This is a genomic window from Dehalococcoidia bacterium (genome assembly GCA_025054935.1).
Lineage (GTDB): Bacteria > Chloroflexota > Dehalococcoidia > SpSt-223 > SpSt-223 > JANWZD01.
The window spans coordinates 514,357-572,027 of record JANWZD010000001.1 but is presented as its reverse complement, the minus strand read 5'-3'; the positions used below and the strand labels follow the sequence as shown (position 1 = coordinate 572,027).

General features: G+C 67.1%; 48 protein-coding genes and 1 riboswitch (2 of these 49 only partly in view). Of the genes, 24 read left to right on the top strand and 24 right to left on the bottom strand.

All coding sequences use genetic code 11. The features are described from left to right. The 3 genes in view from NZ773_02510 to NZ773_02500 are tightly spaced (at most 37 nt apart) and all read left to right on the top strand, a layout consistent with a single transcriptional unit that may run on beyond the window. Window positions 1-580 carry the 3' portion of a metal ABC transporter permease gene (locus NZ773_02510; GenBank protein MCS6800800.1) on the top strand. Its footprint begins 305 nt before the window's first position, so only the last 580 of its 885 coding nucleotides appear in the window; its start codon lies off the left edge, out of view; the stop codon is at window positions 578-580. After that, window positions 541-1,461, top strand: coding sequence for a metal ABC transporter permease (locus NZ773_02505; protein MCS6800799.1), 921 nt, complete (start codon window positions 541-543; stop codon window positions 1,459-1,461). Before NZ773_02510 ends, NZ773_02505 begins: the two co-directional genes overlap by 40 nt. A 37-nt stretch (window positions 1,462-1,498) precedes the next feature. After that, window positions 1,499-2,887 (top strand): MmgE/PrpD family protein, encoded by a 1,389-nt coding sequence (locus NZ773_02500; protein ID MCS6800798.1) that lies wholly within the window; start codon window positions 1,499-1,501, stop codon window positions 2,885-2,887. 4 nt (window positions 2,888-2,891) lie between these two features. On the opposite strand, the gene NZ773_02495 is transcribed toward NZ773_02500, so the two are convergent. The 3 genes from NZ773_02495 to NZ773_02485 are packed head-to-tail and all read right to left on the bottom strand — an operon-like array spanning window position 2,892 to window position 5,229. Then, the gene (locus NZ773_02495; protein MCS6800797.1) at window positions 2,892-3,623 is read right to left on the bottom strand and encodes a beta-ketoacyl-ACP reductase; all 732 of its coding nucleotides are present in this window, start codon (window positions 3,621-3,623) and stop codon (window positions 2,892-2,894) included. Window positions 3,624-3,682: 59 nt separating this feature from the next. Further along, window positions 3,683-4,786, bottom strand: a complete 1,104-nt coding sequence (locus NZ773_02490; protein MCS6800796.1) for an alpha/beta fold hydrolase — start codon at window positions 4,784-4,786, stop codon at window positions 3,683-3,685. Further along, entirely contained in the window at window positions 4,783-5,229 is a 447-nt protein-coding gene (locus tag NZ773_02485; protein MCS6800795.1) for an accessory factor UbiK family protein, read from the bottom strand. The genes NZ773_02490 and NZ773_02485 overlap by 4 nt, the downstream gene beginning before the upstream one ends. Before the next feature lie 201 nt (window positions 5,230-5,430). Between NZ773_02485 and NZ773_02480 the strand changes: the two genes are divergently transcribed. From NZ773_02480 to NZ773_02460, 5 genes are all read left to right on the top strand, one after another. Beyond that, window positions 5,431-5,952: a hypothetical protein gene (locus NZ773_02480; GenBank protein ID MCS6800794.1), complete on the top strand. Its 522-nt coding sequence runs from the start codon at window positions 5,431-5,433 to the stop codon at window positions 5,950-5,952. Window positions 5,953-6,040: 88 nt separating this feature from the next. After that, entirely contained in the window at window positions 6,041-7,651 is a 1,611-nt protein-coding gene (locus tag NZ773_02475; GenBank protein ID MCS6800793.1) for a hypothetical protein, read from the top strand. Beyond that, window positions 7,648-8,577: a DUF58 domain-containing protein gene (locus NZ773_02470; GenBank protein MCS6800792.1), complete on the top strand. Its 930-nt coding sequence runs from the start codon at window positions 7,648-7,650 to the stop codon at window positions 8,575-8,577. Before NZ773_02475 ends, NZ773_02470 begins: the two co-directional genes overlap by 4 nt. Next, entirely contained in the window at window positions 8,574-10,385 is a 1,812-nt protein-coding gene (locus NZ773_02465) for a VWA domain-containing protein (GenBank protein MCS6800791.1), read from the top strand. Before NZ773_02470 ends, NZ773_02465 begins: the two co-directional genes overlap by 4 nt. Beyond that, a complete protein-coding gene (locus NZ773_02460) occupies window positions 10,382-12,964 on the top strand; it encodes a VWA domain-containing protein (protein MCS6800790.1) in 2,583 nt (860 codons plus the stop codon). Before NZ773_02465 ends, NZ773_02460 begins: the two co-directional genes overlap by 4 nt. Window positions 12,965-13,045: 81 nt before the next feature. On the opposite strand, the gene NZ773_02455 is transcribed toward NZ773_02460, so the two are convergent. Then, window positions 13,046-13,375, bottom strand: coding sequence for a hypothetical protein (locus NZ773_02455; protein MCS6800789.1), 330 nt, complete (start codon window positions 13,373-13,375; stop codon window positions 13,046-13,048). Between the two features lie 59 nt (window positions 13,376-13,434). Here NZ773_02455 and NZ773_02450 point away from each other — a divergent pair, with 59 nt between their 5' ends. Continuing rightward, the gene (locus NZ773_02450) at window positions 13,435-16,521 is read left to right on the top strand and encodes a transcriptional regulator (protein MCS6800788.1); all 3,087 of its coding nucleotides are present in this window, start codon (window positions 13,435-13,437) and stop codon (window positions 16,519-16,521) included. Here NZ773_02450 and NZ773_02445 read toward each other — a convergent pair. The 4 genes from NZ773_02445 to NZ773_02430 all read right to left on the bottom strand — a co-directional run bounded on the left by NZ773_02445 (window position 16,511) and on the right by NZ773_02430 (window position 20,901). Continuing rightward, a complete protein-coding gene (locus tag NZ773_02445; GenBank protein MCS6800787.1) occupies window positions 16,511-18,070 on the bottom strand; it encodes an AMP-binding protein in 1,560 nt (519 codons plus the stop codon). The two genes, NZ773_02450 and NZ773_02445, sit on opposite strands and share 11 nt — an antisense overlap. Beyond that, window positions 18,067-19,074, bottom strand: a complete 1,008-nt coding sequence (locus NZ773_02440) for a hypothetical protein (GenBank protein MCS6800786.1) — start codon at window positions 19,072-19,074, stop codon at window positions 18,067-18,069. Before NZ773_02440 ends, NZ773_02445 begins: the two co-directional genes overlap by 4 nt. Window positions 19,075-19,081: 7 nt before the next feature. Beyond that, window positions 19,082-19,966, bottom strand: a complete 885-nt coding sequence (locus tag NZ773_02435) for an amidohydrolase family protein (GenBank protein MCS6800785.1) — start codon at window positions 19,964-19,966, stop codon at window positions 19,082-19,084. Between the two features lie 110 nt (window positions 19,967-20,076). Continuing rightward, window positions 20,077-20,901, bottom strand: coding sequence for a glycosyltransferase family 2 protein (locus NZ773_02430; GenBank protein MCS6800784.1), 825 nt, complete (start codon window positions 20,899-20,901; stop codon window positions 20,077-20,079). Between the two features lie 232 nt (window positions 20,902-21,133). Here NZ773_02430 and purF point away from each other — a divergent pair, with 232 nt between their 5' ends. The 5 genes from purF (at window position 21,134) to NZ773_02405 (ending at window position 26,403) form a co-directional block, all read left to right on the top strand. After that, window positions 21,134-22,561, top strand: coding sequence for an amidophosphoribosyltransferase (gene purF / locus NZ773_02425; GenBank protein MCS6800783.1), 1,428 nt, complete (start codon window positions 21,134-21,136; stop codon window positions 22,559-22,561). Further along, window positions 22,558-23,172 carry a phosphoribosylglycinamide formyltransferase gene (gene purN / locus NZ773_02420; protein ID MCS6800782.1) on the top strand — a complete coding sequence of 205 codons (615 nt, stop codon included), beginning with the start codon at window positions 22,558-22,560 and terminating at the stop codon, window positions 23,170-23,172. Before purF ends, purN begins: the two co-directional genes overlap by 4 nt. Window positions 23,173-23,254: 82 nt before the next feature. Further along, window positions 23,255-23,343: riboswitch (ZMP/ZTP riboswitch) on the top strand. A 41-nt stretch (window positions 23,344-23,384) separates the two neighbouring features. Further along, window positions 23,385-25,004: a bifunctional phosphoribosylaminoimidazolecarboxamide formyltransferase/IMP cyclohydrolase gene (gene purH / locus NZ773_02415; GenBank protein ID MCS6800781.1), complete on the top strand. Its 1,620-nt coding sequence runs from the start codon at window positions 23,385-23,387 to the stop codon at window positions 25,002-25,004. A 1-nt stretch (window position 25,005) separates the two neighbouring features. After that, on the top strand, window positions 25,006-25,632 hold the full coding sequence (gene tmk, locus NZ773_02410; protein ID MCS6800780.1) for a dTMP kinase: 627 nt from the start codon (window positions 25,006-25,008) through the stop codon (window positions 25,630-25,632). 48 nt (window positions 25,633-25,680) lie between these two features. Next, window positions 25,681-26,403 (top strand): glycosyltransferase family 2 protein, encoded by a 723-nt coding sequence (locus tag NZ773_02405; protein MCS6800779.1) that lies wholly within the window; start codon window positions 25,681-25,683, stop codon window positions 26,401-26,403. Here the strand turns inward: NZ773_02405 and NZ773_02400 are convergent. From NZ773_02400 to NZ773_02385, 4 genes are all read right to left on the bottom strand, one after another. Next, window positions 26,400-27,440, bottom strand: a complete 1,041-nt coding sequence (locus NZ773_02400; protein ID MCS6800778.1) for an undecaprenyl/decaprenyl-phosphate alpha-N-acetylglucosaminyl 1-phosphate transferase — start codon at window positions 27,438-27,440, stop codon at window positions 26,400-26,402. The genes NZ773_02405 and NZ773_02400 overlap by 4 nt on opposite strands. Before the next feature lie 4 nt (window positions 27,441-27,444). After that, window positions 27,445-27,867 (bottom strand): hypothetical protein, encoded by a 423-nt coding sequence (locus NZ773_02395; GenBank protein ID MCS6800777.1) that lies wholly within the window; start codon window positions 27,865-27,867, stop codon window positions 27,445-27,447. Between the two features lie 43 nt (window positions 27,868-27,910). Then, window positions 27,911-28,450 carry a sigma-70 family RNA polymerase sigma factor gene (locus tag NZ773_02390; GenBank protein MCS6800776.1) on the bottom strand — a complete coding sequence of 180 codons (540 nt, stop codon included), beginning with the start codon at window positions 28,448-28,450 and terminating at the stop codon, window positions 27,911-27,913. A 204-nt stretch (window positions 28,451-28,654) separates the two neighbouring features. Next, window positions 28,655-31,075: a glycosyltransferase family 39 protein gene (locus tag NZ773_02385; GenBank protein MCS6800775.1), complete on the bottom strand. Its 2,421-nt coding sequence runs from the start codon at window positions 31,073-31,075 to the stop codon at window positions 28,655-28,657. Window positions 31,076-31,126: 51 nt separating this feature from the next. On the opposite strand from NZ773_02385, the gene NZ773_02380 reads away from it, so the two are divergent. Beyond that, window positions 31,127-32,416 (top strand): MFS transporter, encoded by a 1,290-nt coding sequence (locus NZ773_02380; protein ID MCS6800774.1) that lies wholly within the window; start codon window positions 31,127-31,129, stop codon window positions 32,414-32,416. On the opposite strand, the gene NZ773_02375 is transcribed toward NZ773_02380, so the two are convergent. Genes NZ773_02375 through NZ773_02365 form a run of 3 tightly spaced genes read right to left on the bottom strand, consistent with a single transcriptional unit; the run spans window position 32,413 to window position 35,951 of the window. Further along, window positions 32,413-33,315 carry a dihydrodipicolinate synthase family protein gene (locus tag NZ773_02375; protein MCS6800773.1) on the bottom strand — a complete coding sequence of 301 codons (903 nt, stop codon included), beginning with the start codon at window positions 33,313-33,315 and terminating at the stop codon, window positions 32,413-32,415. The two genes, NZ773_02380 and NZ773_02375, sit on opposite strands and share 4 nt — an antisense overlap. Window positions 33,316-33,339: 24 nt before the next feature. Beyond that, window positions 33,340-34,524 carry an alanine--glyoxylate aminotransferase family protein gene (locus tag NZ773_02370; GenBank protein ID MCS6800772.1) on the bottom strand — a complete coding sequence of 395 codons (1,185 nt, stop codon included), beginning with the start codon at window positions 34,522-34,524 and terminating at the stop codon, window positions 33,340-33,342. A gap of 35 nt (window positions 34,525-34,559) precedes the next feature. Beyond that, window positions 34,560-35,951, bottom strand: a complete 1,392-nt coding sequence (locus NZ773_02365) for a phosphomannomutase/phosphoglucomutase (protein MCS6800771.1) — start codon at window positions 35,949-35,951, stop codon at window positions 34,560-34,562. 87 nt (window positions 35,952-36,038) lie between these two features. Here NZ773_02365 and NZ773_02360 point away from each other — a divergent pair, with 87 nt between their 5' ends. Next, window positions 36,039-36,314, top strand: a complete 276-nt coding sequence (locus NZ773_02360; GenBank protein ID MCS6800770.1) for a hypothetical protein — start codon at window positions 36,039-36,041, stop codon at window positions 36,312-36,314. Here NZ773_02360 and NZ773_02355 read toward each other — a convergent pair. Together NZ773_02355 and NZ773_02350 are read right to left on the bottom strand one after the other, a co-directional pair. Continuing rightward, window positions 36,311-37,126, bottom strand: coding sequence for a sensor histidine kinase (locus NZ773_02355; protein ID MCS6800769.1), 816 nt, complete (start codon window positions 37,124-37,126; stop codon window positions 36,311-36,313). The genes NZ773_02360 and NZ773_02355 overlap by 4 nt on opposite strands. Before the next feature lie 5 nt (window positions 37,127-37,131). Then, the gene (locus tag NZ773_02350) at window positions 37,132-37,788 is read right to left on the bottom strand and encodes an HAD-IA family hydrolase (protein ID MCS6800768.1); all 657 of its coding nucleotides are present in this window, start codon (window positions 37,786-37,788) and stop codon (window positions 37,132-37,134) included. Window positions 37,789-37,981: 193 nt separating this feature from the next. On the opposite strand from NZ773_02350, the gene proS reads away from it, so the two are divergent. After that, window positions 37,982-39,430: a proline--tRNA ligase gene (gene proS / locus NZ773_02345; GenBank protein ID MCS6800767.1), complete on the top strand. Its 1,449-nt coding sequence runs from the start codon at window positions 37,982-37,984 to the stop codon at window positions 39,428-39,430. Here the strand turns inward: proS and NZ773_02340 are convergent. Continuing rightward, window positions 39,424-41,604 (bottom strand): diguanylate cyclase, encoded by a 2,181-nt coding sequence (locus NZ773_02340; GenBank protein MCS6800766.1) that lies wholly within the window; start codon window positions 41,602-41,604, stop codon window positions 39,424-39,426. The two genes, proS and NZ773_02340, sit on opposite strands and share 7 nt — an antisense overlap. Before the next feature lie 293 nt (window positions 41,605-41,897). Here NZ773_02340 and NZ773_02335 point away from each other — a divergent pair, with 293 nt between their 5' ends. Then, on the top strand, window positions 41,898-42,779 hold the full coding sequence (locus NZ773_02335; GenBank protein MCS6800765.1) for a VOC family protein: 882 nt from the start codon (window positions 41,898-41,900) through the stop codon (window positions 42,777-42,779). Here the strand turns inward: NZ773_02335 and NZ773_02330 are convergent. Further along, entirely contained in the window at window positions 42,776-43,207 is a 432-nt protein-coding gene (locus NZ773_02330) for a YbjN domain-containing protein (protein ID MCS6800764.1), read from the bottom strand. The genes NZ773_02335 and NZ773_02330 overlap by 4 nt on opposite strands. Window positions 43,208-43,323: 116 nt before the next feature. Then, the gene (locus NZ773_02325; GenBank protein ID MCS6800763.1) at window positions 43,324-43,866 is read right to left on the bottom strand and encodes a pyridoxamine 5'-phosphate oxidase family protein; all 543 of its coding nucleotides are present in this window, start codon (window positions 43,864-43,866) and stop codon (window positions 43,324-43,326) included. 118 nt (window positions 43,867-43,984) lie between these two features. On the opposite strand from NZ773_02325, the gene NZ773_02320 reads away from it, so the two are divergent. Continuing rightward, a complete protein-coding gene (locus tag NZ773_02320; GenBank protein ID MCS6800762.1) occupies window positions 43,985-46,027 on the top strand; it encodes a thioredoxin domain-containing protein in 2,043 nt (680 codons plus the stop codon). Here the strand turns inward: NZ773_02320 and NZ773_02315 are convergent. Next, window positions 46,024-47,634, bottom strand: coding sequence for a helix-turn-helix domain-containing protein (locus tag NZ773_02315; GenBank protein ID MCS6800761.1), 1,611 nt, complete (start codon window positions 47,632-47,634; stop codon window positions 46,024-46,026). The genes NZ773_02320 and NZ773_02315 overlap by 4 nt on opposite strands. A gap of 432 nt (window positions 47,635-48,066) precedes the next feature. Here NZ773_02315 and NZ773_02310 point away from each other — a divergent pair, with 432 nt between their 5' ends. Further along, entirely contained in the window at window positions 48,067-48,567 is a 501-nt protein-coding gene (locus NZ773_02310; protein MCS6800760.1) for an LUD domain-containing protein, read from the top strand. Further along, on the top strand, window positions 48,564-50,723 hold the full coding sequence (locus NZ773_02305; GenBank protein ID MCS6800759.1) for an LUD domain-containing protein: 2,160 nt from the start codon (window positions 48,564-48,566) through the stop codon (window positions 50,721-50,723). Before NZ773_02310 ends, NZ773_02305 begins: the two co-directional genes overlap by 4 nt. Window positions 50,724-50,746: 23 nt before the next feature. Here NZ773_02305 and NZ773_02300 read toward each other — a convergent pair whose 3' ends face one another. Further along, the gene (locus NZ773_02300; protein MCS6800758.1) at window positions 50,747-52,066 is read right to left on the bottom strand and encodes an LCP family protein; all 1,320 of its coding nucleotides are present in this window, start codon (window positions 52,064-52,066) and stop codon (window positions 50,747-50,749) included. 180 nt (window positions 52,067-52,246) lie between these two features. Between NZ773_02300 and NZ773_02295 the strand changes: the two genes are divergently transcribed. Further along, the gene (locus tag NZ773_02295) at window positions 52,247-53,965 is read left to right on the top strand and encodes a glycosyl hydrolase family 18 protein (protein ID MCS6800757.1); all 1,719 of its coding nucleotides are present in this window, start codon (window positions 52,247-52,249) and stop codon (window positions 53,963-53,965) included. On the opposite strand, the gene NZ773_02290 is transcribed toward NZ773_02295, so the two are convergent. Next, window positions 53,952-55,022 carry an LLM class flavin-dependent oxidoreductase gene (locus NZ773_02290; GenBank protein MCS6800756.1) on the bottom strand — a complete coding sequence of 357 codons (1,071 nt, stop codon included), beginning with the start codon at window positions 55,020-55,022 and terminating at the stop codon, window positions 53,952-53,954. The two genes, NZ773_02295 and NZ773_02290, sit on opposite strands and share 14 nt — an antisense overlap. Window positions 55,023-55,167: 145 nt before the next feature. Between NZ773_02290 and NZ773_02285 the strand changes: the two genes are divergently transcribed. After that, window positions 55,168-55,728 (top strand): ComEA family DNA-binding protein, encoded by a 561-nt coding sequence (locus tag NZ773_02285; GenBank protein ID MCS6800755.1) that lies wholly within the window; start codon window positions 55,168-55,170, stop codon window positions 55,726-55,728. 314 nt (window positions 55,729-56,042) lie between these two features. Beyond that, a complete protein-coding gene (locus tag NZ773_02280; GenBank protein ID MCS6800754.1) occupies window positions 56,043-56,840 on the top strand; it encodes an ROK family protein in 798 nt (265 codons plus the stop codon). A gap of 112 nt (window positions 56,841-56,952) precedes the next feature. Here NZ773_02280 and recG read toward each other — a convergent pair whose 3' ends face one another. After that, window positions 56,953-57,671, bottom strand: partial view of an ATP-dependent DNA helicase RecG gene (gene recG / locus NZ773_02275; protein ID MCS6800753.1) — the 3' portion only. 1,690 nt of this gene lie beyond the right edge of the window; the window shows 719 of its 2,409 coding nt (coding positions 1,691-2,409); its start codon lies beyond the right edge, outside the window; it ends in the stop codon at window positions 56,953-56,955.

Below are 57,671 nucleotides of genomic sequence, written 5' to 3'. Positions count from 1 at the left end.
CTTCTTTGGCATCGGGCTGACGCTGCTCACGGCCGCAAGCCGCCGTCCGGATGCCACGCAGGCCGGGTTAGACCGCTATCTCTTCGGCCAAGCCGCGGCGCTGGTGACCGACCATGTCGTGACGATGGCGATCCTCGCCGCGGCGGCGCTCGTCACAACGGCTTTGCTGTTCAAAGAGCTGAAACTGCTCGCCTTCGACCCGGAGTTTTTGGCGAGCCTTGGCTTCGGCGTCGGCCGGCTGAATGTCCTCCTGACTACCCTGATCGTGATCGCGATTGTGATCGGCCTTCAGACGGTCGGCGTGGTGCTGATGGCGGCGATGCTGGTCGGCCCGGCGGTCGCCGCCCGCCATTGGACGAATCGCCTCGGGCGGATGATTGCCCTCTCGGCGGTGTTTGGGGTCGCTGCCGGCGTGGCGGGCGCGCTGGTCAGTGCCAGCGGCTCGCGGATCCCGACGGGCCCGGTCATTGTGCTGGCGCTGACGGGGATCGTCGTTCTCTCGATCCTTTTCGGGCCGGCCCGCGGCGTGGTGCCGCACTGGTGGCGCGCTCAGCGCGCGCGAGCGGAGGGGGGACCCTGAGTTCGCTGCTGGTCATCCTGCTCACAGGCGCCCTTGTTGCTGCTGCCTGCGCCCTGCTCGGCTCGTTCTTGCTCCTGCGCAAGATGGCCATGATGGTGGACGCGATCAGCCACGCCATTCTGCCCGGGATTGTCGCCGCCTATTTCCTCGCCCAAGGGCCCAATCTCTTGGCCGGGTTTGTCGGTGCGGCAGCAGCCGGCCTCCTAACCGTGACCCTCGTCGAAGCAGTTCAGCGCGGCCGAACGGTCACGCATGACGCCGCGATGGGGATTGTCTTCTCGGGCCTCTTCGCGCTGGGGGTCTTTGTGACGTCGCGCTTCTTCGCGGAGGTCCATCTCGACGCCGACGCCGTGCTGTACGGCACTCTCGAGTTTGCCGCGCAGGACCTGCTCATCATCGGCGACCGCTCCTTCGGCCCGCAGGCGCTGTGGGTAATGGGAGGGCTGCTTGGCATCAACCTGCTCGTCGTTACGCTCCTCTATAAAGAATTGAAGCTGGCAACGTTTGACCCGCTCCTCGCCGCCTCTCTCGGCTTCTCGCCCGGCTGGCTGCAGTATGCTCTGATGACGATGGTGTCGGTCACCGCGGTCGGCGGCTTCACGGCGGTGGGGGCAGTGCTGGTCGTCGCGCTCTTCATCGTCCCGCCGGCCACTGCCTTTCTGCTTACCGAGCGGCTTGCCCGCATGATCGCGCTTGCCGTGGCGCTTGGGATGAGCGCCGCGCTCGTCGGGACGCTGCTCGCCTTCATCACCGACACCTCGATCGCGGGCGCCATCGCGTCGGTGGCCGGCCTGCAGTTCGGCCTTGCGCTCCTCGCCGCGACGTTGCGCAACGCGCTCCGGCGACTGCGAGAGGCGCGCCGTCTCTCCCGCGCTGCCTGATGCCGGGAACGGTCCGCCGAGGAGAAGGAGAGCAAAGATGACGGAAGCGTGGGGAGCGCTGGAGGAGGATGCGCTGCGCGCCCTCGCCCGCTATGCGGCGAGCCTGCGCCTAGAGGACGTACCGGCGCGCGCGGTCGCGCTCGCAAAGCTGGCGCTGCTCAACCTCCTCGGCGGCATTGCCGCCGGCAGCGATCCGGCGCTCAACCCTGCGCGGGCGGCGCTGCTCGACTACGTTGAGCGCTTCGCTGCGGTGCCGGCGGCTACCGTCCTCTTCGCGCGCCGCCGCACCCATCCCCAGCTTGCGGCGTTGGTGAGCGCGGGGACCGCGATGGCGAGCCACACCGACGATTTCAGCCCGCGGGCGCGGACGCACGCGAGCGCCGTGCTCGGCGCGGCGGCGCTTGCGGTGGGCGAGGAGCGGCGCGTGCATGGCCGAGAACTGCTCGCTGCCTTCATCGCCGGGTGGGAAGTTGCGGCCCGTCTCGGCGACGCAATCCGGCCCGGGGTGGAGGGTGCTGCGAAGGCGTTTGTCTCGCCGACCCACACTCCAGCTGCCGCCGCGGTTGCGGCTCGGCTCGCCGGGCTGGACGAACGCGGGATCGCCGAGGCGATCGCGCTCGCGTGCGACATGGGCGCCGGTCTCATCGCCCAAGCGCCGGCGCCGGTTTCGACCCTGCGCACGCCGCTCGGCGCCTCGCTCGCCGTCTTCTGCGCCGAACTGGCTGCGCGTGGAATGCAGGCGTCGCCGCGCGCTGTGGCGGCATGGTGTCAGGCGTACGGCGGCGTTGCGGACATCACCCCGCTGACGAGCGGCCTCGGTGAGGGCTGCATCCTTGCCGAAGACGGCTTTCAGCTGAAGCAGTACCAGTTTTCGAGCGGTCTCTCTGGGCTGATCCGGGGGCTGCAGCAGGCGCAGCGCGCTGCGGGCTTCACCGCAGCGGAGGTCGAGGCGGTCGACTGCTGGGTCAGCCCGGCAATGGAGGCCGTCTACGGTGTTGTCGTGCCGCGCTCGCCGAGCGAAGCGCACTTCAGCATCGGCCGAGCGTGTGCCCTCGCCTTGACCCGTGAGCAGTGGGATCTCGCCGATGTCGCGACGGTGCCGCACCCTGACCCTGCGGTGCAGCGGCTGACTGCCGCCGTCCGTCTCCACCGCCTGCCCGGCAGCGAGCGCCTGACGGCGTTGACGGCGGCAGCGACGCGCGTTGAGGCGGTTGTGCGTCTGCGCGACGGCCAGGCGATCCCCGCTCTGAGCGCCCCCCTTCCGCCAATCACCGACCCCGAGCGCGAAGGCGAAACCGTGCGCCTGCTCTACCGCCGGCGCGCTCAGCCGATCCTTGGCGCGGAGCGCGCGCGCCAGCTTGAAGAAGCGGTCGACCGTCTCGACCGCCTCGCGGATATCGGGCTGCTCACTGAGCTGCTTGCCTGACCGCTCAGATCGTCAAGCCGCCATCGACCGGGATGACGGCGCCGTTGATGAAGCTGGCGTCATCGGAAGCAAGAAAGGCGTAGACCGCCGCGATCTCCTCAGGCCTTCCGAGCCGGCGCAGCGGTGTCCGCTCGCGGAAGGCATCGACCACCTTCTCGGGGATCGTGGCGACCATGTCGGTCGCGACGAGGCCGGGCGCGACAGCGTTGACGCGGATGCCGCTCGGCCCAAGTTCGCGCGCAAGGGTTTTGGTCATCGCAATCACTCCGGCCTTCGTGGCGGCGTAGTTTGCCTGGCCGAAGTTTCCCGCGCTCGCGACGATCGAGCTGGCATTGATGATGGCGCCGGATCCCTGCGCGATCATGTGCGGGGCAACTGCGCGGCAGCAGAGCCAGACGCCTTTGAGGTTGACCTTCACGACGGCGTCGAACTGATCTTCTGTCATCTTGATGGCGCGGGCGTCGCGGGTGATGCCGGCGTTGTTAATCAAGATGTCAATCCGTCGGCAGCGCTCGATGACGGCTGCGACGCAGGATTCGACGGAAGCCGCTTCTCCCACATCGAGAGGGAGCGCGAACGCGCTGCTGCCGAGTGCAGCGGCGACTTGCTCTGCCTTGGCATAGTTGATGTCGGCGACGACTACGGTCGCGCCTTCGCGAGCGAAGCGCTCTGCAGTCGCGCGCCCGATCCCTTGGCCGGCACCCGTGATGAGTGCGACCTTGTCCTGTAGACGCATGAACGAGGCTCTCCTTGGGCCGGCGCAGTCCCGGCGACGAGATACAGTGTGGGCGCGAGCTAGTCGGAGCGGGGAGCAAGCCACTCATCAATCTGAGGCCAAGTGCGTTTGCGGGCGTTGCTCCCAGCCATGATCCCGATATGCCCGCCCTGAACGGCGAGCAGCTTTTTGTCGGTGCTGCCGACCCGCTCCATGATCGAGAGCGACTGGGCGTTCGGCACGATATGGTCGGCGGTCGCGATGACGTTGAGCAGGGGCACCGTGATCTTCGAGACGTCCACCGTCTGCCCTTTCATCTGGAGCGTGCCGTTCATCAACCGGTTCTCGCGGTAAAACCAGACGACCCACTCTCGGAATGCGGCGCCGGCGAAGGGGGTGAGGTCGGTCACCCAGGCATTCATCGCCTGCCACGACTCAACAGCGCTCGGATTGTCGAGGTTTTCCCAGAGCCGGACGTAGTTTCCGACGAAATTCTCGTACGGCTTGAGCATCTTATTGCCCCAGTCGATCATCTCGCCGGGCATGTTATCGACTGCACTCAGCAAGCCGTCGATGTCGAAATATTCGCTGTCGAGCCAGATGCTGTAGGGCACTGCGGACCGGTCTGAGAAGTCGAGCGGGGCGGTCAGGAGAATAAGGTTTTTCAGTCCCTCGTGCTGGCGGAGCGCCGCGTAAATGGTGACGAGAGTGGCGCCGATGCACCACCCGAGCAGCGTGAACTCTTTCGAGCCGGAATGCGCCTTCAGCTTGCGGATCGCGCGCGGCAAGAGATCGAGCGCATAGTCCTCGAGGCGCAGGTCTTTATCTTCGGGCCCAGCGGTGCCCCAGTCGAGAAGGTAGACGTTGTAGCCCTGCTGGAGCATGAACTCAACAAAGCTGTTTCCCGGCCGGAGGTCGAAGATATACGGCCGGTTGATCAGCGCGAAGACGAGCAGCAGGGGGACACGGTGGCGCTTCTCCGCGGGTGCCTGCGGGTAGTAGTGATAGAGCGTCGTCTTATTCAGCCGCCAGATCGCCTCTTTCGGCGTCTGCGCGATCTTGGGGCGGAGCTTCCCTGTCGCCAACTGCGCGCCCCGCTCCATCCCGCGGGCAAGCCGTTCGATCTCGGCGCGGAACCGTTCGAGCGCTTCAGCGCTGAACGGAGGCTGTGGGTTGATGGTCATTCGCCGGTCTCCTTCGCTGATCGCCGTGCCGATCGGCGGGGCGGCGAGGACGGCTGCTCCTCCGGCGCTGCGCCGGGCTGGGCGGTGAGCAGACGCGCAAGCGCCGCGTCGAGGTTGTCGAGCTTCGCCTCAAGCTCGTCCAACCGCGCATCAAGGTCGTCGAGCCGCGTCTCAACGTTGGTGAGCCGCCGCGCCACGCCCAAGACATCTTCTCGGCTCGGCATGTTCAGCTGCGCGAGCGTTGCCTCCATATACTCCCCGATCGCCTTCTGAAGCGGCGCTGCGGTCGCGAGGTAGGCATCGATCGAGGCGCCGAGCGTGCGCGCAAACGCTTCGCTTCCGACGAGCTCGGTCATCGCCTTCGCCCAGCGCTCGGTTGCGGCGTCGCGCATGGCGCGCCACGCCTGCAGCGGATCGGGAGGGGGAGAAGAAGTGTCGGCCACGCCGTGCCTCCTTCGTGATCGGCGCTCCGCAAAGTACGGGTCATCTTGATTCTACCCGGCAAGCACGTCGCGCACGACCCTGCGCGCTCGCAGCGCCGGTGCCGGTTGCGGCCCGACGCGCTCGTCTCATCTTCGCGCTCTGCTTCATCATACCGCACGCAGGGGGCGCCGCTTCCCGCAGCCGGCCAAGAGAAGGGAACCATGATCGCGGTCGTCGCACGCGAACTCGGGGTCATCGCCGCGAGCTGGCCGCTCGCCTTCGGTCTGCTTGTCATTGTCGTCGAGCTTGCGCGCGGCCGAGCCGACCTCCGCCTCATCGGCTCGGCGCTGCTCCTCGGCCTCCTGTTCTCTGCCAGCGGCGCGGTCATCGGTGATGTCGGCACGACGCTCCGCCGCGTGCGTGCCCGTTCTCGGGCCGACTGGGTCGCCGCTTGGACAACCGACCTCGCCGCGATCGTCGTTGCGGTTGCGGTCATGGCGCTCACCCCTTGGAACACGCTGCCGGCGCTCGCCCTTGCGGGGAGCGCGCTGTTCCTCGGCGTCGCCACGCTGCCGCTGGCGCTGCGGCCACGCCGCGCGCGTGACACGCTCCTCGTCATGAGCGCCATCGCGCTGCTGGCCCTCTGCGGCGGCATCGTCATTGGGGCAGGAACGCTCGCCGCAGTTGCCCGGGCGGGGCCCAGCGTAGTTTCGACCGACCTCCCGAAACCTCCATCCCGCTGAGGCGCTATTACAAAGCGGACGCAAAACCTCACGCCCTTGCGTCGGGTAGGCTACACTTTCCCTACGCCGCGCCCGCTTCGGAGGGAAAATGGTCGCCCTCGCCTCTTCGCCAAGTCGTCGTCTCGACCCCGAGCGAGAACGGCTGCTTCTCTTCGTCGGCGTGCTGCGAGCGCGGCTGTGGGGCAAGCGGGCCCTCGAGCGCGCGCTGCGCACGGTCGCGGCAGTGGCGGGGCTGCTGCTGATCGCGCGCTGGTTCGCTTCCCTCGGCGCGTTCGGCGCGGCCGATGCGCTTCTGCTCCTTGCAGGCATGACGGCTGTCGGCGGCGTTATCGCTGCCGTTCGGAGCCGTCCTTCCCCTGCCGATGCTGCGCGCGCGGCAGACCGCTCGTTGAAGCTGCAAGAGCGGCTCGGGACGGCGCTCGAACTCGTGGAGGGGGCACACCGCGGAGAGTTGGCGGAGCTTCAGATCGCCGACACGGGCGCGCTGCTTGCCAATCGGCGTCCAGCAGAGGCGGTCGGCCCGCTCGTCTCCCGGCGCGATCTCGCCGTTGCCGTCGCTGCGGTGCTCGTAGCGCTGGTCACGTGGGTGACGCTGCCCGACCTCTCCGCCCTCGTCCGCGCTCCCTTCGGGGGCGGAGCCGGGCCCGAGCCGGCGGCAGCGCCGGTCACCAGCGACCTCCGCGAGAACAATGTCAACGACATCCTCGGCAGCATCGAGGAGACCCGCCGGCGCGCCCAAGAGCGCCAGATCGACCCGGCCGAGGCGCAGCGGCAACTGAACGAGGCGGCTGCCCGCCTGAACGCTCGCATCGAGGCGAGCACTCGCCAGCAGCAGAACTTGCAGGCGCTCGCCGACCAGCTGCGCCAAACCACGACGGCCCAGGATGTTGCCGGAGCGATCGATCGGGGCGAGTATAGCCTTGCGGGCGACCTGCTCAACCAGTTGGCGCGCGAATCCGACCAGCTTTCGCCGCAGGCACGGCGCGAGTTGGCCCAAGCCCTTGAGCGAGCGGCGCAGCAGACCCAGCAGAACCCTGCCCTGCGCGACGCTCTCCGTCGCGCTGCGCAAGCGTTGAACCGCGGGGACTATCAGGAGATCGACCGCGCCATGCGCAACCTCAGCGATCAGGTGGGGATGGCCGGCCGGGACGTCGTGTCGCAAAGTGAGCTCGGCCGGGCGCAAAGCCGGCTCGACCAAGCGCGTCGGGAGCTTGGGCTGAACGACAGCCAAGCGGGTGGCGACCGCGGGGGAATGGAGGCCCAAGGAGGGCAGCTCTCCGCCAGCGGGCAGCAGTCGGGCGACTCCTCGGCGCGCGGGTCCCAACCCGGAACGATGCCCGGCCAGAACCGCCCCGGCTCCGGAGGCCAAGAAGCGCTCCCGGGGCAGCGGGCACCCCAGCAGCAAGGGGTCGGCAACCAGCGCTCGGGCGAACTGCCGCAGTTTGAGGGGAGAAGCGACGACCGGCTTGGCGTCAGCGGGCGGCTGCTGCAGCTCGAGTCGCCGGACGCGGGAGGCGAGCTTCGGCCGTCGGACGGCGAGGGCGAGCAGCGAGGCAGTATTCTCACCACGGTTCGCCCGGCGGCGGGGGTTGGGGTGGCGCAGCCGACCGAGCCGGTGGTCAGTCCGGCGGATACAACGCTCGTCTCTCCGGAGCGCCGCGTTTCGGTGCGCTCCTACTTCACTTCAGTGGGCCGGTGACCACTCCAGCGCCGACCGTTCGGCGGTCCGACAGCGTCGACAGCCAGCGGACGCTGCTGGGCGACGAGGGGTTTCTGCGCTCGCTCGAGCAGCTTGCCCTCCTTGTTCGCCGCGTCGCTCGGCCCGGCCTGAGCGGGGAACACCGCGGCCTGACCCGCTCGAACTCCGTCGAGTTCGCCGATTATCGGCCCTACGCTCCCGGCGATGATTTTCGCCGCATCGACTGGAACCTCTATGGGCGAATGGATGCCCTCTTTGTGCGGCTGTCGGAAGCGCGGGAAGATGTCGACGTCCACCTCCTCCTCGATGCCAGCCGCTCGATGGAGTACGGCCAGCCGAACAAGCTGGGGTATGCCAAGCGGCTCGTGGCAGCGCTCGGCTACATTGCGCTCAGCCGCCTCGATCGCGTCTCGCTCAGCGCGCTGACGTATGACGTGGTCGAGCGTGCTGGTCCGCTCCGCGGCAAGGACCGCATTCATCGTCTCCTCAGCTTCCTCGATGCGATGAACGCGGCCGGAACGACTGACTTGAACGCTGCGCTCCGTCGCTACGCTCAGCTCGGCCAGCCGCATGGGGTCGCCATTCTCGTTTCGGACTTGCTCTCCCCATCCGGCTTTCGCGCCGGCATTGAGCGGCTGCGCGCCGACCGGGTGGAGGTCATCGTCCTGCAGGTGCTCGCGCCCCAAGAACTCCAGCCAACGCCGACAGGTGATGTCGAACTTATCGACCGGGAGACCGGAGAGATCGTCGAGGTAACGCTGAGCGAGGCGGTGGTGCGCGAATACCAGCGCCGGCTGGCAGCGTGGACCGCGGAGATAGCGCAGGTCTGTGCTGAACTCGGCGTCTCCTTCTCCCAGGTGAGCACCGCAACGCCGCTCGAGACCCTAGTCGTCACCGAGCTCCGGAAGCGGAGGATCCTCCTGTGACGCTGCTCGCGCCGGCGCTGCTCGCCTTTCTTGGGCTCATCCCGCTCATCATCCTCCTCTACCTGATCCGGGCCCACCGTCGGCGCGAACCGGTCAGCAGCGTTCTGCTCTGGCGGAACTTGGCGCAAGACCTCGAGATGCGGACGCGCCTTCGCCGGCCGCCCCTCACGGTCCTGCTTCTGCTCCAGCTGCTGATCGTGCTGGTTGGGACGCTCGCCCTCGCGCGGCCGTTCTGGGAGAGGACAACGCCTCCTTCCCGCCTCCTCGTTTTGGTCGTCGACGCCTCGGCCTCGATGAACGCCACCGATGGAGCCCCCTCTCGGCTTGCCGAAGCAAAGGCCCGCGCCCGCGAGCGCGCCGCCAGCGCCGGCCCGGAAACGATGATCGCGGTCATTCGCGCCGGCCCGCGGGCGTCGCTTGAAGTGATGACGCGGGAGTCCGGCGCGGCTCAGGCAGCGATCGAGGCGATCCCGCCGTCGGATGGCGCTGCTGACCTGCGCACGGCGTGGCTCCTCGCGGGCGCGATTGCCGCCTCGTGGCCGGCCGCCACGGCATCGGTCGTCCTGTTCAGCGATGGCGCCTTTTCCGGTCCGCTGCCCGCGATCCCGGCCTCAAGCTCGGTTGTCCTCGTCGGGAGCAGCGGCGAGAACCAGGCGATCGTCCAGATCGGCGTCCGCCGGCCGCTGGGCGGCGCTGCCCGCTCGGCGGTCTTCGTCCGCGTGGCGAACTTCGCTTCTCGTCCGGTGGAGCGAACGGTTCGGGCCGTCGGCGATGGACTCCTCGTCCGGGAGCAGGTCGTTCGTCTTGGCGCCCGCGGAACGGTAGACCTCATCTTTGATCCTCCCGTCGGTACGCGCGTTTTCAGCGTTCAGCTGCTGGGGAGCGATCTTCTCGCCGCTGATGACCGGGCGGAGGTGGTGATTGCCCAGCCCGGCGAGTACGAGGCGCTTCTAGTCTCGGCTGCGCCCGAACTGATGCGGCGGGCGCTGCGCGCGCTTCCGCAGTTGACGCTGCGGGAACGCGCCCCAGACCAGTACAGCGGGCCCGGCAACGCGGCGATCGTCGTCTTCGACGGCTACCTCCCGCCGGCTTTGCCTGCGACGCCCGTGCTGATTGTCAACCCGCCGGTTGGCTCGTGGCTTGCCGAGGCGCGCTTCAGTTCCCCATCTTTCGCGGTCGGCGTCGACCCTGCGAGTGCCATCGTGGCGGGAGTTGACTTGGGTCCTGCGGAATTCGGCCGCGTAGCGCAGCTTACCGTTCCGCCGTGGGCGGCGCCAGTGGTGCGAGGGATGGACGGTCCGCTCATCTTGGAAGGCGAACGGGAGGGACGGCGCGTCGTCATCCTCGGGTTTGACCCGGCAGCGTCGAACTTGCCCAAGCTGGTCGCCTTTCCGGCGCTGATTGCGAATGCGGTCGATTGGCTGCTCTCGGCGCCTGCCGAATCGGTGGAGCCGGGGACAGCCGTCCGGCTGCCGAGCGGCTTGCAGGGCGACCTTGTCGGTCCGGATGGCCGTCGCCAGCCGGCCGCCGATCTCGCGCTCACCGACGCGACGGAACGCGCCGGGCTCTATCAGCTCCGCCGACTCGGCGCGGATCCTCTCGCGCTGTTCGCAGTCAATGTCGCCAGCGAGAGTGAGTCCGACATCGCGCCGCGCCAAGTGAGCGTGGAGCCGCCGCTGCCGTCGGCCGCGCTCCCCGTTGGCCGCCTCAGCGAAGAGGGGATTGAGTTCTGGCCGTATCTTGTTGCCGGCGTCCTCTTCCTCCTCCTCGTTGAATGGGCGCTCTATCTCCGGAGGCGAGCGACATGACGGTTGGTCCTCTCCAGGTCGGCGCTCCGTGGGCGCTGCTGCTCCTGCTCGCGCTGGTGCCGATGATCTGGCTGGGCTACCGGCGGCTCACGTTCACCTCAGTCGGGCGCCGCTTTCTGGTGCTGGCGCTGCGCTCAGTCGTGGTGGCGCTGGTTGTTCTCGCGCTGGCAGACCTGCAGTGGCGTGCGCCGGGGGGACCGAAAGCGACGATTTTTCTCATCGATAGCTCCGCCTCGACAGCAGGGTTCCAAGCGGCGGCGTCGGCATGGGTGCGCCAAGCGCTCGAACGGATGGGACCAGAGGACCAAGCGGGCGTTGTCGCTTTCGGCCGCGAGCCGGTTGTTCTCCAGCCGCTCGGCAAGGCGCGCGATTTCCGCGTTGCCGCCCTCCCGCGCGACGACCGGACCGACCTCGCGGCCGCGCTGCGCCTCGGGCAAGCGATGCTCCCCGCGGGCGGCGTTCGCCGGCTGGTTGTGCTTTCCGACGGCTGGGAGAACCTCGGCTCGGCCGAGCAAGTGATGGCCGGGCTGGCAGCGAACGGCATCGTTGTTGATGTAGTCAAGCCGACGCTCCCCGCAAGCGGGCTTGTGATCCGCCAAGTTGAAGCCCCCGCGCTGCTGCGGGAGGGGGATCCGTTCGATGTCTCGGTCCAGATTGAGTCGGCGGCGGCGGGCGATGGCCGGCTTGCGCTCTTGCTCGATGGCCGCCTTGTCGCTGATCAGCCAGTGCGGCTCCGCGCTGGAACGACGCAGTATGTCATTCCCCTTGTCGCAGAAGGGCTCGGTTTCCACCGCCTTGAGGCGCGGGTTTCCCAGGGGGCAGCCCAAGCGCTCGCGGCGGCAGGGTTCTATGCGGTCAAGCCGCCAGGGAGTGTCCTCCTCTACGAAGACCGGCCCGGCGAGGCGGCGCGGCTGAACGAAATGCTGCGGGCGGACGGACTGCAGACCGAGGTGCGCCTTTCGACGACGGTGCCGCCGAACGTTGCTCCCCTCCGCCAGTTCGACGCGATCGCGCTCGTCAACGTCGCGGCGACTTCCCTGACGCTCGACCAGCAACGGACGATCCAAGCGTTCGTGCGCGACCTCGGCAAGGGTCTTGTCATTGTGGGCGGCCCCAATAGCTTTGCCCTCGGGGACTATGGGTCGCACCTGCTGGGCGAACTGCTCCCGATGCACGCCGACATCCCTCCGAAGCCGGAAGAAGGCACCTTTGGGCTGGCACTGGTTATCGATAAGTCGGGCAGTATGGACTTGCGGAGTGACGGCGTCACCAAGATGCAGATGGCTAAAGAAGCGGCCCTGCTTGCGGTCGATATGCTCCGCGATGACGACATCATCGCGATCGTCGTCTTCGACTCCAACCACCGCTGGCTTGTGCCGCCGCAGCGGGTGTCCGACAACCGGGGGGTGCCCGCGATCCAGGCGCGCATCACCAGCATCCAAGCAGATGGCGGGACCGAGATCTTCCCCGCGCTTGAACGCGCCGTTCACGGCATTCGCGCTACCGAGGCGCGCTACAAGCATGTGCTGCTGCTCTCGGATGGGCAGGCGCCTTCGGGCGACTACGACCGGCTGCTGCGCGAGGCGCGGGCGGCGAAGATCACGATCTCTGCCGTTGCTGTCGGCGCGGACTCCGATACCGAACTGATGAGCCGCCTTGGTCGGGAGGGCGGCGGCCGGTATTACTTCACCGAGCGCGTGCGCGACATCCCTCGGATTGTCGCGAAGGAGACGTCGATCGCCATGGGCGCGACGACCGCCCAAGGACGAATCCAGCCGCAGTATGTCGCTCCGAGCCCGGCGCTCCGGTCGTTTGTGCCTGCTCAGCTGCCGACGCTCGCGACCTACGCGGTGACAACGCCGCGCGATGCCGCAGAGACGGTGCTCATCTCGCCCTCCGGCGACCCGCTGCTTGCGCATTGGCAGTATGGCAACGGCCGAACTATCGCTTGGACATCCGGGCTGCAGGACGACTGGGCAGGCGAGTTTGCGACGTGGCCAGAACGAGCGCGCTTCTGGGGCCAGATTGTGCGCTACGCGATGGGGGTGCCCGCGGAGCTCGGGGTGAGCGTGCGCGCGGAGACCGAAGCGCTGCACGTCACGCTGACGGTGGATGCGCTCACCGACGATGGCCAGTTCGTCGACCTCGCTGATGTCGAGGCGACCGTCATCGCCCCCTCGGGAACGGCTCGTCTCTTCCTGCTGCGGCAGGAGGCGCCGGGGCGGTATCGGGTCCAGTTCACCGCTGAGGAAGCGGGCGCCCATGAGGTGCGCGTCCGCATTGCCCGCGCCGGCCTGCCCGAGCGGAATGAACTCGCCGGCTTTGTTGCGGTCGCGGACCCCGAGGCCCGCTCGCTCGCGCCGAATGATCGCCTGCTGAACCGGCTGAGCGGCGTGACCGGAGGCCGGCAGATTGCGGACCCCGCGATGGCGTTTGCCGACACCGGGCGCCCGCCCGGGCTGCGGTGGATGCCGCTCTGGCCGTGGCTGCTCGGGGGTGCGCTCGTCCTCTTCGTCTTCGACATCGCCGCCCGGCGGCTCCGCGGGATTGGGCTGCCTCGCGGCCGCGCCCGGAAATAACGACGGGGCGGCAGTATCGCCGCCCCGTCGGGAAAGGGGGAGGAGGGGGAAACGCGCGCCAGCTCGGCTGGCGTCTGAGAACTAGCTTTCCGCCTGCTTCTGGGATGCCTCCGCAGCGGCCGACATCTGCGAGGTAACATAGGCCTGGACAGTGTTCGCGTATCCCTGCCAGACCTGCATCATCTCCTTCGCGAGGCGCTGCTGGGTTCGGACCGCATCCTCGATCGCCTGCTCGGCAGAGGCGCGCAGGCTGCGGCTGTAATCCCAGTTCTTGAGCGCAACGTCGAACGCCATGTCGGTCGTCGTGAAGACGAGGTCGTTCCACGCCCGTGCCGAACGGATGGCCCACTCGGTCGCGAGTTCGATTTGCTTCTGGGCTTGCTGTTGGGCTCGGGTTGCTTCAGTTGTCATCGTGGTGCTCCAATGGTTGCGCCGGTGAATGCCGGCTGGTGTAGTGCTTCGACAGCCTCATGGTAGAGGAACCAGTTACAGGCGAGTTTCACCCCGTCGTGCTCAGCCGGACGGCCATCCCCCGCTGGCGCGAGCGATGGCTGCGTCGTCCCCGCCTCGACCAGCTGCTCGCGGTCGCAGGGGAGGTCCGGCTCACTGTTCTGGTCGCTCCCGCAGGCTATGGGAAGACCATCGCCCTCGCCGGCCTGGCTGAGCGGGGCGGCTGGCCAGTGGTCTGGTGCCGGGCGGCTGCAGAGCCAGCCGAGACGTTGCTCGCTCACCTCGCCCAAGCATTCGCCGCGCTTGTGCCGAGCGCCGCAGAAGCGCGCTCTCCGTCTGCTCTCGCCAACGCGCTTGCCCGTGCGCTGGAGGACGAGACGCTCCTCATCCTCGATGACGCTCATCTGCTCAGCGCTGCCGCCGCACGGCTCGTCGAGGAACTCATCGCGTGGCTGCCGGAGCAGGTCCATTTCATCCTCGCTGCTCGCCGCTGGCCGCTTCCTGCCGCAGGAGCGTCTCTCCTTGCGCGCGGCGATGCGGTCCGGATTGGTCCGGCTGACCTCGCGTTTACTGACGAGGAAGCCCGGCAGCTGCGCGCCCTCTGTCGCCAGCAGCTGACTGGCGGAGCCGCGCTGGAGGCGGCGGAAGGATGGCCGATTGCCGTTGACCTTGCGCTCAGGAGCAGCTCGCGCGAGGAAGCGGAGGCGCTGCTGGCCGCTTATGTCGAGCGCGAGATCGTGGCGCCTCTTGACGAGGCCGACCGGCGGGCGCTCTTTGCCCTTGCTGCGGTCGACGAGCCGAGCGCGCTTCCGGCCGTTTCGGCAGTGCTCGGCCGAGCCCTCGAGGAGACGACGCTCGATTCTCTCGGGGCGCCGCGCACGGGGCCGCTGCTTCTTCCGATTGTGCGTCAGGCGGTCCGTGACCTTGCCCGTCGGGAGAGGGGATGGTGGCAGCAGTGCAATCGGGCGGTTGCGGAGCGGCTGGGCGACAACCCGGCGGCCCTCGGCCACTGGCTGCTCGCTGAGGATGCAGAGACGGCGCGTGCGCTCTTCGATCGCTGCGCGGAGGCGTGGCTCGCGCTCGACCCCGCGGCAGTTGCCGGCTGGTTCGAGCGGCTGTACGGAGAAGACGCCCCCGCGCGGGCGGCGCTCGCCGCAGCGCGGGCGCATCGCGCGGCAGGAAGGATTCCTCGAGCGCGGGCGCTTGCGAAGCGAGCGTGCGCGGCAGCGGCGGATGACGCCGCAATGGCAGTGAGCGCGCTTCATCTGCTCGCCTCCCTTGCGCTCGATACGGTCGAGCCGAACCAGGCACGAGCAGCCCTGCGCGCCGCTCGCCGCCTCTTGTCGCGGGACGATCCGCGGTGGGCGGAGCATCTCGACCTCGTCGCGCAGCATTGGATCGACGTGGGAAGGCCGAGGCAGGCGCTGCGGGTGCTTGCCGCGAAACGGTCGCTCGGCGCCGCGCCGATGGAGGAGGCGCCGCCGCGGCTTCTGCTGCGGACTGGGCGGCTCGCAGAAGCGCGGGCGAATGTCGAGCGCGAGATCGAGATCGGCTCACCGGGCGGTGTGCCGGCGGCTCACCGCGAGCCGGCGCTCCTCCTCGCCTACCTCGATGCCGCGATGGGCAGCGGCGCGCGCGCCCTCGCGATGGCCCAGCGCGGGATCCTCGAGGCCCAGCGCGCCGGCCATCTCTTGACCGAAGCGGTGTCATGGATCCGGCTCGGTCATGCCTATCAGGTCGCCGCCCCGCTCGATCCGGCGGCCGCGATCCGCGCCTACGAGACCGCGATCGCCGTCGCCCGCGCCGCGGGCATTCAGCGAACCGAGGCCGAAGCGTATCTCGGGCTTCTCGCAGCGCATGGGCACGCCGGAGAGCTTGGGGACGCCGACGGCGCATTTGAACGGGCGACGGCGATCGCTGCCCGCGCTGGCGATCGCTGGCTCAGAGCGTGGGCGCTGGTGGCGAGGGCGGCCGTTGCCGTTGCGAACGAAGCGGCAGACAGCGCAGACGCGCTCGAGCGGGCAGAGCGCGCAGCGCGTCAGGTAGAAGACGCTTTCGGGCTCGCGGTTGTCGCGCTCTGGCGCGCTATCTTCGCTCTCCAGCGCGGCGAGGAGGCACAGGAGCCGATCGAAGCGCTGCTCGAACTTGTCACCCGCCTAGGAGTCCGGGGTCTGCTCGCGGGCCCGAGCCTCTACGGCCCGCGTGATACGGCGGCGCTGATCCCGGTGCTCCTGAAGGCGCGCGCGACGCGATACGCGGCGCTTGCGGAGGAAATCGTGCGTCAGGCGTTTCCTACCGTCGCCGCCGACCCGACGCTGACCGACTATCACCCCGGCTACACCCTTCGCGTGCAGCTGCTCGGCACCTTCCGAGTGTGGCGCGGCCGGCGCGAAGTTGCCCCCCGTGAGTGGCAGCGCGAAAAGGCCAAGCAGCTTTTCCAGCTGCTTGTTACGTGGCGCGGCCGGTGGCTGCAGCGGGAACAGATTTGCAGTCTGCTCTGGCCGGCGGTCGACCCGGCGGCTGCTGAAGGCCAGTTCAAGGTCGCGCTCAACGCCCTCAACGCGGCGATCGAGCCGCGCCGGCCGGCGCGGGTCCCGCCCTTTTTTATCCGCCGCAATGGGCTGGCGTACGCCTTTGCGCCTACGTCCGGGGTGTGGATCGACGTCGATGAGTTCGATGTTCGCGTCGAGAGCGCGGCGCGCGGGGACGATGCTTTCGCGAAGCGGGCGCTCGAAAGCGCGCTCGCCCTCTATCGCGGCGACTATCTCGTCGAAGCGCTCTACGACCCGTGGACGATTGAAGAGCGCGAGCGCCTCCTTGCGCGCTACCTCAGCGCGGCGGTCGACTTCGGCGCCCGTCTCCTCGCGGATGGCCGCCTCCCCGAGGCGGTGGCGCTCGGCGAGGCAGTGCTTCGGCGTGACCGCGCCTACGAGCGCGCCCATCAGCTGCTGATGCGCGCCCATGCGGCGGCCGGCGACCGCGAGGCGGCGGTCCGGGTGTATCGGCGCTGTCTCCGGGCACTCCGCGAGGAGCTGGGCGCCGACCCGCTGCCGGAGACTGTCGCCCTGTTCGAACGGATCCGTCGGGGATTGCCCGTCAGTTCTTGAACTGCTCGCGAAGCTGCCGCTTGAGCACCTTCTGGGCAGCGTTGCGCGGCAGTTCGTCGACAAACGCCACGCTTTTCGGCTTCTTGAAGCCGGCCAGCTTTCCTTCGGTGAAGGCGATGATCTCCTCTTCGGTCGCCTGCTCGCCGGGACGAAGCACAACAATTGCCTTCAGCGCTTCACCCCAGTAGGGGTCGGGAACCCCGATCACGGCGACATCGGCGATCTTCGGATGGCGGAAGAGCACCTCTTCAATCTCGCGCGGATAGATGTTGGTGCCGCCGGAGACGACCATATCTTTTTTGCGGTCGACGATGTAGATATGGCCTTCGTCATCGCGGACAGCGAGATCGCCGGCGCTGAAAAATTCGCCTCGGAAGGCAGCGGCCGTCTCTTCAGGACGATTGAGATAGCCGTTGAAGAGATACGGGCTCCGCGAGAACAGTTCGCCGACGGTGTTGTTCCCGACCTCGTTGCCGTCGTCGTCGAGGAGGATGACTTCGGTGAGCGGAAAGGGATGCCCAACGCATTGGATCTTCCGAAGCTGATCCTCCGGTCGGAGGGCGGTAACGATGCCTCCCTCGGTTGAGCCGTAGAGCTCAAAAAGGCGCGTGTGCGGCCATTCGGCGACGATCAGTTCCTTTGTCGCTTGGGGCAGCGCGGCGGCGTTCGACATCCAGACGCGGAAGCGGCTGAGGTCGTATTTGTCGCGGGTCGCTTTCGGGAGGCCGAAGATGGCGTGGAACATCGTCGGCACCATAAAGGCGTTGGTGACCCCTTCGGTGGCGATCCGGTGGAGCATTTCTTCTGGACGGAACTGCTTCATCACCGAGAGGGTGCCGCCGAAGTAGACCGTTGCCAAGGAGAACGCCATTCCTGCGCCGTGATAGATCGGCGCGGTGCCAAGCCCGATGTCATCGGGGGAATAGCAGCCGAATTCCGCTGCCATGGCGAAGAAAGTGAGCGCGCGCGAGCGGTGAGAGACAACCGCGCCCTTCGGAAGTCCGGTCGTGCCCGAGGTGTAGTAGATGCAGAAGGGGGTCGTCTCGTCGACCGGAACGTAGGTATCGCTCGTAGAGGCGCTCGCGAGCAGGTCCTCGTAGTTCATCGTGCCGGCGCGAGGAGACGCGCCCAGCCGGACCCAGTGGCGCACATCCTTCGCCTCGGTACGCGCCGCTTCGATCGCGCCGTCGTATTCGTCGGCGAAGATGCACGCGACTGCGCCCGAGTCGTTCAAGTGATAGGCGATCTCTGAGCCAATCAGGCGATAGCTGATCGGCACCATGACAAAGCCGGCGCGGGCGAGCCCAAAGCAGATCTCGATGTATTCCGGGATGTTGGCAAGGACAATCCCGATCCGATCGCCCTGCTGGAGGCCGAGACCTCGGAACGCATTGCCGACCCGGTTCGCGCGCTCGTTCAGCTCGCGAAAGGTGAGGCGCTTCTCGCCTTGGAAGACAGCAACTTTGTTCGGCGTTCGGTAGGCACTGACGCGCAGGCCGTCTGCGATATTGAGCGGCACCGAAACCCACGGTTTCGTCAGTTGGGTCATGCCTTCTCCTCCACACCGAGCGTGCCGGGAAGATGATCGCCGCCAATCGGAAGCCCGCCCGGATGGACAATCCCCGGGCCGCGGCGCGTGATCGCGGGCTCAAGCGAGATCGGGTTGAGCACTGTTCCCGCCTTTGTTCGGTCATCGACCTCGTTCAGGCTGCTGTCGGGATACAGCACCACGCCGAGGACCGCCGCTGCCCGCCGCGCCGCGCGCGTGATGTACGCTTCGGGCGCGACCCGGACGAGCCGGACCCCCTGTTCGGCAGCGCGGCGCACCTCTCGGGAGTCGATGATGCGGCCAAGAATGATGCCCATCTGCGACGGCGGAGCCCCAATGCGCGCTGCCCGTCGGCGCTGGCGGTAGGTGGGCGGGCGGCGCGAGGAGATGAGCGTCGGCGAGGGAGGGGGCGCCACGGGGGAAGGGGCTGCTGCTGCCGGCGGTTCGGCCGGCGTCGCCACCGGGATCCGCTGGACCGGCAGCACCGTCGCCGTTGCCGCGGGCTCGGCAGCAGGCGCGGACGATACCTCGCTCGGGAAGCGGATTGGGGGCGGCGAGGCAGGACGCGGGGTTGGACGCCCGATCTCCTGCACCGGGTCAGTCACGCGGCCGGCGCCGTACTGCTCGATCGGAAGCCGCGGAGGCGGGACGGGAGAAACGGGTCCGCTCTCGCGCGGCTGGCCGCCTGCACTCTGCTCGCGCAGGCGGCGCAGCACCTCGACAGGATTTGGGGCGGGCGCAAGAGGCGGGGGCGGCGGAGCGACACCGTGGGGTGAAGGTGGCGACGGGGAAGGCGCGGCTGGGGAGACCGGCGGCGGGGTGACAGGCGGCGGTGCGGCAGGAGGGGCAACAAGCACGTCGCCATTAGCGCGGACGATCCGCACTCCAAGCCGCTCGGCGAGCGCTCGCGCCTCCGGGCCGACGACGTCGCTTTCTCCGATGCGCAGGGTCCGGTCGGTGCGCCGCGCCGCGCGCTCAACATCGGTCGTGATGATGATGGTCACGGCTTGCTCACTCCCCTTCGGTGCCTGGGGTCGGCGGAAGCTCCCAGAGATCGTAGAGCCGTCGGCAGTTCTCGCGCATCAGCCACGGCATGCTCTCATCCCGGATGCCGATCTCGAGGATCTCTCGCCGCGCGCGCTCGAAGTCAATAATCGGCCAGTCGGTGCCGAAGATCACCTTCTTGCGCCCGCGCGTATTGATGAACTGGATGAACTCGGGTTCCCAGTAGCGGGGCGCATGGGCATCGGTGCCGATATAGACATGTTCATGTTTCCACGCAACCGAGATCGACTCCCCGATATAGGGCCAGCCGGTGTGGATCAAGAACAGTTTCAGTTCGGGCAGCGCGATCGCCACCATGTCAAGCGCCATCGGCCGGGCGACGGTGGGCATCCGCCGCTGCGCGGAATGCCCGACTTGGATCTGAATCGGCACTTCGAGTTCGGCGCATTTGGCGTAGTAGGGGAAATAGAGGGCGTGGTCCGGAGGCATGCCGAACCAATGGGGGTAGAGATGGGCCCCGATGAAGCCATACTCGGTGACGGCGATCTCGAGCTCCTTGACGCCGGCCATCCCGCGGTTCGGGTCGATCCCGGCGATCGGACGGAAGCGGTCGGGGTAGCGCTCGCAGACGTCATACACCCGTTTGTAGGTGATCTCCCATTCGCCGCCCCGCGCTGCTAAGAGAAAGGCGATTTCGATATTGGCGCGGTCCATCATCTCGATCATCTGCTCGATCTCAACGCCGCGCTTGAACTGCTCGTTGAGACGGATGCGCTCCCAAAATTCGTTCAGGTGGTCGGGGAAAACGGCGATGTCCTCGGCGGTCCAGAGGTTGACGACGGGGTCGATCGCCGGCAGAAGAAAACGGCGCCCATCCTCGGACACCGTCATCGGTTGGGTGGGACTCGTGGTTCCGTGCTCCATAACCAATCAGACCAATGTGGGACTCCCGCGAATGCTACGGAAGGCTGGAAAGCGTGTCAAACACGCGGGAAGAGCGCTCAGGAGTGATGCAAATTGCGCCTCAGACTGCTGATCCAGCGCGCTCCTTCCGACGAGATCGCAAGGAGGATCAGCAGCGCGAGCGGCAGGAGGAGAGCGAGCCGTCCTGACGGAGGGCGGGCAAGCCGCAGCCGCCAAGTGAGAATAAACAGGATCATCCGCAGGCCGAGCAGCACCGCCTTGAGCGGGTCGCCGGTGACGGACGATTTGCCGACACGGGCGCGATAGTGAACCGGGATCTCGATATAGCGCAGGCCGCGCGTGACGACGAGCAGCATCATCTCCAGCCCGAAATGCGAGCCGTCGACGGTGAAGCCGTCTTGGATCTTGGCGAGCGCCTCGCGGGTGAGGAGGCGCATCGTGCAGCCGACGTCAGAGAAGTGGGTGGTGTCGAAGAGGATTTCGAACAGCTTGGCGACGGCCCAGTTTCCCCACTTGAGAAACAGCCCCATGTTCGCGCCTTCGCCGATCAGCGAGCTGGTCGTGCGCGTGCCGAAGACGACGTCGAAGTCTTCCGCGTAGGCAAGCAGCTTGCGCACGTCGCGGCCGTCGAAGGTGCCGTCCGGTTCGGCGATGATCAGGTAGTCGCCTGTCGCTTCGCGCAGGCCTCGCTGAATTGCGGCGCCGTATCCTTGCCGCGGTTCGAACACTTCGCGCGCCGCCGTCTTGGCCACTTCCTCGTGCGTGCCGGGAGCGGCGTTGTTGTTGACGACGACAATCTCATCAACGACGCCGGTTGCGAAAAATTCCTCGATGGCGGCGCGGATGGAGTCTTTCTCGTTATACGTCGGAAAGATGACGCTGATTCGCTTACCGTCCCACACCCTTTGCTCCCGCTCAGACGCTGGGCGCAGAGCGATCGTAGCAGACCGGACTGCAGGAGCTTCACTCCTGTCTGCTTGCTTGCTAAGATTGCCGGCAGGGAAGCGGCGGCGATATACTTTTTGCTGCGGCCAAGGCCGGCCGCGATGAACTGTTTCGCGCATGGCGGCGCACCAGCACGACGCGACTAGGTCACACCCGAGGCCGAGCGGGTGGGAGTTCGAGATGGAGCAGTTGCAGGAAGCATGCGCCGTCTTCGGGATTTACGCCCCTGGGGAGGATGTCGCGAGGCTCACCTTTTTTGCGCTATATGCGCTTCAGCATCGGGGGCAAGAGAGTTCCGGCATCGCCGTCATCGACCGCCAGGGCGAGGTGCAGCGGCATGTCGGGATGGGGCTCGTCAACCAAGTGTTTGAAGAGGAGCATCTTGCTCTGCTGCAGGGCGACCTCGCGATCGGCCACAATCGGTATTCGACCACCGGCTCAAGCCGCTTCGTCAACGCGCAGCCGCTCGTCGTCTCCTCACCGCTCGGACCGCTGGCCCTCGCTCACAACGGCAACGTGGTCAATGCGCAGCCGCTCCGCGAGGAGCTGATGGCGCAGGGGGTGACATTCCAAAGCTCGACGGATTCCGAGGTGATCGCTCACCTGATCGCGCAAGCGCCGGGCGTTACCTGGCCAGAGAAGATTCGCCGAGCGATGGCGCGTCTCTCGGGCGCCTACAGCCTGACGCTGCTGACCCGCGAGGCGGTGTATGCCGTGCGCGACCCGCTGGGCGTTCGGCCGCTGTGTCTTGGGCAGCTCGGCAGCGGGTGGGTTGCGGCTTCCGAAAGCTGCGCGCTCGACCATATCGGCGCTACCTTCCTGCGCGAAGTGATGCCCGGAGAGATTGTCCAGCTTGGCGCGTCAGGAATTTGCAGCTTCCTCGGGCGGCTGAACGAGCGCCAGGCGACGTGCATCTTCGAATTCATCTACTTCGCCCGGCCAGACAGCGTGATCGAAGACCGGCTGCTCTATCTCGCGCGCGAGGCGATGGGAGCGGAGCTCGCTGCCGAGCATCCGGTCGAGGCGGACCTCGTGATGGCGATCCCCGACTCGGCGACTGCGGCCGGGATCGGGTATGCGCGGGCATCAGGGATCCCGTTTCGCGAGGGGCTGCTGAAGAACCGCTACGTCGGCCGCACCTTCATCCAGCCGGACCAGCGCATTCGTGATGCTGGGGTCCGCTTGAAGTTCAACCCGCTGCCGCACGTCCTCGAGGGGAAGCGGGTCGTCGTTGTCGACGACAGCATCGTTCGCGGCACGACAACGCCGCATGTGGTGGCGCTGCTGCGTCGTGCCGGCGCGACCGAGGTGCACCTCCGCGTCTGCGCGCCGCCGGTCAAACATCCGTGCTTCTTCGGGGTTGACTTGGCGACGCGCGATCAGCTGATCGCCGCGCACAAGAGCGTTGAGGAGATTCGGCAGTGGATCGGCGCCGATTCGCTCGGCTATCTCAGCATCGCCGGGCTGCACCGGGCGGTCGGGCTGCCCGCGGAGCGGTTCTGCACCGCCTGCTTCACCGGCGACTATCCGATCCCGGTCCAGTTGGAGATGGATAAGCTGGCACTGGAGACCCGCGTGAACGGCCGCGGCGTGCCGATCGTCGCCGTCCGCTCGTGAGCCGGATTGGGGTCCTCGTCTCAGGCCGAGGCTCGAACCTGCAGGCCCTCCTCAATGCCCAAGCGGCCGGCCAGCTCGGCGGCGAGATCGTGGTTGTGATCAGCAACCATGCGGGAGTGCCGGCCTTAGAGCGGGCCGCGGCGGCGGGCGTCCCGACTGTTGTCCATGAGCGGGCGGCTTTTCCCTCCCGGAAAGCGCAGCATCTCGCCATCTGCGAGACCCTTCTCTCCTATGGGGTCGAGATCGTGGTCCTTGCCGGCTTCGACCGGATCCTGCATCCCGAGGTCGTGCGCCAGTTTGCCGGCCGGATCCTCAATGTCCATCCCTCGCTGTTGCCGGCATTTGCTGGAGGGCTCCATGCCCAGGCGGATGCGCTGGAGTATGGCGTTAAGGTCACTGGCTGCACGGTCCATTTCGTGACGGAGGAAGTCGACGCCGGGCCGATCATCCTGCAGGCCGCGGTGCCGGTGTTCGATGACGACACCGTCGAGAGCCTGAGCGCCCGCATTCTCGCGGAGGAGCATCGCTTGCTGCCAGAGGCGGTCCGCCTGCTGGCCGAGGGACGGCTTCGCATCGAGGGGCGGCGCGTCCGGATTGTCGAAAAGGCGTAGCGCTCCCTTTGCGCACAAGACGCGCCCTCCCCTGCGGCAGGCGGCCGCATTGACACCCGCCTCGCCCGATTCCTATCATCACCCTCGCTGGGACGACTGGCGCGCACGTGGAACGGACCACGGGGAAGTCTCAGCGTCTTCGCCATGCAGCCGCTCGCCTGGGCTGCAGCGCCGCCTCATACCCGACGTTCACGCTACGGAGGGGAAGTCTCATGCGCGCCATTCTTAGCGTCTCCAACAAGCACGGGATTGTCGAGTTTGCCCGCGGCCTCCAGGAGCTCGGGTTCGACCTCTACTCCACGGGCGGCACCAAACGCGCGCTCAGCGACGCCGGCGTGGCGGTCCGGTCGGTCAGCGACCTTACCGGCTTCCCTGAGATCCTCGAGGGACGGGTCAAGACCCTCCATCCGAACATCCACGGCGGCCTGCTGGCGCGGCGGCGCGTCGCGAGCGACCTGGAGGAGATCGCTCGTCACGGCATTGCTCCCCTCGACCTAGTCTGCGTCAACCTGTACCCGTTCGCCGAGACCGTCGCCTCTCCCGACGTCGAGCTGGAAGCGGCGCTCGAGCAGATCGACATCGGCGGCCCCACACTGCTCCGCGCTGCCGCGAAGAATCATCCGGACGTGATTGTCGTCTGCGACCCCGCAGACTACGACCGCGTTCTCGCAGGGCTGCGTGACGGCGGGCTCGACCTCGCCGTTCGCCGTCAGCTGGCGGCGAAGGCCTTCCAGCATACGGCCGCGTACGATACCGTGATTGCGCACTACCTCCGCGGCGATGCCGAGCGCTTTCCCCAGCAGCTCACCATTGCCCTCGAAAAGGTGCGCACGCTCCGCTACGGGGAGAACCCGCATCAGCAGGCAGCGTTCTATCGCGAACTGTCGCCGGCGCCGCGCGGCCTGCGCATCACCAACGCGCGTCAGCTTCACGGAGCGGAGCTGTCGTTCAACAACATTCTCGACGCCGACGCGGCGCTGAGCGCCGTCGCCGACTTCATTGCGCCGACGGTCGCTATTGTCAAGCACACCAACCCCTGCGGCCTAGCGACGCGGCCGATCCTCGCCGAAGCCTATCAGCGCGCCTTTGAGGGGGATATGGTCTCGGCGTACGGCGGCATCGTCGCGCTCAACCGCGCGGTCGATGCCGACACGGCGCGGCTGATGGCCGAGACGTTCTACGAAGTGATTATCGCGCCCGCATTTACCCCGGAAGCGCTCGCCATCCTGAAGAAGAAGCGTAACCTGCGGCTGCTCGAAGTCGGCGATTGGCTGGTGCAGCCGCCGCCCCGGCGTCCTGTCGCGGGCGACGAGTGGCAGCGCCTCGTCGCCGAGGCGCATGAGCGTTCGCAGCCCCCCGCCGGTCATCTCCCGCTCGAGTACGACCTCCGCCGCGTCAGCGGAGGCCTGCTCGTGCAGACGCGGGATGCGGTCCCTGTCGACCCGCTCGATCTCAAAGTTGTCTCTGCGCGGCGCCCGACACTCGAGGAGCTGACCGATCTTCTCTTCGCGTGGCGGGTCTGCCGCCATATCAAGTCGAACGCCATCGTCCTTGCGAAAGACCTCATGATGGTCGGAATGGGCGCCGGCCAGCCGAACCGCGTCACCTCGGTGGCGATTGCGCTCGAGCGCGCCGGCGACCGCGCCCCCGGCTCGGTGCTCGCTTCAGACGCGTTCTTCCCCTTCCCCGACGGAGTCGAACGGGCAGCCAAAGGTGGGGTTACCGCCATCATTCAGCCGGGCGGATCGATCCGCGATGATGAGGTCATCAAGACCGTCAATCACTACGGCATGGCGATGGTGTTCACGGGCATGCGTCACTTTCGCCACTAGCATGGCGGGCTGCTTCATCGCTCTCGAGGGGCTCGACGGCGCTGGGACGACAACCCAATGCGCGCTCTTGGCCGATGCGCTTCGTCGCCGCGGCCACGCGGTGCTCGCAACGCGGGAGCCGACCGACCGGCCGATTGGCGAGCTCCTCCGCCGCTTCCTGAGCGGTTCGCTTCCGCTCGCGCCGGCGACCGTGGCGCTGCTGTTTGCGGCCGACCGGCTTGAGCATCTGCAGCGCGACATCGCCCCCGCTCTCGAAGCGGGCGCGGTTGTGGTCAGCGACCGCTCCCTGCTCTCATCGCTCGCCTACCAGAGCATCGACCTCCCCGTCGAGTGGGTCGCTGCGATCAATCGCTGGGCTGATCACCCCGCCCTCACCGTCTTTCTCGACGTGCCGCCGGAGGTCTGCCTCGCGCGGCTCCTCCAGCGGGGCCGCCCCCCCGAACAGTATGAGCGGCTCGATCGGCTACGCGCGGTGGCGCGGGCGTATCAGCGCGCCCGCGACGCCGCCCGCCTTGCCGGCGCTGCGGTGCGCGTGGTCGACGGCAGCGCTGACCCGGCGACCGTGCACCGCGCTGTGCTCACGGCGGTTGCTCCCTTCGTCTCCGCGGGAGCGAAGGGCGACCTATAATTCGGCGTCTGCTGCTGGGAGCGCAGGGAGTCTGGGTGTGGTAGCGCGATGCCCTCGGTCGAGATCGTCATTCCCGTTTACAACGAAGAGAAAGCGCTGCCGGGGAGCATCGCGCAGCTGCGGGCGTTTCTCATTGAGCGCTTTTCCTACCCGTGGCGGATCGTCATCGCGGACAACGCCTCGGTCGACCGCACCCCTGAAGTCGGCAGAGCGCTCGCCGCTGAGCACGCCGATGTTCACTACCTTCGCCTTGAGCAGAAAGGCCGCGGACGCGCTCTTCGCGCAGCATGGCTCGCGTCCACTGCCGACATCCTCTCTTATATGGATGTCGACCTCTCGACCAATCTGAACGCCTTTCCTCCGCTCATTGACGCCATCGTCACCCGCGGCTACGACCTCGCCATCGGCTCTCGGCTAATGCCGGCCTCGCGCACCACCCGCTCGCTGAAGCGCGAAGTGATCTCGCGAGGCTACAACCTGCTGATCAAGGTGCTCTTCTGGAACCACTTCTCGGATGCGCAGTGCGGCTTCAAGGCGATCACCCGGCAGGCGGCGCACGAGCTGCTGCCCCTTGTCGAAGACGAGAGCTGGTTCTTCGATACGGAGCTGCTGCTCCGCGCGGAGCAGCACGGCTACCGGATCGCAGAGGTGCCGGTCGAATGGATCGAAGATCTCGATAGCCGCGTCAACATCATCCGCACTGCGATCGACGACGTGCGGGGGCTGTTGCGCGTTCGCTTCGGCCCCGCTCCGCCGCTCCGCCGCTCCTAGCGGCGCGACGCCCTGGCAGGCCGCCACGTCTTGGAGAGGACGTAGGCGAGCACCCCCACGACAATCACCGCCATCGGGATCAGCCCCGGCCAGCGTTCACTGCCCGCCGCGCCCAGCGAGATCGCCAGTCCGCCGAGGAAGGCGGTGAGTGCGTAGAAGAGATACACCACCTGACGCTGGGTCAGCCCGAGATCGAGCAGGCGGTGGTGAAGATGCGCCCGGTCGCCGCCTTTGAACGGCGAGCGCCGCTGGAGCAGGCGGTAGAGGATCACCGAGGCGACATCCGCAATCGGCAGCCCCATCACCATCAGCGCCGCGGCGATCTTCGCTCCGCCGATGATCGAAAAGACCGCCAAGAGGAAGCCGATCAGCGTCGCTCCCGAGGTGCCGAGGATCAGCCGGGAGGGGAAAAAGTTCCAGCGCAAGAAGGCGAGGGAGGCGGCCGCGAGCGCCAGCGGCAACGCCGCAATCGAGTGCTGCCCTTGGATCACCGAGACTAGAAAGAGGGTCAAGGCTGCGATGGCGCCCACGCCGCCGGCGAGGCCGTCGACGCCGTCGGCAAAATTGACGGTGTTGATCATGCCGACGATCCAGAGCACGGTGAGGGGGACCGCGATCAGCAGGGGCAGTTCGATGCGGCGGACCATGTCGATCTGGATCGTGAACAGCACGGCGACAAGGGCCACAGCGACCTGCATCCCGAACTGGGGCCAGGGCGAGAGGCGGTAGCGGTCGTCGAGGTAGGCGACCGGCAGGATAAGAAGAGCGCCGGCGACGAGCCCGGCAAGGCGAAGCCACTCGCCCGGATAGCGCGGGAAGAGCACGATGGCGGCAAGCAGCCCGGCGAAGAACCCTGCATACAGCGCGTAGCCGCCGCTCCGCGGCAGCGGCCGCTCTTGCGCTTCCCCCGGGCGAGGAAGATCGATCATCCCTTGGGCGACCCCGAACCGGTGAGCGAGCGGGAGCGCCAACGTGCCGACAGCAAAGGCGACGGCGGCGACAATCAGGTAGCCGACGAGGGGCGGCGTGGCGATCACGCGCTCAGAACCCGGGGGAAGGCAGCACGGGAGCGACGATGAGGCGGCCGTCGGCGCGTTCGACGCGATAGAGCGCCGCGTACTGGTCCCACGAACTGGGCAGTGCTGGCCCGCGCCAAGCGGCTGCGTCAATCACCCGCGACCAGTAGGTCACCATCACCTCGCCGCGCCACTCAACCCCGCGCCGGCGCGCCTCATCGTCGAGCGCGACGAGGCGGGTCTCGACGGCGAGATGGCTGATCTCGCGGACGACCCAATCGCCGTCAGGGGCGATCCTGATCTTGGTTGTCCAAGGCGGGCGGCGGCCGACCCCGCCAAACTCGGCGCGGAACGCCGCGAGCGCCTGCTCTTCTGCTTCCCGTATCGGGCTGCTCCACCCGCAGCTGGCACAGAGCAGAAGCGCGAGCAGAGGAAGAAGCGCGCGCACGTGTTCAGCGTAGCAGACTGGTCGCGCCGAGTCGAGAACTCTCCTACGGGGGACCCTGCTTCTCGCCAAGAAGCGCAGCGAGCCGGCGCTCGGCGCGCAGCCGGAGAGCGCGGACAGCGCGCGCGCTGATCCCAAGCGCGCGCGCGATCGGTGCCGCGTCCTCGTCGTGCCAGTACGACCGGATGAGGACGTCGCGTTGGCGCGCCGACAGCCGCTGCAGCGCGATCTCCACGTCGACACGCTCGATAAGGTCAGGCGCGGCAGCGATGGCGTGCTCCGGCGCGGGCAGCGGCGTTTCCGGCCGCGTTCGCTGCCGAATGCGGCGACGGTAGTTTTTCATCCGCCAGGCGAGTTTCACCTTGATGTAGTGGCCGAAGTAAATGGAGCTGCTGGGATCGTAGTCGCGAACCAGTTCGAGAAACTGGCAGACCATCTCCTGATAGTGCTCCTCATAGTCGGGCCAGCCTCGGCAGAGCGAACGGAGAAGCGGCTGAAACCGCTCGACTAATGCTTCCTGAGCGGCGCGGTCGCCCGCCTGAGAAGCGAGGACAAGAGCGTAGAGAGGGTGGTAGCTGCAGTTCAGCGGAGCGCTCCTTCCGCCGCGATCGCCCCGCGCTCAGCGGGGGCTCATCCCGCGTTGAGAATAGAACATTTGTTCTCGTCCCGTCAAGCGTCCCAAAGCGCTCGGCTGCCGGGCGGACGGCGGCACGCGAGACCTGCTCCTGCCCGGGACGGCACCGGCGCGGCGCTCTCCTGCCGCGGGGGAGCAGCAGACGGCGTCGCGTGCTCAGCCGACCCGTACCGTCGCGATCTCGATACTCTCCGCTCCCCACGGCGTCGCAAGCCGCGCTCCTCCCTCGAGGCGGTAGAGGCCGACGAGAAGGCGGTAGTCGCCGGGCGGAAGTCCTGCCGGGAGCTGCAGCGCCCGTTGGTCGAGCACCCGTTCTCCGGGCGACCAGAGTGAGGTTGGATACGTTCCGCCCCGCGGCGCGCCGTCGGCTTGGACGACCGGGCGGTCGTCTCTGCCCGCCAGATGGACGAAGACTTGGACGTCGTCCGGCTGGACGGTCAGTGCTCGCCAATGCAGCGCGATCGTGAGATCGCAGGGGGGGCGCGCGCTCTCCAGGGCGCAGCCGCCGGGGGGGAGGTCGACCCCGTCGAGCGCGATCCGCCCCCCGAGCGCAACCCCGAGCCAGCGCTCCGGCGGCGGCGGCGGCGGCGGCGCAATCTTCGTGATGCCGAGCTCGATGGTGTCGCCGACCGGCTGTTCGCCTGCGGGGCCAGCAGCTGTCCAGGGCAGGCGCTGCAAGGTGGCGCGGGGGTAAACCCCGGCAATCAGGCGGTAGCGGCCGGGCGGAGCATCGGGGGCGACCGGCAGCGAAAACCAGCTGATGACGCGCTCGCCGCCCTGCCACTGCCAGCTCGGATACGTCACCGCGTCATGCTGGCCGCGGAGCTGTCCCGTCGCGTCGAGCAGGTGGACGAAGAAAGCGAGGTCCGGCTGCACGGTCGGGCCGCGCGGCGACCATGCGATCGCCACCTCGACCCGCCCGCCCGGCGCGATCGCGGGCGGGATGTCGCTCCTGCTCGTCACCTCGACGACCCCGCCGGCGATGAAGGCGGCCGGCTGCGGGAGGCGGGGCACGACGATCGGCGCGGTCGGCGGGAGGAAGACCAGCCAAGCGCGGGGCCGACCGTCTGCGCCGGCCGGGCCCGGCGTGATGACAGCGTCCCCGACCGCAGACTGAAGCGTGCTGCGCGCTCGCTCGTTCGAGCCGGGGAGCGCGTAGACGGTCCCGTTTGGCCCGCGGTCGTGCCGGAAGACGACCCCCTCGCCGCCGTCGAACCAGAGTGGGGCGCGTGCGGGGGCGAGGAATTCAACCGTCGGGTGCGGCACAAAGGGCGCCGAGGCGTAGGCGAGGGTTCCAGGGGGCGCGTCGCGCAGGAGGCGGGCGGCGGCGGTCACCTCTGCTTCGAAGAACTGGGCGGTCAGCGGCGAAGCAGCCCAAACTAGAAAATAGTCTCGCACGGTGAGCGCCCCGGCGATCACCAGCCAGGCCGCCGCGAGCGTCGGCGCTACCGCCGGGCGGCGGAGCAGCGACGTGAGCGCCATCCCGAGGGTGGAGGCGCCGAGCGCAACGAGCAGGAAGACAGCGGGAGCGGCGCCGAGCGTGCGCAGGGCGTGGGGGTTGTCGACGGCGAGCGCGCTTGGCAGGAGGAGCATCGCCAGCCAGAGGAGGAGAAACGCTGCCGCCCGCTCGCGGAACCGGACGATGCAGATCGCTCCGCCAAGGGCGAACAGGGCGCCGCTCGCAAGGTCAAGCACGGGCCGGCCGGGGAGATTGTGGCGGGGCTCGCTGTCGCCGCGCCAGAAGAACATCCCGACGGTGTCCCACACGCCTCTCGCCGCGATGACCGCGATCTCCGCGGGGGAAGCTGCTCCGGAGAACGGCGACAGCTGCTTGGCGCGGTCGAGAAAGGAGGCTGGTTCGACCACAAAATAGATGAGGAGAGGAAGCGCGGTGAGGATCATCCCCCCGGCAAGCAGCGCCCATCCGCTGCGGTCGGCAGCAACGCGTCGTCGGTCGACAAGGAGCAGCCAGCCGAAGAAGAGCGCAACCGCAACTGGCGCCATTCGCGCTGCGAGATAGGTATACGGCGTTACGCCGAGGGCGATCCCGGCGCCGAGCCAGTTTCCGCGGCCGCCGCGGATGAGCCCCCGCCACAGGAGCCAGAAAGCGAGGGTCAGAAAGAACGGCATAGTGTTGACGCGAAAGCCGATGCGGTTCAGGTCGAGGGTCCAGAAGGTCGTCGCGAGACCGATGGCGGCGACGCTGCCGCCCCAGCGGCCGAGGAGCAGGCGGCCGAGGAGAAATGTCAGGCCGACCGTGCCGACGCCGAAAAGCGCCGCCGTTCCCCGCACTGTCTCCACGCTCGGCCCCAGTGCGGCGAAGACCCCGGCGAGAACATAGGGGAAGAGCGGTTCTTTGTCTCCCCAGTACACCTTGAGGAGGCCCCGCTGAATGTCTTGAGCGGCGAGCGCGTAGCCTGCCTCATCGCGCCACAGCCCCGGCGGGATCGTGTCGAGGGCGGGAAGACGCAGGAGGGCGGCGACGAGGATCACCCCGCCGAAGAGAAGCCAGTCGATGCGGGTGAAGGGCGCGCTGCCGCCCGCTTCGAGCGGGAGGCGCCACCGAGAGCCGAGCACGGAGCGAAGTATAGGCGCGTTGCTCTCGAACGTCGGTGGTACAATCGCTCAGTGAGCCAGCGAACGGTCATCGAACTGAGCGCCGATCGGCCAGCGCCGGAGTCCCGCTGGCCGAAGATGTTTATCTCCCTCAGCCAACCGCAATTCCGCGCTTTTGTCCTCGGGCTGGTCTGCACCTATGTGCCGATGACGATGCAGATGGTGACGACCGGCTACCTCGCGTATCTCATCGCTGGTCGCGCGACCGACCTCGGCCTTGTCGCGGTGGCATGGGGAGTGCCCGGCCTCGTCTTGACGTTGTTCGCCGGCGTCGCCGCCGACCGCTATGACCGCCGAGCCATCATGGCGGTCACGCAGCTGCTCGTTGGCCTCCAGACCGTTGTCATTGCGCTGCTCGTGCAGACGGGCGTGATCCAGGTCTGGCATCTTGTCGTCTCTGCGCTCTGGCAAGGCACGCTGTTCGCCTTCAACATGCCCGCTCGCCAAGGTGCGCTGCCGGACGTCGTTCCGGAGCGCTTTCTTGCCAACGCCATTGCGGTGAACAACTCGTTCTTCAACTTGTCCCGCATCGTTGGGCCGGCGCTCGCGGGGATCCTCATCGCCCTGCCGGGCGTTGGGATTGCTGGGGTGTATTACCTGATGAGTGCCTGCTACTTCCTCTCGGCGCTCCCGCTGCTCCTAGTCCGGCTTCCGCGGCGGAGCGGGGCGCCACGTCGGCCGATGTTTGCAGAGATTGGCGCCGGCTTCCGCTATATTGCGGCCCAGCCTTCGCTCTGGGTGATGATCCTGACGGCTTTTGTCTTCGTCGGCATCGGCATGCCCTACGTCAATCTCTTGCCGGTCTACGCCGTCTCGGTGCTCGGCGTTGAGTCGGCCGGGCTCGGTTTCCTGATGACGATGCAGGGCCTTGGCGCGCTTGTCGGGTCGCTGGCGCTGGGAGCGTTTGCCGACTATCCCCGCAAGGCGGTGCTGCAGCTTGTGGCAGCACTCGCCTTTGGGGCGCTGCTGCTCGTCGTTGGAGCGACCAGTAGTTTCGCCGTGGCGGCGATCCTGCTGATGGGCGCCGGCGGCGTGAGCAACCTCTTCATGTCGCTCAACAACACGCTGCTGATGCTGAACTGCGACCGCGACTACCTCGGCCGCCTGATGAGCGTCTATATGTTCACGTTCTCGATGATGCCGTTGATGGTACTGCCGATTAGCGCCCTCGCCGACCTCATCGGCGTGCAGATGACGTTTGCCCTGCAGGGAGTGCTGGTTGTGGGGCTGATGGCCGCAATCGCGCTTCTTGCGCCGCCTCGGGCCGTCTTTCGCGACTCGGCGACGGAGGAGCGCTCTTAGGCGGCGCTTGGCAGAAGACCGGCAGCAGCGAGGACAGTCGCGAGGTCGTGCCGGGCGGTCTCATCAAGCGGCGTGAGTGGGGAACGGGGGGCTCCCCCCGCATAGCCGAGGAGGTCGAGTGCTGCCTTCACCCCCGCGATGCCGTAGCGGCTGGTGATGGCAGTGTTGAGCGCAAGCAGCCGCCGCTGAAGCGCTTGGGCTTTCGGCAGGTCGCCGCAGGCGATCGCGGCGTCGAGTTCGACGCATGCCTCCGGCGCGACGATGGCGAGGCTGAGAATGCCGCCCGTTGCGCCGAGCAGCCGCGCGGGAAGATAGTGGCTCCCCGAGCCGATGAGCGGCGCAAAGTGGGAGGGCGCGCTCGCTGCGACCGCCGCGATCTTGGCGACATCGCTCCCGCTCTCTTTATAGCCGATGATGTTCGGGTGCTCAGCGAGCGCAAGGAGGGTCGAGACCGCGAGGTCGACCTTGGCGAAGGCGGGCATGGAGTAGGCGAGGACCGGGATGGGGGAGGCGTCGGCGACCGCCATGAAGTGCCGGAGGTACGCTGCCTCGTCGTAGAAGGGCGAATAGAAATGCGGGGTCAGCACGAGCGCCGCGTCGGCGCCAAGCGCTGCCGCCGCCCGCGTGAGCGCGATCGTGCCGCGCGTCGACTCGGCCGCAGTTCCCGCGATGAGACGCTTGTCCGGCGGGGTCTCGTCGCGGGCGCGTTCGATCAGGGCGAGCTTCTCCCGCTCCTCCAGAAGCGCAAACTCTCCGTTCGACCCCAGCACCACGTAGCCGGCAAGACCGGTCGCGTTCCACCGCCGGAGGTTCCGAGCAAACCGCTCGAGGTCGAGCGCTCCTTCGGCGTCGAAGATTGTCGGAACAGGAGGGAAGACACCCTGCACGCTCACCATCATGTTCTCCTTTGGTCGGGCGGGGCATTAGTCGGACGGCGCCGCAGCGAGGACCTGCCGTGCCGCGGCGCTGGCCGCTCCCGGCGCGACAGGATAGCCGGCCTCGGCGAGCACAGCTTCGAGCGCGGTCAGGACGAGGAGGACATTGGCGGCCGTCGCATTCACCCCCATCAAGCCGATCCGCCACGCCTTGCCGCGCAGGGGGCCTAATCCTCCGCCGATTTCGATCCCATAGCGGTCGCGGAGCGCCGCGCGCAGTGCCGCCTCGTCCACGCCCGCTGGGGGCTGGACTGCGGTCAGGGTTGGCAGCGAGTAGGGATCGGCGGCGATGAACGGCAGGCCGAGCGCGGCGAGCCCAGCACGCAGCGCAGCGGCGTTCCGCCGATGGCGAGCATACCGCTGCTCCGGCCCTTCCTCGAGGACGAGCCGGAGCCCCTCTCGCAGGGCGTAGATCATCGCCACTGGCGGCGTGTGGTGATAGGTCCGATTGCCGAGCCAATATTCCGCCAGCAGCTTCAGGTCGAGGTACCACGACTGAGCGGGGGTCTTCCGCCGCGCGATTTTCTCCCACGCCCGTTCGCTGAGCGTGATCGGCGACAGCCCCGGCGGGCAGCTGAGCGCTTTCTGCGTGCAGCTGTAGGCAGCATCGATCCCGTTCGCGTCGATATCGACCGCCTCGCCGCCAAGGGTTGTCACACAGTCGACAAGGAGCAGCGCGCCGTACTGCCGCACAATCTCGCCGAGGCGGTCGAGCGGCTGGAGAACCCCGGTTGAGGTCTCACCGTGGACAACGGCGACGAGGCTCACCCCTGGGTTCTCCTTGAGGGCGATCCGAACGCGCTCAGGGTCGACCGGCTGCCCCCACGGAGCGCGCAGGGGGAGGACCTCCGCGCCGGCCCGCAGGGCGATCTGGTGCAGTCGGTCGCCGAAATAGCCGTTCACGCCGATGATCGCTTTGTCGCCCGGCTCGAGGAGGTTGTACAGCAGCGCTTCCATCCCCGCGGTGCCTGTCCCCGAAATGGGGAAGGTGACGCGGTTCTCGGTGCCGTACACCCGGCGAAGCAGCGCAACGGTCTCGTCCATGACGGTGAACCAAGCGGGGTCGAGATAGCCGAGCACCGGCGCGGCGAGCGCGCGGCTCACCCGCGGGTGAACGTTGCTGGGACCGGGACCGAGCAGGAGCCGGCTTGGCGGGTCGAGTTCGTGGGCGATATCGGGCACGGCGGGTCTCTCCTGCGGTCTTCTCGCTACTCGCGCTCGAGGTCGACCTCGGGAAATTGGCGCAACACGTCTTTGACAAGCGCGACGATAGCGCGCAGTCGCTCCGGGCTTCGCGCTTCGTAGCGGGCGGTGAGAGCGGGCTCGGTGTTCGAAGCGCGGACAAGCGCCCAGCCGTCGGGGAAGATGATCCGGACGCCGTCGATATCGATAGTGTCGTATTCCTGCTTGAATCGCCGGCGCACTTCCTCGACGACGCGCTGCTTGGCGGCCTCATTGCAGGCGTAGCGCTCTTCGGGAGTGGCCGCATACTGGGTGAGGCTGCGCATCTGCGCCGAGAGCGGCTGCTCTTGGGCGGCAAGCCAGTGCAGCAGCATGCCGGCGGCAAAGGTCCCATCGTCGAAATCGATGACGGGGTCGTCGAAAAACAGGTGGCCCGAGAATTCGCCCGCGATCACCGCTCCGACCTCGCGCCGTTTGCGGGCGATATTCGTGTAGCCCGTGCGGGTCATGATGGGGGTCCCGCCAGCGCGCTCGATCTCCTCGATCAGCGCCATCGAACATTTCACGTCGAACACCACGGGACCGCGGCGAGCGGCGAGCGCGTGGCGGGCGAGAAAGATGAGATACTGGTCCGGCCAGAGGATGGCCCCGTTGTCGGCGACAATGCCGAGCCGGTCGCCGTCGCCGTCGAGAGCGACCCCGATCTCGGCACCGGTGTGCTGCACCTCCTTGATGAGCGACTGCAGGTTCTCGGGCTTGAGGGGATTTGGCAGATGGTTCGGGAAGGTGCCGTCCGGCTCTGTGAAAAGGCCGCACACCTCGGCGCCGATCCGGCGAAGCGCCTCGAGCGCTGTCGGTCCCGTCGCGCCGTTGCCAGTGTCGAGGACGACCCGCACTGGGCGGCTGAGGCGAAGGCGCTGCGCGAGGTAGTCCAGATAGGGGGTCACGGCATCGCCGTTTTCGAGCGTGCCGGCGCCATCGGCAAAGTGCTCCGTTTCAGCAAGGCGCCGGATCTCTTGGATCTCCTCGCTCGTCAGCGGCTCGCCGCTCTGCCCCGGCCGTTTGCGCAGCTTCAGGCCGTTGAATCGGGGGGGATTATGGCTTGCGGTAACGCACAGCCCTCCTTCCACCCCCAGGGTGTTGACGGCAAAGTAGAGCACTGGTGTCGGGACCATACCGATCGCGACCACATCGCAGCCGGCGGCGAGGAGGCCGTCGATGGCGGCGGCAGCGTAGCTGGGCGACGTAAGCCGGGCATCGTGGCCGACGGCGACGCGCGGCCGCTCGCTGCTGCGGCGCAGGAACGTCCCGAAGGCGCGCCCCAATTGCGCGACAATCCGCTCATCAAGATCAGTGCCGACAACACCGCGAATGTCGTAGTCGCGAAAGATCGTCGGGTTGATCGCTGGCTGCGTCACGGGCAAACTCCAAGCAGGGTGCAGCCGCATCTTGGCATCGCCTTCGGCCGCCGTCAAGCCCGGCAGTGCCGGGGCGCAGGAGAGACTATGGACGAGATCGAACGGCTCGAGGCACGACTGCGGGCGCTGGATGAGGAGATCGCCCGCCTTCGCCACGAATTGATCTGGCGCAAACGCGAGGTTCGGCCCGGCTATGAGCCGGCGGGCATACCGGAAGCAGAGGCGCGCTATCTCCAGTTGAGCGCGGAGTTCACCGAGACGTGGGAGCGGTGGCGTGCTGCGAACGAGGCGGCCGATGCGGCGTGGAGCGAGCAGTCCGCCTTCTCACCGCCCAGCCAGGGGCGTGAGGGCCCGAACTCTTAAGCGTTCATCGGGACGGAGAAGCGGATCGTCGTGCCCGCGCCCGGTTCGCTCAGGATCTCGCACTCGCCCCCGGCGAGATGCACGCGCTCGATGATGGAATGGAGCCCGATGCTTCCGCGTGCCAAACTGTCGCGCAGCGCCTCCTCGACCACGAAGCCACGGCCGTTATCCTGCACCGTCACCTGAATTCGATCTCCCTGGGCGACGAGATCGACCGAGACGCGGGTCGCTTTGGCGTGCTTTCGCGTGTTGACGAGCGCTTCTTGCACAAGGCGGTAGATCAGCGTTTCGACGGTCGGCGACTGCCGGCGGCCGATAGCGCTCGAGAGCGCGACCTCGATCCCGGTCTCGCGACGGAAGCGCTTGAGATATTCATCGAGCGTCGGGATGAGCCCTTGGACATCGAGAGAGGGCGGCCGGAGGTCGGTGATGATATCGCGCAGCAGATTGATGGCTGACTCGAGCGTGTCGCGCAAGGTTCGCAGGTGCTCCAGCGCGAGCGGATAGTCGCCTTTCTGCCAGAGCCGCTCGATCAGGTCGATCTTCATCAAGTTGAACCCGAGCATCTGCAGCACTTCATCGTGGATATCGATCGCGATGCGCCGACGCTCGTCTTCCTGCGCCGAGATAACCTTTTCAAGCAGGCGCTTGCGCTGGGCCTCCTTCGCTTCGAGTTCAGCGAACGCCCGCGCGAGGTCGCGCGCGTAGATCAGCTGCTGCTGGAGGCTTGCTTCGAGGGTAAGGGTTTTCAGTTCGATCGTCGACCAGTCGGACGAGGCGGCGGGGCGTGGGGCTTGGTCGAGGTCGGACATGGCTCCTAGGATACCGCAGGCGCGCCCGGTTGAAGGTCGTCAATTAAGCGGAAGATCTCATCCAACCGTCGGATGAGCGGCCCATCGAGCCGCGCGACCGCCCCGTTGCGGTCGAGCAGCACCGAAAGGATCCCTGCGCTCCTCCCCCCGAGGATATCGGCGCGGTAGGTGTCTCCCACATAGACCGCTTCCTCCGGCGCGACGCCGGCCCGCCGGAGCGCCAGTTCGAAGAGGTGGCGGTTCGGCTTCGCAGCCCCTACAACCGCAGAGACGACGACGAAGTCGAGATGATCGGTCAGCCCAATCCCGTGCAGGATCGGCGTGAGCCGGGCGCCCCAGTCTGAAATGACGCCCTGAATGAGGCCGCGCTGCCGCGCTTCGGCGAGGGTTGGCGCTACGTCGGGGTACGGTTCCCAGTAGTCAGGCAGCCCGTAAAGTTCGGTCACCTCCGCAGCGCAGGCGGCGATCTCCTCCTCGCCGAGATGGGCAGCAGCCCGCCTCAAGATCGTCCGGTAATAGGCATGCCAGAGGGCGGTGGTCTGCGCGTCGGAGGCGAACACCGCCTCGCCCTCTGCCTGAAAGCGCTCGAGGAAGAGGTCAAATGGCGGAATAGCCGAAGCAAGCTGCTCCGCTTCCGCCGGATGCCCGCGTCGCCGCAGCACCTCGGCCAGCAAGCGGTCGATCGTGAGCGTGGGCCGGATGAGGGTGAAGCCCGCGTCGTAGAAGAGCGCGCGAATCGGTCTCAGCGCTGCCTGCCTTTGCTCCTTTCACTTGAAGTGTAGCGCGCTCTCGGTGGGAGCAGCTAGCCGCCTATACTTTGGTGCGCTATCTGCCGGGAAGGAGCACGCAGCGACGATGGCCGAGAAGATCACGCCCCGCAGCGCCGACTACTCGCGTTGGTATCTCGATGTCATCCGTGAGGCGGAACTGGCCGAGAATGCGCCGGTGCGCGGCTGCATGGTCATCCGCCCCTACGGCTACGCGATCTGGGAGGCGGTGCGCGATGGCCTCGATCGTCGCTTCAAAGCGACGGGGCATGTCAACGCCTATTTTCCGCTCTTCATCCCGATGAGCTTTCTGCAGAAAGAGGCCGAGCACGTTGAGGGATTTTCGCCGGAGCTGGCGATCGTGACGATCGGGGGCGGACAACCGCTCGAGGAGCCGCTCGTCGTCCGTCCCACCTCTGAAACGATCATCGGCCACACCTACGCCCGGTGGATCCGCTCGTACCGCGACCTTCCTGTCTTGATCAATCAATGGGCGAATGTCGTTCGCTGGGAGATGCGCACCCGCCCCTTCCTGCGAACGCTCGAGTTCCTGTGGCAGGAAGGGCATACGGCGCACGCGACCGCGGAGGAAGCGATCGAGGAGACCTTGCGCATGCTCGATGTCTATGTTGACTTCGCGGTCAATGATGCGGCGATCCCGGTGATCAAGGGGCGGAAGAGCCACAACGAGAAATTCGCTGGCGCAGTGGAGAGCTATACCATCGAAGCGATGATGGGCAACGGTTGGGCGCTTCAGGCCGGCACGAGCCACTACCTTGGCCAAAACTTCGCCCGCGCTTTCGACATCAAGTATCTCGACCGCGAGAATGTGCTCCAATACTGCCACACCACCAGTTGGGGCGTAAGCACTCGGATGGTCGGCGCGATAGTGATGGTCCACGGCGATGATCAGGGGCTGCGGCTTCCGCCCGTGATGGCGCCGATCCAGGTAGTCATTGTGCCGATTTGGCGCGGCGAAGCGGACCGCGCGCTTGTCCTGCCGGTCGCCGAGCAGGTCGAGCGGGCGTTGGCGGGAGCGGGGGTCCGCGTCAAGCTTGACCGCCGCGACGATGTCACGCCGGGGTTTAAGTTCAACGACTGGGAGATGCGGGGCGTCCCGGTGCGGGTGGAGATCGGCCCTCGCGATGTTCAGCAGGGTACGGTGGTGCTGGCGCGGCGCGACCTTCCCGGCAAAGAAGGAAAACAGGTCGGCGTTCCGGTCGACGGCGTTGTTCCAGCAGTCCGGACGCTGCTTGAGGCGATTCAAGCGGAGCTCCTGCGCCAAGCGACGGCGTTCCGCGACGCCAACACCACGTTCGGCGTGCGATCCTATGCCGAGTTTCGCGAGGTGCTTGAGTCGCGTGGCGGGTTCATCCGAACACACTGGGCGGGCTCGAACGAGGATGAACTGCGCCTGAAAGAGGAGACAAAGGCGACCCTGCGCTGCTTCCTGCTCGATGCAGAAGAGGGCGAAGGGGTCTGCTTCTTTACTGGCGCGCGCACGCAGCAGGTGGCGATCTTCGCGCGCGCCTACTGAGCCGGCGTTCCGCCGTCGGCAGGGCGCGACGCGACGACGACCCGGTCGCGCCCTTCATGCTTCGCTTGGTAGAGCGCGGCGTCGGCGAGAGCGAGGAGGTCTTCGACGCTGCTGGCGAGGGAAGAGCTGGCGACGCCGATCGAAACGCTCAGGGCGCGATGTTGGCGGCCGCGGTGGAAGACGGCAAGCGCATGCACCGCCTCGCGCAGCTCCTCGGCACGGCGCGCTGCGACGTCCTCCGGCAGCTCCGGCAGCAGAATGACGAACTCTTCCCCGCCATACCGGCAGGCGACGTCGCCGGCCCGGGTATGACTTTTGAGCAGGGCAGCGATCTCGCGCAGCACAGCGTCGCCCGCGTCGTGGCCATAGTCGTCGTTGAACCGCTTGAAATGGTCGATGTCGATCATCATCACCGAGAGCGGGCGGCCGAGGCGTTGGGCGCGCATCAGTTCACGCTCGAGGGTCTCCTCGAGAAAGCGCCGGTTGTACAAGTCGGTGAGCGGGTCGCGGATCGACTGGCTGCGCAGCTGCTCGCGGAGGGCGAGATTGGCCAACGCGAGGGCGATCTGCTCGGCGACGGAACTCGCGAGCCGCGCTTGGCTCTCCGGCACTGCGCGGGCGTCTTCCATCTGGAGCGTCAGCACGCCGAACGCTTCGCCTTGAGAAGCGAGCGGCACGCAAAGCGACGGGGTCGGCACCCCTTGCCGGAGATGCGGACAGGTGACGCTTGTGGCGAGGTCGGCGGCGAGATGAGGACGTCCGCGCCGCAGGCTCCAGCAGTCGTTCGGCCCGAAAACGGGGTCGCCGGGCTGCGGGTCGCCCCAGCCGCATACCCGATCGACGGCGTTTCGCGACGCCTTGATGATCGCAACCGAGCCGCGGGTCCGCGGGAAGAGCTGCGGCCCGTAGCGCGCCACGATGTCGTACGCCTCGTCAGTAGAGATGCACAGCTGGAGCAGTTCCACCATGTCGCGCAGGATCGCCACCTCGCGGTTGCGCTGCTCCAGTTCGACGATCTTCTCGGTCAGCTGCTGGTTCGCGGCGGCGAGGGCCTCCGCTGCCTCCCGCTGCTTCTCTTCCGCGCGCCGGCTTTCGGTGATATCGCGGACGATCGCGTCGAAACCGACGATCTCCCCGCGCTCGTCGAGCAGCGGCGTGACCCGGTGCTCCGTCCAGATCACGCGGCCGTCTTTCCGGATCATCCGAACGACAATCGGCGCGCTCGCCCACTCGCTCGGCGACCGGGGGGCCACGAGCTTTGCGCGGTCATCAGGGTGGCAGACCTGGGCGCACAGTTCGGGGTCGCGGTACCATTCCTCAGGGGCGTAGCCGAACACCCGGGTGGCCGAGTTGCTGACGTACTCGTAGCGCTTCTGCGGGCGGACCCGCAGCCGGTAGATCACGTCGGCAGCATTGTCGAGGAGGCGCCGCAGCCGCTCTTCGCTTTCCCGAAGCGCTTGTTCAGTGTCCTTGCGATGCTGAATATCCTCGATCTGCGTCAGCAGGATCGGCTCAGGGTCGCCATCGAGGCGGGAGATGCGCACCTGCACCCAGTAGGGGGTGCCGTCGCGACGGATGAACCGCTTCTCCAGTTCAAATGAGGGGATCTCGCCGTTGAGCAGCCGCCGGACCTGCTCCAGTTCGATGCGGCGGTCCTCCGGGTGGGACAGGTCGGTGCCGGTCATGCGCAGCAGTTCGTCTTCGCGGTAGCCGGTGAGCTCGCATAGCGAATGATTGACCCGAAGGAAACGTCCATGGAGGTTCGCGAAAGCCATGCCGATGCCGGCATTTTCGAACACGTCGTGAAGCTGCCGGTTCTCAATCTCACGTCGGCGGCGCTGCTCCCGTTCGGCAGTGACATCTTCCGCCGACCAGATGACGCCCTCAATGCCAAGCGCCTGGGTATCGAGGCGGGCGGGACGCCACCGCAGCCAGCGCTCCTCTCCGGTGGGGGTGTGGAGTGGCAGCTCCCCGTTCGGCGGGAAATCCGGCTCGGTCGGCAGCCGTGCCCAGCGGCCGGGAGTGCGGAGCAGTTCCTCCGGCTCCGCTCCGACAAGGTCGCACAGGCGACGATTGACGCCGGCTAAGCAGCCTTGCCGGTCGACGAGGATCGCTGGCCCCGTAATGAGGGCGAGCACCCGCTCAACTGATTCCTCCGTGAGACTGATGTGCATCCTCCGCCTCTCTCAACGCTCCGCTTCGCGTCGTCTCAGTCTACCGGCCGCGCGGCGTCGCGTCTGTGCGTCAAATCCCGTATGCGCTATAGCCAATTTGGGGGAGACGCCCGCCCGCTCTACTCTTGCTTTCGGCAGGAATTGGCAGGAGCAACAGAGCCCGCAGAGGCAGGCGGCCGGCCGAGAGCGTTTCTGCGGGAGGACAGAAAGCCGGCGGCTCGGTACCATACGCGGAGGCACGCTGAAGGCGTCAGAGCGGGCAGCGAGATCGTGACGGCGGCAGGGGGAGAGCAATGCCTTGGGACCACTACCAAGGGATAGGCTGGTTTGCGCGGAGAACGCCCGACCCGCATCCGACGATTGCGTTTTATCGCGACGTCGTCGGCCTGCCGGGGCTTCGTGGCCGGCCGAACTCGCAGATGTTTTGGGCGGGCGAGACGACGATCCTGTGGGTGTCGCCCGGCGGGACGCGTCCGCCGCGCTACACCGACCGCGCCCAGGCGCCGCTCATCCCCGTGTTCCGGTGCCACGGCATCCAAGGCACGATCGACCGCCTCAAGGCGGCCGGGACGATCTTCATCAATGACTTTCGCCCTGAACCGGACAGTCGGCTCGCCTATTTTCTCGACCCTTCCGGCAATGTCACTGGGCTCCAAGAGCGGAGCCGAGGGTCATCGCGTCCCCAAGATCAGGAAGCGTGGCGGCGCTGGGACGCCGGCGCGACTAGGATCCCGGGGGTGCCTTCCCTGCCGCCGGATATTCAGTCGCTCGGCTGGGTAGTGCTTCGCGTGACCGACCTCGAGCGGTCAAAGGTGTTCTACCGCGATGTTCTCGGCTTTCCTCTTGTCCGTGAACGCGCGGGCGGGGCGATGTTCGATTTAGGGGAGACGGCGCTGCTGGATATCCAGCCGGGCGGCCAGCCGCAGCCGCCGCTGCAGGACCGCAGCCAAGCGAGCAATTGCGTCATAATGCGCGTTCACCGGCTTGACGAGCTTGCTGCTGCCCTGCTGGCGAAAGGCGTGCGCTTCGTCAACCCGCCGTTTGAGGGGTCGGGGCGTCTTGCCTATTTCACCGACCCGGACGGCATTCTCTGGGGCATGCAGGAGCGGCCGCCGGACTCGCCTCGTCCTGAGGACCAAGAATCGGCCCGGCGCTGGGCGGCGCGCCGCCGCTAGGCGGCTCCGTTCCACCAGCGGGTGCAGTCAAGATCGCCGAGCGTCTGCTCGAGAAACGGCGCGAAGCGGGCAGCGAACGGATTAAGGACGACCGCCGCCAGCCCGATGTCAAGCTGCTCTGGTGTCAGCCCCGTGGGGGCGATGAGAGCCAGTCCGAAGCTCAGCAGCCGATCCCGCTCTCGGACCGTAAACGCGCCCATCGGCATGATCTCTGCGTTCAGCCGGTTGGCTTCTTGAATGGCGGCAGGAAGCGCCGACTGAAGCACAATGCCGCAGGGGCGGTCCAGCTTCACCACGAGGTCGCGCGCCTGAACGACGATGCTTGTCGTCGGCGGGCCGAAGCGAATGATGATGGAGTCGTGCCCTGCCGGCGAAAACCGGAGGCCGAGCGCGCCGCACACTTCTTCGATTCGACTGCGTGTGTTCATCTTCCCTCCCAAGCGGTATTCCGTGGCGACGCGCAAAGTGCGACTGGGCGCGCCGGCGCGTCTGCCGCTTCTCGCCAAGCAGGTATTCCGCGACGGCGCGCAAAGTGCGATTGCCTTTACCGGGAGAAGTCGCGCAGGAGAACCGGTTTCGTCGGACCGAGAAAGCCTTCTGCGCGCACCAGCTGGGGAGTGGTGCGCAGCAGCAGCTTTTTCCAGGGCTCATTTGGGTGATTGTTGCCGACCCCCGTCGCCGCTTCGCGCCGGTCGAAGAACGCCTGGATCTCCGCCTCGTCCTCGATGATCTCGCAGATCCCTTGCATCCAGACACTCTTGAGCCATTGGTTTTCGGGGGGACATTTCTCGACCCAGAGATAGGCGACGACCGGGTTGTTGCGGATATGCTGGTTCTTCAGGTGCTCCCCTTGACTGATCGTTCCGACGGTCCACCCCTCCACGAAAGCGCTCACCGGCCGGCAATGCGGACGGCCATCCTTCCGCAGCGTGATCAGGAACTTCGCGGTGTGCGGTGAGGAATGCTTGATCCATTCCTTGATCGCTTCCCGCACCTGCTCGGCTTGTTCCGGGGTCGCCTCGCGCTCCTCCTGCAGGATCTGCGCCCGCGTCATCTGCCGATATTGCGCTCGATAAGCGTTCTCCATCGTGTTCCTCCCTCCGCTTCTGCGCGCCCAAAATAGGCCATCGCGTTCTCGCCAACAACTCGCGCTCTCCTTGGCGCGGCGTGGCACACTTTAGCGAATCGGCGTCACCGAGGAGAGCATGGCCAACCGCCTTCAATTCGAAACGAGCCCCTATCTGCTGCAGCACGCCCACAACCCCGTGGATTGGTATCCGTGGGGAGAGGAGGCGCTGCGCCGCGCTCGTGAGGAGGACAAGCCGATCCTCCTTTCGATCGGCTACTCCGCCTGCCACTGGTGCCATGTCATGGAGCGCGAGTCTTTTGAGAATGAGGAAATCGCGGCGCTGATGAACGAGCTGTTCATCAACATCAAGGTCGACCGCGAGGAGCGGCCAGATTTGGACCAGATCTACATGGCGGCCGTCCAACTGATGACGGGTCACGGCGGCTGGCCGATGACGGTGTTCCTGACGCCCGAGGGACACCCCTACTACGGCGGCACCTACTTTCCTCCCGAGGACCGGGGAGGCATGCCCGGCTTTCCGCGGGTGCTTCGCGCAGCCGCTGAGGCATATCGTTCGCGACGCGGCGCGGTCATCGAGAGCGCGCGCCGGATCACCGAGCAACTTCGTCAGTCGCAAGAGCTCGGCGGTCCGCAGCGACTGCTGCACCCGGACATCCTCGACCGCGCCGTCCAGCAGTTCGCTCTCTCTTTTGACCCCCGCGCCGGCGGGTTCGGCGGGGCGCCGAAGTTCCCCCAGCCGATGATCCTCGACGTGCTGCTGCGCGTTGCCGCGCGCACGGGCGATGCCCGCGCTCGCGCCATGGTTGAGCGCACCCTCCGCAAGATGGCTGAAGGAGGGATGTATGACCAGCTGGGCGGCGGCTTTCATCGCTACTCGACCGACGATTCTTGGCTGGTGCCGCACTTCGAGAAGATGCTGTACGACAATGCGCAGCTCGCCCGGGTCTATCTCGCTGCCTATCAGTTCACTGGCGAGCCGTTCTATCGCCGGATCGCGGAAGAAACGCTGGACTACGTCCTGCGCGAGATGACCGCTCCGGAGGGAGGGTTCTACTCGTCTCAGGATGCCGACAGCGAGGGAGAAGAGGGCAAGTTTTTCCTCTGGACGTTGGACGAGGTGCGCGCACTGCTTGGCGAGACAGATGCCCGGATCTTCTCCCTCGTCTATGGAGTGACGGCGGAGGGCAATTTTGAGCACGCCTCTGTCCTGCACGTGGCGCTCCCCCCCGCTGACGCCGCGAGACAGCTGGGGCTTGCGGAAGAAGAGGTTGAGCAGGCGCTGGCGCGAGGACGCCGCATCCTCTTCCAAGCCCGAGAGCAGCGGGTCAAACCCGGGCGCGACGAAAAGGTGCTGACAAGCTGGAACGGGCTGATGCTTCGCGCTTTCGCCGAAGCGGCGGCCGTGCTCGAACGGCCGGAATACCGCCGCGCTGCTGAGGCAAACGCTGCGTTCCTGCTCGACGCAATGCGACCAAATGGGCGGCTGCTGCGCACGTGGAAAGATGGCCGGGCCCACATTCTCGGCTATCTCGAGGACTACGCCAACTTGATCGACGGGCTGATCGCGCTCTACGAGCTGACGTTTGCGCCCCGCTGGATTGAGGCAGCGGATCTCCTCGCGCGCGACATGATCCGGCTGTTCTGGGATGAAACCAGAGACGGCTTCTACGACATCGCAGCTGACCAGGAGCAGCTCATCCTTCGCCCGCGCGATGTCTTCGACAACGCGACTCCCTCTGGCAACTCAGCGGCGGTCGATGCGCTGGCGCGCCTTGCGCTGCACACCGGCAACGAAGAGTATGAGCGGCGCGCGACAACGGTGCTCCGCTCGTTCGTGCTCTATCTTGAACGCGCGCCCTCGGCGTTTGGTCGGCTTCTCGCCGCGCTCGACTTCGCCGTCAGCGAGCCGTTGGAAATCGTCCTCGCCGGCGACCTTGGGAGCAGCGAGGCTCACGAACTCCTGCGCCGCGTGCGCCGTCCCTATCTGCCGAACAAAATCGTCGCCTTCGCTGACCCTGCGCGCCCAACACCGCTGACGGCAGGGAAGACCCCGATTGACGGGCGGCCGGCAGTCTATGTCTGCCGGCACTATGTCTGCCAAGCGCCGGTCACGGACCCCGACGCGCTCAGCGCCCTGCTCGCCGCCGGGCGGCGTTAGCGCGCGCTTTCGGCACGCTGGGCAAGCTGCTGCAGATACTCGGCGACCGCCTCCTTCGTGCGGTTGGCGAGCGGCACTCGTTCCCACAACGCGAAGAAATAGTCGCGCATCCCTTGAGTGAGGATCGCGTCGCGGATCTCGATCAGCAGCTGAGCCGGGGCGCCGTCGTGCCGGGCGAGCGTCTCGAAATGAACGAAACCATCTGCGCTTGTGCCCTTGACCAGCCAGCCGCCTCCGGGGGCAAGCCAATCCGGCACTTCGTCGAGGAGACCGATTTCATACTGAGGTGAGTTCAGCAGCAGCGCAGCAAGCGTCCGAAGCCAGGCGGCACGCTGGTCGCTGCTGAGGGACGGGATGCTGGCGTCGAGCGGGCTAGGCACGCCGTCGGCAAACCGTTCAAGCCCGCGCTTTGTCAGCAGTTCGCGATACAGATGGACGCGGGCTTGGTCTCGGAAAGCGGTTTGCTGCAGGCGGCGGTCGCTCTGCAGTGTCCGCAAGAACGGCTCCCATGCCGGGTCCTCTTTCTCTCGCGCAAGGTCGCTCTCGAGGCGATCATCCGCCAGCAGCCCCGGCGAGCCGATGCCATCGCGGACGAGGAGGCGGTCGCCGGGCTGGATGATGGTGCGCGTTTCGGCCTCGCTGAAACGCGCCCACTCCTCCCGAGGCGTACGGGCAGAGCGCCAGTCCAAGGGGCGCTCATACGTCGTCGCGAGGGACTGTCCAAGGTCGCGAAGCGCAGCGCCGTTCTCCCAGAGAATTGCCGTCGTCTCCGGGTCGCTGAACGACAGCGCGGCGTAGACAGCGTAGTGGCCAACTCGGTCGGTGCGGGTCGGAAGCAGCAGGAGCGCGCCGTACCCGGGAACGGCGACAAGTCCGTAGGGAGGCGTCCCGAGCCCTTTCGTCGTCGGCAGGATGAACGGACGGTAGGTGCCGCGAAATCCATAAAAATCCAGCATGCCCACAAATAGAGAGAGGCGATACTCCTCGCTGCTGTCGAGCCAGCGCAGCTGCGAGACATTCCAGCCGTTGCTGAGCGCGCCTTGGAGCGCTGCCTTGAACGGCGCGCCGGAGTCGGTGAGCGTTGGGATGACATCGGCAGCGCTGAAGCCAACAACGATGATCTCTTCCCGGGGGGGAACGGGAGGATGGTTCGCTGCCCAATCAACAAGGTTGCAGGCCCACTCAATCGCGGTCTGGGTCTCTCGGGTCGCGGTGCCGTTGCCCGGGGGGCTCGTGCGGCCGCGCTCGCGCCCTTCGGGCCGGATTCGTTCGCCAACCCCGCGCGCTACCCGCCGCAGCAGCGTTTCGATTGACGCCCCGACATAAGGAGCAGAGGCGCGTGAACGGCGAAGCGGGGCGAGCGACTCAGCCAGCTGCACCAGCGACGAACTCTGGAGGTCGAGCGCCTCTTCGTAAGCTTGGAGCAGTTCTCGCGATGGCCATACGCGTCCGGTCTCGACGACCGAGAGGTGGCTCTTCGAATAGCCGAGCCGTTGTGCAAGATCAGTCAGAGAGATGCTCTTCTGCTGCCGAGCCCGACGCAAGGTTGCGCCAAGCGATTCGATGGTGTTTGGCTCGGCGGCCACCACCTTTTCTCTGCGTCCCATTGATGCTCCTTCCATCCGAGTCCTCGGCACGTGTGGATGGTGCGAGGACATCCCTTCAGACGAGTGCTCCTGCTCGGTCCGAGGACGGGGCGGGGACCGCGAGCAGGTTCATCGGTCGAGCGTCACGCTACGTTAAGACCAACCTTAATTTAAACCTCGAACGCTGTCCATTCCCTTGGCGCACATGAAGGGCGGAGAACGAGAAAAGTACGATGTTTGACGTAGCATTTGCCAGCTCTGTTCTCGCTAAGGGTCTTCGCGATCGGTGGCGCTCTTTCCGCGCCGTCCAGCCTGTCGTAGGACTGTCTGGCTGGCACACAATGCTGACCTTGCATGTTGCGGAAAAGAGGAACGCGATGATTTCCGGCGCCGCGTGCGTGCTTGACTGCGTTCTGCGCGATACAGCGGTGGGTATGCCATTCTCATGACGGCATGCGATTATTCCGTGGCGGAGCGGTTTGGGTGACCGACATCATTGCTGGGTTCTTGCGGCGCGCTCAGCTGCTTGGAGCGGAAGCGCGGCTGATCCCGCGGTCGCAGGTAGGCGAGGCAGTTCCTGCCGGCGCCGGCGCTACCGCCTCCGCTCGGGCGTGGCTTGGGTGCGATCGTCCTCCGGCAGCGCGGCTGCAGTCAGAGGTTGTCGTCCTGGGACAGGTGGGGGTCGCCGAGACGGGCAGCGTGGTCATCGTCGAGCCGACAGACGACCGGGCGTGCTGCCTGCTCGCCGAGCATCTGGTGGTCGTGCTGCCGCAGGAGCGGCTCATCCCGACGCTGCCGGAAGCGCTTGCCGCAGCTCATTCCCTCGCGGCGGCAGTGCGCGCTCCCGTTCTTCTCCTCAGCGGTCCGAGCCGGACGGGAGATATCGAGCGGGTCTTGACGATCGGCGTTCACGGTCCAGCCGCGCTCACGATCCTCGTGGTCTGTGACGAATGAGTGAAATCGCTCCCTTTCGTGACCGAGTGGCGGCTGCGCTTGCCGATCCCCAGCTTGCGGCGAACCTTCTCGCTTTCCAGCGGGGGTGGCAGCGCGCTCGGGCCGCTGCTCTTGCTGAGCTTGCCGAGGTCGGCGACAGCTTTGAGGGAGCGCGGTCGCGCCTCCGGGCAGCAAAGGATGCCGTGCTCGCCGACCCGGAAGCCGCAATCGCGGTGTTTGCCGACCGCGCCGCCGCTGCCGGCGCCGTTGTCCATCATGCTGCGACCGCGGCCGAGGCGCAGGCGACGGTTGCGGCGATCCTTCAAGCGCGGGGAGCGCGGCTGCTGATCAAAGGGAAGAGCATGGTGACGGAGGAGCTCTTCCTCAACCGCAGTCTTGCCGCTGCCGGGATCACGGTGGTCGAGACCGACCTTGGCGAGTGGATCCTCCAGCTGGCGCGCGAGCTGCCCAGCCACATGGTCATCCCTGCTATCCATAAAAACCGGGCGCAGATTGCCGAACTGTTTCACACTGTGCTTGGAGAAAGCGCGCCGCCGGACGACATTCCCGCGCTTGTGCGCCTAGCTCGCCGTGTTCTGCGCGAGGTCTTTCTCCGCGCTGATGCAGGGCTGATTGGCGCAAATGCCCTAATTGCCGAGACCGGCAGCGTGCTCTTGGTCACGAATGAAGGCAACGGCGACCTCGTAACAACGCTTCCGCCGCTGACGATTGTCCTCGCGGGATGGGAAAAGCTCCTGCCGACGCTGGCCGATGCCGCAACGCAACTCCGGCTGCTCGCGCGCTCGGCGACCGCTCAGCCGATCACCAGTTTCACCACGCTGATCACCGGCGCGGAGGCGGGACGTGAACTGCACATTATCCTGGTTGACAACGGACGCCGGGCAATGTGGCGCGACCCCGAGGCGCGAGAGGCGCTTCGCTGCATCCGCTGCGCCGCCTGCGCCAACGTCTGTCCCCCCTATCAGCTCGTCGGCGGCCATGCGTTTGGCTATATCTACAGCGGCGCGATCGGGCTCGTAAATACGCGGTTTCATCATGGCGCTGCGGCGGCGGCGGGACCGCTCTCTCTCTGCCTTTCTTGCCACGCCTGTGCGTCGGTCTGTCCGGCGGCGATCCCGCTGCCGCAGCAAATCCGCGCGGCGCGGGCGGCGCTCCCGCGGGTGGCCTCGGGCTCGCAAGCGAAACGCCTCCTCCTCGCGATCTGGGCTCGCCCGCTGCTCGTCGAATGGTCGCTTCGTCTCGCTGCTCCCGCAGCGGCCCTTCTGCCGCCGCCGCTCCTGCAGACGCTCCTACCCCCGCCGCAGCGCTGGCGTCTCCCGCCGCGCCCGGCGCTTCGTCCGGCGCGGGACCGCCTGTTCAAGCAAGAGGCGCTGCCGCCCCGCCATGCGCGGTGGGCAACGCCGGCGACGGCAGGCAAGCGGGTGGCGCTCTTTCTCCAGTGTCTCGCTGATCGCTTCGCGCCCGCGATCGTCCACGACACGGTGGAGGTGCTGCGCCAGTGCGGGCTGCGGGTGGTGGCTCCGCCCGGTCAGCATTGCTGCGGGCTGCCGCATCTCGACTCGGGCGACGAGGAACGCGCCCGCCGGCTCGCTCGCCAGACGATCGCTGCGCTGGAAGGCGAGTTCGACTGGGTCGTGACGCCGGGGACCAGCTGTGCCATCGCTCTGGCGCAGGACTACGAGCGTCTGTTCGCTTCCGAGCCGCAGTGGCGCGCGCGAGCGCAACGGCTTGCCGCCCGCACGTTCGACCTCGTCAGTTTTTTGGACCAGATTGTCGCGCCGCCGCCTCTTTCCTCCAGCGGCCGGCAGGTGGCGTGGCGTCCCTTCTGTCAACGGACTCATCTGCTGGGTCGCCCCTCGGCGGGGGCGGACCTCCTCCTCCGAGCGGGCTATCGGCTGGTCGAATTGCCCGAGAGCGACGTCTGCTGCGGCTTCGGCGGCGCGGTCGCCTTTGATCATCCCGAGGTGAGCCGGCGCATCGCGCAGCGGGCGCTCGCCGCCCTCCGCTCTTCCGGCGCTCCTGAAGTCGCGACGGAGAACCCGGGCTGTCTGCTCCATCTGAACAGCGCTCTCGCTGCGGGCGGCGACCGGATCAGGGTCCGCCATATCGCGACGCTGCTCGCCGAAGCGCTGCGCCGCCACGCACTCCCTCGCTGACGCTCGGCAGCGGCGTTGGCGGTTCAGGGAAGGCGAAGATCGGGGCCGATATGGATCTCAATATCGCCGGCGCCCAGCCCCGACAGGTCGGCGATCACATGCGCGGGGCTCAGTTTCAACTGCTCGGCGAGATAGCGGAGAGTTGCCGGCTTCCCGGTATAGTCGATCGCCACAGTTTCAGCGGGAGGCACATCGGCAGAGCGCTCTTCTATCTGGGTGGTCATTCCGCGCTGGCCGAGGAAGGAAGCGAGCCGACGCGCTTGGGGGCGCCTTGTCGCGTCGGTGACAATGACGACGTGGGCCGCTTCCCGCCGGACCCGAGGGTCGGTGAAGACATCCGCAATGATCGAACTGACGACCGGTCGGTTGGGGACGAAGTAGAGCTCCCCGGGCACCCGAATGATGCCCTCAAGGCCGATCGAGCGAAGAGTGACATCCTGCAGGTCGATCCCGGCGGCAAGCCGCGCGAGCGCCATGATCTGAGCAGGGCTCATATCCGTCCGAATGTCGTTGCGCAGCTCCAGCAAGAGGTGGGGCAGCAGAGGAAGCAGATTGAGGTCGAGCGCTTTCTGGCGCAGCGCAAGGAGCAGTTTCTGCTGGCGGCGGTTGCGCTCGAAGTCGTTGTCTTGGTGGCGCGAGCGGGCGTACTCGAGCGCAGCGCGGCCGTCGAGCCACTGGAGGCCGGGCGCGTAGTAGATCCGCTTCGTCCCGTAATAGTCGGTGGGATAGAGATTGTCTTTCAGCGGCCGTTCGATATCGACAGTGATGCCGCCAATGCGGTCAATCGCGCGGACGAAGGCATTGAAATCGACAACGACGTAAAAATGGGTTCGGATCCCGAAGTTATATTCAATCATCCGCCGCGCGACAGCCGGCCCGCCGCCCGGGGCGCGCTCTAACTCGCCGATGCGATAGGCGGCGTTCACCCGTTCTTCGAAGCGGAGGGTAGGAGAGACGGGGATCGGCACCCAGAGATCGCGCGGGAAAGAGATCAGGCCGGCGGAGCGGCTCAGGGGGTCGATCGTTGCCACTGCGATGAAGTCGGTTCGGCCCGGCTCCCAGAACACCTCGTCGGGGCGGGTGTCGATCCCGAGGAGAAGCACGTTGATCCGCTCGCTGCCGCCCCAGATCGGGATCCCGTCGAGGGTCGCTTCTTCGCCGGGCGCAAAGGCGCTCGGTCCTTCGTCCGTTGGGATGGGGAGAACCGGGCGATGGGCCCAGGCGTCGGCGGTCCGCAGCGCGGCGCCGATCCCCGTGGCGGCGATGAGCCAAGCGCCGAGAAGGTAGCTCACGAGCATCGCCATCACGGCAAGGCGCGCAGCAGGCGGAGCCACCCGATTCACACCCGTCCCTCGTCGGTTTGCCACAGTGCAGGGGGTACCGAAGGAGGAGTGTAGGCTCGACTCGCCGACCGCGACAAGAGGTCCTCGGCGAAATCGGTTCCTTTCCGACACGTTCTGCGTGAGGCCTCCCTGAGTGCAGGCGAGTTGACTACGGGCGTCTCGCGTCGTATGCTCCTCTCCGTGCGTCGCTGGTTCTCGCTCGTTCCGCTCATTGCTGCTTTCGGCCTTCTCCTCCCGCCGTCAGCGGCAGCCCAACCGGCCCCAATCCGGCGCTTCATGTATATGCACGTCTACACTGCGGAGACGATGCACGCTCTCCGGCAGCGGATTAGCCAGCTGGATGCTGTCTCGCCCGTCTACTTCACGGTCGAGGAGGACGGCGAGGTGTCCGGGCGCGACCGCCCGGAGGTGAGCGCGATTGTCAAGCGGGCTGGCGTGAGGCTGATCCCGCTCGTCAACAACCGGCCGCGCTATGAGAAGTTCAGCCCAGTGCTCATGACGCCGGCTCGTCGCGCCAAAGTGATCGATCGCCTCGTCGAACTCGTCCGCGACCACGACTACGATGGACTAAACATCGATTTCGAGGCCCTAGAGCCGTCTGACCGGGCAGGACTGACCGCCTTTATGCAGGAACTGAGCGCGAAGCTGCGGCCGCTTGGCAAGCTGACGACCATCGCCGTCGCCGCGAAGCCGCGCGAATTGACAACGGGCTGGGCAGGCGCGTACGACTACGCGGCGCTTGGGCGGGTAAGCGATTATGTCGTCTTGATGACGTACGCCTATCACCCGGCCTCGGGTCCCCCCGGCTCGACCGCGCCGATCGACTGGGTGCGCCGCACCGCAGAGTATGCCGCCTCGGTGGTGCCCCCTCAGAAGCTGCTGCTCGGGATCGGCCTCTGGGGGTACGACTGGAAGCTGAACAGCAGCGAACCGGCCGTGGTGCGCACCTGGGCTGAGATCGACGCGATCGCTAAGCGTCCCGGCGCCCAGCTTGGCTATTCGGTCGAGCATGAGAGCGCCTGGGTGCGGTACACCGAAAATGGGCAGGAGCGGATTATCTGGTTTGAGGATGAGCGCGCCATCAGCGCAAAACTGGCGCTCATTCGCGTCTATCGCCTCGCTGGCTGGGCCGCCTGGCGGCTCGGTCACGAAGGGCCGCCAGCATGGAACGCCTTCACGGCGTTTGACCAGGGGCACCAAGCAGCGCAAGCGCTCGCCGAGCCTGCTCGGACCGCGGGAACAAGCGCACCCCGCCCCAACTGGGATCTCCCGAACGGTCACTTCTTCACTCAGACCGGCGAACTCGGCCGGACCGGCTTCGCCGTCACCGACGACGAGGGCGTGCCGTTTTACAGCGAGTTCCGGCGGCTTGGCGGGGTCGAGGGGGTAGGCTTTCCCCGCTCGCACCGCTTCGTCTGGAATGGCTTGATCAGCCAAGTGTTCCAGAAGGCGATCTTTCAGTGGTCGCCGGAGCGGGGGGCGGTCAACTTGATCAATGTCTTCGACGAACTGAGCGCTGCGGGGAGAGATGGCTGGCTGGAGCGTGAGCGCTCGACTCCCCGCCCCCTGCCGGCGGCGTTTGATGCGGGGAGAAGCTGGGCCGAGATTCAAGCGGCGCGGCTCGCTCTGCTCGACCTCGATCCCGCCCTCAGGCAGGCGTATTTCCGTCATCCTGACCCGCTGCATGCCTTCGGGCTGCCCACCTCACGGGTCGAAGACCGCGGCAATCACACCGTGATCCGCCTCCAGCGCGCTGTCCTCCAGCGCTGGAAAGTCGATGTACCTTGGGCAAAGGCGGGCGACATCACGATCGCGAACGGCGGCGACATCGCGCTCGAGGCGGGGATCATCCCCGCTGAGGCGATGACGCCGCGTCCGGCTGCGGTCAGCCCACGCTGACCTTGGTCGACTGGAAGGCAGGAAAGACGTCGCGCGCCAGCAGTTCGAGCTGCCGCATTGTTTCGCGGTGCGGATAGCACCCAAAGTTTACGTCGAGGATCACTTCATCGATGCCGAGTTCTTCGCACCACTTCAGGGTCTTGATCACGGTCTCGGCATCGCCGGTGATCAGCATGTCCGGCCCGATGTCGCTCGGCCGCATCTGGAGAACGCGCTGGCGGGCAGCGGCAAGCGGGGTCGAGACCCGCGGGTCCGGCTTCGCCGCGGCGATCTCGAGCAGCCCGTGAACAAATCGCAGGAGGCGCGCTTGGTGACGCTCCGTATCGGCCGGGCTCTCTGAGATAGCGCAGTAGTACGAGCAGATCATCTTCAGGTTCGGATGTCCTGCCTTCGCCGCTGCCTCACGGAACGCGGCCACTGCCTTGTCCAGCCCGCCGAAGGCCATGCCGACCCCGAACGGCGAGAGCATCAGGTCCACGCCGAGCTCCGCCGTCATCTGAACGGTCGGCGGGCTGTAGGCCGCGATCGCGATCGGCGGGTGCGGCTGCTGGACAGGATATTGGTTGAGCGTGAACGGCTCTTCGAGCCGGTAGTGCTCGCCGTGGAAGGTCAGCCCTGGCTGTGTCCACAGCTTGACGATCAGTTCGGTCCCTTCCCGCAGCAGGTCGCGGCTCTTGTCGTAGTCTGCGCCGAAGAGCGCATAATCGCCCGGCTCATTTCCGCGGCCGACCGCAAGCGCTATCCGGCCTCCCGACAGCCGGTCGAGGACGGCATACTCCTCTGCCACCCGCACCGGATGATTGATCGGCAGGATGACGCAGGCTGGACCGAGGGTGATGCGCTTCGTCACCGCCGCGAGGTAGCCGAGATAGGCTGCTGGCGCCGGCAGCTGGCCGAAATGCGGACCGTGGTGCTCAGCGACCCAGAAGGAACTGAAGCCGAGTTCGTCGGCGGCAATCGCCTCCTCGACGAGCTCGGAAAGCATCGCCGCCGGATTGCGGCGCTCATCTCCAAAGATCGGCAGATTGTCGAAAAGAGAAAAGTAGCCCAACTGCATGGCTCTTCCTCCGCCAGATTTCCTTATTCACCATATCATCTCTGCGCTCAGATGACAGGGCCGTCTCTCCCCAGTCGAGTAGGTCCTCCGGACTGTTTGGACCGCGATTGCCCGCCTGCACCTTGCGGCGTATGATGGCAGCACGATGGAGAAGTCCGCACCGCCAGCGCTGTCGACCCTTCTGCTGCTGCTCATGAGCGCTACCCTCGTTGCGCTCGCTCTGCTGCTTGCACGCAGCTGGGTCGAGCGCCCGGAGCCGGTGCAGATTGTTCCGCTTCCGCTCGACCCCTCGATCAAGGTCGCGGTGCGAGGCGCGGTCGTGTCGCCGGGGGTCTACACCTTGCGGCTCGGCGACCGCGTTGAGGACGCCATCCGCGCTGCCGGCGGCTTGACCCCCGATGCGGAGGAACGGGCGATCAATCCGGCGGCGCGGGTCGCCGACGAGCAGGAGATTTGGGTGCCGCGGCGCGGCGACGAGATCGGGCGGCCCCCTGCCACGCCAACGCCGGCGGCGAAGGTCAACCTCAATACCGCGACGGCAGCCGAGCTGATCGCGCTGCCCGGAATTGCGGAGCTGACTGCAAGCCGCATCATCGAGTCGCGGGAGCGGGTTGGCCCCTTCCGCCGGGTCGAGGAGCTGCGCGAGCGGGGGATCATGAATGAGCGCAACTTTGAGCTCGTCAAGGACCGCGTGACCGCCCCATGACGTTGGGGCAGACGATCGCGATGCTCTGGCGCAGTCCGCTTGCAGGGCTGTTCGGCGGGCGAGGGCAGCGCCGCTCCGCGCCTCCCGTGAGCGCGGAGGCGCCACTCCTCGCCGACGAGGCGACCGGCGTGTCGCCGGCCGCCCTCGAGCTGGGGGCTGCCCCGGCGCTTCCCTCGGACGTGACGGACCGCGGCGCCGCTGCGCTGGCTGGTCAGGGAGCGGCGCTGGCGACGGATGTTCCTCTGCCGCGACCCTCTCGCGCCGACTACCTTCTTGAACGGCTTCTCCTTTCAGCGCCGCCTTCTCTCGGCACGGTGGTGCTTGGCATCGATGTCAGCCGGACGGGCATCGAGGGCGCGCTGGTCGATGTCGGGCGAGGCGAGCTTGTGGGCGAGCGCCTCCGCGTGCCGACGCCGCAAGCGGCTTCTCCTGAAGCGGTTGCCGCAGCTGTCGTTCAGTTCGCGCGTCATTTCGATTGGCGTGGGCCGATCGGCTGCGCCTTTCCCGCGGTGGTGAAGGGCGGCGTTGTCCGCACCGCCTCGAATGTGGACCCCGCGTGGGTGGGCGTCAACGGCCAGACGCTGTTGGCGCAGGCGACCGGCTGTCCGCTCGTAATGCTGAACGACGCCGATGCCGCCGGGATCGCCGAGATGGCCTACGGCGCCGGCGCCGGCTGCGATGGCGTCGTTTTGATGGTGACGTTCGGCACCGGGATCGGCACCGCGCTCTTCGTTGACCGTCGGCTCGTGCCAAACACGGAGCTCGGCCATCTTGAACTCCGCGGCAAGGCGGCTGAGCGTCGCGCTGCGGCGAGCGTTCGGCAGCGCAAGGGGTGGGGGTGGCGGCGCTGGGGCCGCCAGGTCAATGAGTATCTGCTCGTCCTTGAGCGGCTGCTTGCGCCCGACCTGTTCATCCTCGGCGGCGGGGTGAGCAAGAAGAGCGCAAAGTTCTTTTCCTCTCTCACCCTTTCGACGCCGGTCGTTGCGGCAACGCTGCTGGACGCTGCCGGCATCGTTGGCGCGGCGCGGGCCGCGAGCGCCTTGCTGCCTCCTGAACCGGCGGAGCGCACCGTGCCGAGCGAGGCGAGAGCAGAGCGGACAGCATCCCGCTGACGGCTCCCGCCGCTCTGCCTCGTCTCCTGCTTTCGGCAGCAGGCCGAGGGCTCGCGGAGCAGAGCGGAGCGGTTCCCCGTCGCGCCCGCCTGCGTCGGACGCGCGCAGCGGTTCAGGAGCGGTCGCCGCTCGTGCCCTCGATCCAGATGCGCTGAAATTCGGCGCGGAGCAGCTGATGCTGGGGCGCTTCGAGACCCGGGTCGGTCGCGATGATCCGCTCTGCCTGTTCACGGGCGAGGTCCATCAGTTCGGCATCCGAAAGGCGGGCGACTTTCAATTCTGGGAGGCCGCTCTGGCGGACGCCGAAGAATTCGCCGGGGCCGCGCAGGCGAAGATCCTCTTCCGCGAGGGCGAACCCGTCGTTGGTCTGCTCCACGATCCGCAGCCGTTCGCTCTCCTGCGCGGAGTCGGTGAGCAGCAGGCAGTAGCTCTGATCCTGCCCGCGGCCGACCCGGCCCCGGAACTGATGAAGCTGGGCGAGGCCGAACCGCTCGGCGCCTTCGATCAGCATCACGGTAGCGTTCGGGACATCGATGCCGACTTCGACGACCGCCGTTGAGACGAGCACATCGATAGCGCCATCGCGGAAGGCGATCATCACGGCATCCTTTTCTTTCGGCTTCATCCGGCCGTGGAGCAGGCCGAGCCGCAAGTCGGGGAAGATGTGGCGGAGGCGGTCGAACTCTGCGGTCGCGGCTTTGGCCTCGATCTTCTCGGACTCCTCGATCAAAGGGCAGATCACATACGCCTGCCGGCCCAGACGCACCTGCTCGCGCACGAATTGATAGGCGCGCTCCCGCTTTTCGGGAGGAACGAGGCGGGTGCGGATCG

Bases quoted from the DNA above. Each gene is read 5' to 3' on its own strand.
- NZ773_02450 (MCS6800788.1), top strand. From the start codon at position 13,435: ATGGTAGAGGAACCAGTTACAGGCGAGTTTCACCCCGTCGTGCTCAGC.
- NZ773_02475 (MCS6800793.1), top strand. From the start codon at position 6,041: ATGGTCGCCCTCGCCTCTTCGCCAAGTCGTCGTCTCGACCCCGAGCGA.
- NZ773_02500 (MCS6800798.1), top strand. From the start codon at position 1,499: ATGACGGAAGCGTGGGGAGCGCTGGAGGAGGATGCGCTGCGCGCCCTC.
- NZ773_02445 (MCS6800787.1), bottom strand. From the start codon at position 18,070: ATGACCCAACTGACGAAACCGTGGGTTTCGGTGCCGCTCAATATCGCA.
- NZ773_02405 (MCS6800779.1), top strand. From the start codon at position 25,681: ATGCCCTCGGTCGAGATCGTCATTCCCGTTTACAACGAAGAGAAAGCG.
- NZ773_02325 (MCS6800763.1), bottom strand. From the start codon at position 43,866: ATGGAGAACGCTTATCGAGCGCAATATCGGCAGATGACGCGGGCGCAG.
- NZ773_02320 (MCS6800762.1), top strand. From the start codon at position 43,985: ATGGCCAACCGCCTTCAATTCGAAACGAGCCCCTATCTGCTGCAGCAC.
- NZ773_02290 (MCS6800756.1), bottom strand. From the start codon at position 55,022: ATGCAGTTGGGCTACTTTTCTCTTTTCGACAATCTGCCGATCTTTGGA.
- tmk (MCS6800780.1), top strand. From the start codon at position 25,006: ATGGCGGGCTGCTTCATCGCTCTCGAGGGGCTCGACGGCGCTGGGACG.
- NZ773_02480 (MCS6800794.1), top strand. From the start codon at position 5,431: ATGATCGCGGTCGTCGCACGCGAACTCGGGGTCATCGCCGCGAGCTGG.
- NZ773_02435 (MCS6800785.1), bottom strand. From the start codon at position 19,966: ATGACGGTGTCCGAGGATGGGCGCCGTTTTCTTCTGCCGGCGATCGAC.
- NZ773_02375 (MCS6800773.1), bottom strand. From the start codon at position 33,315: ATGATGGTGAGCGTGCAGGGTGTCTTCCCTCCTGTTCCGACAATCTTC.
- NZ773_02310 (MCS6800760.1), top strand. From the start codon at position 48,067: ATGCGATTATTCCGTGGCGGAGCGGTTTGGGTGACCGACATCATTGCT.
- NZ773_02305 (MCS6800759.1), top strand. From the start codon at position 48,564: ATGAGTGAAATCGCTCCCTTTCGTGACCGAGTGGCGGCTGCGCTTGCC.
- NZ773_02330 (MCS6800764.1), bottom strand. From the start codon at position 43,207: ATGAACACACGCAGTCGAATCGAAGAAGTGTGCGGCGCGCTCGGCCTC.
- NZ773_02455 (MCS6800789.1), bottom strand. From the start codon at position 13,375: ATGACAACTGAAGCAACCCGAGCCCAACAGCAAGCCCAGAAGCAAATC.
- NZ773_02340 (MCS6800766.1), bottom strand. From the start codon at position 41,604: ATGCACATCAGTCTCACGGAGGAATCAGTTGAGCGGGTGCTCGCCCTC.
- NZ773_02360 (MCS6800770.1), top strand. From the start codon at position 36,039: ATGGACGAGATCGAACGGCTCGAGGCACGACTGCGGGCGCTGGATGAG.
- NZ773_02460 (MCS6800790.1), top strand. From the start codon at position 10,382: ATGACGGTTGGTCCTCTCCAGGTCGGCGCTCCGTGGGCGCTGCTGCTC.
- NZ773_02490 (MCS6800796.1), bottom strand. From the start codon at position 4,786: ATGACCATCAACCCACAGCCTCCGTTCAGCGCTGAAGCGCTCGAACGG.
- purH (MCS6800781.1), top strand. From the start codon at position 23,385: ATGCGCGCCATTCTTAGCGTCTCCAACAAGCACGGGATTGTCGAGTTT.
- NZ773_02335 (MCS6800765.1), top strand. From the start codon at position 41,898: ATGCCTTGGGACCACTACCAAGGGATAGGCTGGTTTGCGCGGAGAACG.
- NZ773_02355 (MCS6800769.1), bottom strand. From the start codon at position 37,126: ATGTCCGACCTCGACCAAGCCCCACGCCCCGCCGCCTCGTCCGACTGG.
- NZ773_02495 (MCS6800797.1), bottom strand. From the start codon at position 3,623: ATGCGTCTACAGGACAAGGTCGCACTCATCACGGGTGCCGGCCAAGGG.
- NZ773_02285 (MCS6800755.1), top strand. From the start codon at position 55,168: ATGGAGAAGTCCGCACCGCCAGCGCTGTCGACCCTTCTGCTGCTGCTC.
- NZ773_02315 (MCS6800761.1), bottom strand. From the start codon at position 47,634: ATGGGACGCAGAGAAAAGGTGGTGGCCGCCGAGCCAAACACCATCGAA.
- proS (MCS6800767.1), top strand. From the start codon at position 37,982: ATGGCCGAGAAGATCACGCCCCGCAGCGCCGACTACTCGCGTTGGTAT.